The sequence below is a fragment of the Lysobacterales bacterium genome, from assembly GCA_016703225.1.
GTDB lineage: Bacteria > Pseudomonadota > Gammaproteobacteria > Xanthomonadales > Ahniellaceae > JADKHK01.
In genome coordinates this window covers 1-57,671 of record JADJCM010000010.1, presented here as the reverse complement: position 1 = coordinate 57,671, position 57,671 = coordinate 1, and the positions used below count along the sequence as shown (strand labels likewise).

44 protein-coding genes and 3 pseudogenes (1 of these 47 running past the window's edge) are annotated in these 57,671 nt (G+C 66.3%); 20 read left to right on the top strand and 27 right to left on the bottom strand.

Annotated elements, in window-relative coordinates; all coding sequences use genetic code 11:
* Window positions 1-4,364 carry the 5' portion of an alpha-2-macroglobulin gene (locus tag IPG63_18725; GenBank protein MBK6729194.1) on the bottom strand. Its footprint begins 1,450 nt before the window's first position, so 4,364 of the gene's 5,814 nt are visible here — the first part of the coding sequence; it begins with the start codon at window positions 4,362-4,364; the stop codon falls past the left edge of the window.
* Between the two features lie 816 nt (window positions 4,365-5,180).
* On the opposite strand from IPG63_18725, the gene IPG63_18720 reads away from it, so the two are divergent.
* The 5 genes from IPG63_18720 (at window position 5,181) to IPG63_18700 (ending at window position 12,892) form a co-directional block, all read left to right on the top strand.
* Window positions 5,181-6,641 (top strand): M20/M25/M40 family metallo-hydrolase, encoded by a 1,461-nt coding sequence (locus tag IPG63_18720; protein MBK6729193.1) that lies wholly within the window; start codon window positions 5,181-5,183, stop codon window positions 6,639-6,641.
* A gap of 79 nt (window positions 6,642-6,720) precedes the next feature.
* A complete protein-coding gene (locus IPG63_18715; protein MBK6729192.1) occupies window positions 6,721-6,993 on the top strand; it encodes a hypothetical protein in 273 nt (90 codons plus the stop codon).
* A 59-nt stretch (window positions 6,994-7,052) separates the two neighbouring features.
* Window positions 7,053-7,895 carry a DUF4105 domain-containing protein gene (locus tag IPG63_18710; protein MBK6729191.1) on the top strand — a complete coding sequence of 281 codons (843 nt, stop codon included), beginning with the start codon at window positions 7,053-7,055 and terminating at the stop codon, window positions 7,893-7,895.
* A 130-nt stretch (window positions 7,896-8,025) separates the two neighbouring features.
* Window positions 8,026-11,226 carry an immune inhibitor A gene (locus IPG63_18705; GenBank protein MBK6729190.1) on the top strand — a complete coding sequence of 1,067 codons (3,201 nt, stop codon included), beginning with the start codon at window positions 8,026-8,028 and terminating at the stop codon, window positions 11,224-11,226.
* Window positions 11,227-11,596: 370 nt separating this feature from the next.
* On the top strand, window positions 11,597-12,892 hold the full coding sequence (locus IPG63_18700) for a hypothetical protein (protein ID MBK6729189.1): 1,296 nt from the start codon (window positions 11,597-11,599) through the stop codon (window positions 12,890-12,892).
* Window positions 12,893-13,429: 537 nt separating this feature from the next.
* Here the strand turns inward: IPG63_18700 and IPG63_18695 are convergent.
* A complete protein-coding gene (locus tag IPG63_18695; GenBank protein ID MBK6729188.1) occupies window positions 13,430-13,933 on the bottom strand; it encodes a porin family protein in 504 nt (167 codons plus the stop codon).
* A gap of 191 nt (window positions 13,934-14,124) precedes the next feature.
* Here IPG63_18695 and ppc point away from each other — a divergent pair, with 191 nt between their 5' ends.
* Entirely contained in the window at window positions 14,125-16,824 is a 2,700-nt protein-coding gene (ppc, locus tag IPG63_18690) for a phosphoenolpyruvate carboxylase (GenBank protein ID MBK6729187.1), read from the top strand.
* 143 nt (window positions 16,825-16,967) lie between these two features.
* Here ppc and IPG63_18685 read toward each other — a convergent pair whose 3' ends face one another.
* On the bottom strand, window positions 16,968-18,494 hold the full coding sequence (locus IPG63_18685; GenBank protein MBK6729186.1) for a hypothetical protein: 1,527 nt from the start codon (window positions 18,492-18,494) through the stop codon (window positions 16,968-16,970).
* 335 nt (window positions 18,495-18,829) lie between these two features.
* Between IPG63_18685 and IPG63_18680 the strand changes: the two genes are divergently transcribed.
* On the top strand, window positions 18,830-19,171 hold the full coding sequence (locus IPG63_18680) for a hypothetical protein (protein ID MBK6729185.1): 342 nt from the start codon (window positions 18,830-18,832) through the stop codon (window positions 19,169-19,171).
* Window positions 19,172-19,274: 103 nt separating this feature from the next.
* Here the strand turns inward: IPG63_18680 and IPG63_18675 are convergent, their stop codons facing one another.
* From IPG63_18675 to IPG63_18660, 4 genes are read right to left on the bottom strand one after another with little or no spacing between them, the layout of a single operon-like run.
* The gene (locus IPG63_18675; GenBank protein MBK6729184.1) at window positions 19,275-19,949 is read right to left on the bottom strand and encodes a DUF484 family protein; all 675 of its coding nucleotides are present in this window, start codon (window positions 19,947-19,949) and stop codon (window positions 19,275-19,277) included.
* Window positions 19,942-20,775 (bottom strand): diaminopimelate epimerase, encoded by an 834-nt coding sequence (dapF, locus tag IPG63_18670; GenBank protein ID MBK6729183.1) that lies wholly within the window; start codon window positions 20,773-20,775, stop codon window positions 19,942-19,944. Before dapF ends, IPG63_18675 begins: the two co-directional genes overlap by 8 nt.
* The gene (locus IPG63_18665) at window positions 20,772-20,888 is read right to left on the bottom strand and encodes a lipoprotein (protein ID MBK6729182.1); all 117 of its coding nucleotides are present in this window, start codon (window positions 20,886-20,888) and stop codon (window positions 20,772-20,774) included. Before IPG63_18665 ends, dapF begins: the two co-directional genes overlap by 4 nt.
* The gene (locus tag IPG63_18660) at window positions 20,878-23,115 is read right to left on the bottom strand and encodes a S9 family peptidase (protein MBK6729181.1); all 2,238 of its coding nucleotides are present in this window, start codon (window positions 23,113-23,115) and stop codon (window positions 20,878-20,880) included. The genes IPG63_18665 and IPG63_18660 overlap by 11 nt, the downstream gene beginning before the upstream one ends.
* A gap of 107 nt (window positions 23,116-23,222) precedes the next feature.
* On the opposite strand from IPG63_18660, the pseudogene IPG63_18655 reads away from it, so the two are divergent.
* A pseudogene (locus IPG63_18655) lies at window positions 23,223-23,942 on the top strand (site-2 protease family protein).
* Here IPG63_18655 and IPG63_18650 read toward each other — a convergent pair.
* The 5 genes from IPG63_18650 to IPG63_18630 all read right to left on the bottom strand — a co-directional run bounded on the left by IPG63_18650 (window position 23,943) and on the right by IPG63_18630 (window position 27,785).
* Window positions 23,943-24,761, bottom strand: coding sequence for an amidohydrolase (locus tag IPG63_18650; GenBank protein MBK6729180.1), 819 nt, complete (start codon window positions 24,759-24,761; stop codon window positions 23,943-23,945).
* Window positions 24,762-24,888: 127 nt separating this feature from the next.
* Window positions 24,889-26,043: a pyridoxal phosphate-dependent aminotransferase gene (locus IPG63_18645; protein ID MBK6729179.1), complete on the bottom strand. Its 1,155-nt coding sequence runs from the start codon at window positions 26,041-26,043 to the stop codon at window positions 24,889-24,891.
* An 84-nt stretch (window positions 26,044-26,127) separates the two neighbouring features.
* The gene (locus IPG63_18640) at window positions 26,128-26,529 is read right to left on the bottom strand and encodes a type II toxin-antitoxin system VapC family toxin (protein MBK6729178.1); all 402 of its coding nucleotides are present in this window, start codon (window positions 26,527-26,529) and stop codon (window positions 26,128-26,130) included.
* A 2-nt stretch (window positions 26,530-26,531) separates the two neighbouring features.
* Window positions 26,532-26,825 carry an AbrB/MazE/SpoVT family DNA-binding domain-containing protein gene (locus IPG63_18635; GenBank protein MBK6729177.1) on the bottom strand — a complete coding sequence of 98 codons (294 nt, stop codon included), beginning with the start codon at window positions 26,823-26,825 and terminating at the stop codon, window positions 26,532-26,534.
* Window positions 26,826-26,903: 78 nt separating this feature from the next.
* A complete protein-coding gene (locus IPG63_18630) occupies window positions 26,904-27,785 on the bottom strand; it encodes a response regulator transcription factor (protein MBK6729176.1) in 882 nt (293 codons plus the stop codon).
* 162 nt (window positions 27,786-27,947) lie between these two features.
* Here IPG63_18630 and IPG63_18625 point away from each other — a divergent pair.
* From IPG63_18625 to IPG63_18615, 3 genes and pseudogenes are all read left to right on the top strand, one after another.
* Window positions 27,948-29,969: pseudogene (locus IPG63_18625) on the top strand (NADPH-dependent 2,4-dienoyl-CoA reductase).
* Window positions 29,970-30,151: 182 nt separating this feature from the next.
* A complete protein-coding gene (locus IPG63_18620; protein MBK6729175.1) occupies window positions 30,152-30,379 on the top strand; it encodes a DUF4160 domain-containing protein in 228 nt (75 codons plus the stop codon).
* Window positions 30,367-30,846: a DUF2442 domain-containing protein gene (locus IPG63_18615; protein ID MBK6729174.1), complete on the top strand. Its 480-nt coding sequence runs from the start codon at window positions 30,367-30,369 to the stop codon at window positions 30,844-30,846. The genes IPG63_18620 and IPG63_18615 overlap by 13 nt, the downstream gene beginning before the upstream one ends.
* Window positions 30,847-31,067: 221 nt before the next feature.
* Here IPG63_18615 and IPG63_18610 read toward each other — a convergent pair whose 3' ends face one another.
* From IPG63_18610 to ndk, 10 genes are all read right to left on the bottom strand, one after another.
* A complete protein-coding gene (locus IPG63_18610; protein ID MBK6729173.1) occupies window positions 31,068-31,736 on the bottom strand; it encodes an SOS response-associated peptidase in 669 nt (222 codons plus the stop codon).
* A 45-nt stretch (window positions 31,737-31,781) separates the two neighbouring features.
* On the bottom strand, window positions 31,782-32,912 hold the full coding sequence (moeB, locus tag IPG63_18605) for a molybdopterin-synthase adenylyltransferase MoeB (protein ID MBK6729172.1): 1,131 nt from the start codon (window positions 32,910-32,912) through the stop codon (window positions 31,782-31,784).
* A gap of 107 nt (window positions 32,913-33,019) precedes the next feature.
* Window positions 33,020-33,589 carry a molybdenum cofactor guanylyltransferase gene (gene mobA / locus IPG63_18600; GenBank protein ID MBK6729171.1) on the bottom strand — a complete coding sequence of 190 codons (570 nt, stop codon included), beginning with the start codon at window positions 33,587-33,589 and terminating at the stop codon, window positions 33,020-33,022.
* A 48-nt stretch (window positions 33,590-33,637) separates the two neighbouring features.
* Window positions 33,638-35,029 carry a ribosome biogenesis GTPase Der gene (gene der / locus IPG63_18595; GenBank protein ID MBK6729170.1) on the bottom strand — a complete coding sequence of 464 codons (1,392 nt, stop codon included), beginning with the start codon at window positions 35,027-35,029 and terminating at the stop codon, window positions 33,638-33,640.
* Between the two features lie 19 nt (window positions 35,030-35,048).
* Window positions 35,049-36,212 (bottom strand): outer membrane protein assembly factor BamB, encoded by a 1,164-nt coding sequence (gene bamB / locus IPG63_18590; protein MBK6729169.1) that lies wholly within the window; start codon window positions 36,210-36,212, stop codon window positions 35,049-35,051.
* Window positions 36,212-36,859 carry a tetratricopeptide repeat protein gene (locus tag IPG63_18585; GenBank protein MBK6729168.1) on the bottom strand — a complete coding sequence of 216 codons (648 nt, stop codon included), beginning with the start codon at window positions 36,857-36,859 and terminating at the stop codon, window positions 36,212-36,214. Before IPG63_18585 ends, bamB begins: the two co-directional genes overlap by 1 nt.
* 43 nt (window positions 36,860-36,902) lie before the next feature.
* Window positions 36,903-38,120, bottom strand: coding sequence for a DUF4115 domain-containing protein (locus IPG63_18580; protein ID MBK6729167.1), 1,218 nt, complete (start codon window positions 38,118-38,120; stop codon window positions 36,903-36,905).
* The gene (gene pilW / locus IPG63_18575) at window positions 38,117-38,917 is read right to left on the bottom strand and encodes a type IV pilus biogenesis/stability protein PilW (GenBank protein MBK6729166.1); all 801 of its coding nucleotides are present in this window, start codon (window positions 38,915-38,917) and stop codon (window positions 38,117-38,119) included. Before pilW ends, IPG63_18580 begins: the two co-directional genes overlap by 4 nt.
* Entirely contained in the window at window positions 38,907-40,040 is a 1,134-nt protein-coding gene (gene rlmN, locus IPG63_18570; GenBank protein MBK6729165.1) for a 23S rRNA (adenine(2503)-C(2))-methyltransferase RlmN, read from the bottom strand. The genes pilW and rlmN overlap by 11 nt, the downstream gene beginning before the upstream one ends.
* Window positions 40,041-40,052: 12 nt before the next feature.
* Window positions 40,053-40,478: a nucleoside-diphosphate kinase gene (gene ndk / locus IPG63_18565; GenBank protein ID MBK6729164.1), complete on the bottom strand. Its 426-nt coding sequence runs from the start codon at window positions 40,476-40,478 to the stop codon at window positions 40,053-40,055.
* 221 nt (window positions 40,479-40,699) lie between these two features.
* Between ndk and rpmJ the strand changes: the two genes are divergently transcribed.
* The 5 genes and pseudogenes from rpmJ (at window position 40,700) to IPG63_18540 (ending at window position 44,448) form a co-directional block, all read left to right on the top strand.
* Window positions 40,700-40,825 (top strand): 50S ribosomal protein L36, encoded by a 126-nt coding sequence (rpmJ, locus tag IPG63_18560; GenBank protein ID MBK6729163.1) that lies wholly within the window; start codon window positions 40,700-40,702, stop codon window positions 40,823-40,825.
* Between the two features lie 184 nt (window positions 40,826-41,009).
* Complete coding sequence (locus IPG63_18555) at window positions 41,010-41,312, top strand: hypothetical protein (GenBank protein MBK6729162.1); 303 nt, start codon at window positions 41,010-41,012, stop codon at window positions 41,310-41,312.
* Window positions 41,309-42,352 (top strand): annotated as a pseudogene (locus IPG63_18550) (agmatine deiminase family protein). Before IPG63_18555 ends, IPG63_18550 begins: the two are co-directional and overlap by 4 nt.
* Window positions 42,342-43,229, top strand: a complete 888-nt coding sequence (locus IPG63_18545) for a carbon-nitrogen hydrolase (protein ID MBK6729161.1) — start codon at window positions 42,342-42,344, stop codon at window positions 43,227-43,229. The pseudogene IPG63_18550 and the gene IPG63_18545 overlap by 11 nt, the downstream one beginning before the upstream one ends.
* Entirely contained in the window at window positions 43,222-44,448 is a 1,227-nt protein-coding gene (locus tag IPG63_18540; GenBank protein MBK6729160.1) for a TraB/GumN family protein, read from the top strand. Before IPG63_18545 ends, IPG63_18540 begins: the two co-directional genes overlap by 8 nt.
* A gap of 25 nt (window positions 44,449-44,473) precedes the next feature.
* On the opposite strand, the gene IPG63_18535 is transcribed toward IPG63_18540, so the two are convergent.
* From IPG63_18535 to IPG63_18525, 3 genes are read right to left on the bottom strand one after another with little or no spacing between them, the layout of a single operon-like run.
* A complete protein-coding gene (locus tag IPG63_18535; protein MBK6729159.1) occupies window positions 44,474-47,548 on the bottom strand; it encodes an efflux RND transporter permease subunit in 3,075 nt (1,024 codons plus the stop codon).
* Between the two features lie 3 nt (window positions 47,549-47,551).
* Window positions 47,552-50,842, bottom strand: a complete 3,291-nt coding sequence (locus tag IPG63_18530; GenBank protein ID MBK6729158.1) for an efflux RND transporter permease subunit — start codon at window positions 50,840-50,842, stop codon at window positions 47,552-47,554.
* Complete coding sequence (locus tag IPG63_18525; protein MBK6729157.1) at window positions 50,839-51,909, bottom strand: efflux RND transporter periplasmic adaptor subunit; 1,071 nt, start codon at window positions 51,907-51,909, stop codon at window positions 50,839-50,841. The genes IPG63_18530 and IPG63_18525 overlap by 4 nt, the downstream gene beginning before the upstream one ends.
* 417 nt (window positions 51,910-52,326) lie before the next feature.
* Between IPG63_18525 and IPG63_18520 the strand changes: the two genes are divergently transcribed.
* Together IPG63_18520 and IPG63_18515 are read left to right on the top strand one after the other, a co-directional pair.
* Window positions 52,327-52,644 carry a cytochrome c gene (locus IPG63_18520; GenBank protein MBK6729156.1) on the top strand — a complete coding sequence of 106 codons (318 nt, stop codon included), beginning with the start codon at window positions 52,327-52,329 and terminating at the stop codon, window positions 52,642-52,644.
* 11 nt (window positions 52,645-52,655) lie between these two features.
* On the top strand, window positions 52,656-52,982 hold the full coding sequence (locus IPG63_18515; GenBank protein MBK6729155.1) for a cytochrome c: 327 nt from the start codon (window positions 52,656-52,658) through the stop codon (window positions 52,980-52,982).
* Between the two features lie 83 nt (window positions 52,983-53,065).
* Here IPG63_18515 and IPG63_18510 read toward each other — a convergent pair whose 3' ends face one another.
* Complete coding sequence (locus IPG63_18510; GenBank protein MBK6729154.1) at window positions 53,066-53,650, bottom strand: NfuA family Fe-S biogenesis protein; 585 nt, start codon at window positions 53,648-53,650, stop codon at window positions 53,066-53,068.
* Window positions 53,651-53,738: 88 nt separating this feature from the next.
* Here IPG63_18510 and IPG63_18505 point away from each other — a divergent pair, with 88 nt between their 5' ends.
* Window positions 53,739-54,095, top strand: coding sequence for a 4a-hydroxytetrahydrobiopterin dehydratase (locus IPG63_18505; GenBank protein MBK6729153.1), 357 nt, complete (start codon window positions 53,739-53,741; stop codon window positions 54,093-54,095).
* Here IPG63_18505 and IPG63_18500 read toward each other — a convergent pair whose 3' ends face one another.
* Window positions 54,096-55,076 (bottom strand): RluA family pseudouridine synthase, encoded by a 981-nt coding sequence (locus IPG63_18500; protein ID MBK6729152.1) that lies wholly within the window; start codon window positions 55,074-55,076, stop codon window positions 54,096-54,098.
* A gap of 387 nt (window positions 55,077-55,463) precedes the next feature.
* On the opposite strand from IPG63_18500, the gene rne reads away from it, so the two are divergent.
* Window positions 55,464-57,671, top strand: a 2,208-nt coding sequence (gene rne, locus IPG63_18495) for a ribonuclease E (protein MBK6729151.1), incomplete at its 3' end; no start/stop codon positions are given.

Below are 57,671 nucleotides of genomic sequence, written 5' to 3'. Positions count from 1 at the left end.
CGCGCCAGCACCAGCGGCGTCTGCGCCACCGCGAGATCGCGCTTGATCAGGTCCGGCCACAGCTTGCGCAGCGGACCGAAACTCTGCGCCTTGCCTTGCACGCGACCCGCCTGCAGGCGTGCGAGATAGGGCGTCAGCGGTCGCACCGACAGCTCCACGCCCCGGGTTGCGGACTTGTCGCCGCTGCTGGCCTGGAACGAGATCGCCTGCGCGCCGAGCTGCTGGCTGGCGCGCACGCGGAACGCCAGCACCGACTCGTTGCCGGGCGCGAGCTTGAGCGTCTGCGGTTTGGCGTCGACCAGTTCAAGACCCTTGCCAACCTCGGCGCGCACCTGCACTTCGGCGCTTGCCGGCTGCACATCGCCGTCCACCGGCGGGAACGCGACGCCGACGCTGGCGATGAACTCGTCACCGGGCGCGACCGCGGTCGGCAGGCTCGGGCTGAGCACGAAGTCGCCACGCACCAGCGCCTCGCCTTGAGCGATGCCGATGCGCTCCTGGTTCACCGCCACCGCCATCAGCCGCAGCTTGCCGTTGAACGAATCGGGCGTAGCGAAACGGAAGGTGTGTTCGCCATCGACCACGGTCAGCCCCGACCAGTACACGCCGGGCTTGTCCGCCTTGCGCTTGAACGGATTGAGATTGCGCGCGAGCGCGGCTTCGCCATCGCCGCCGGGCGCCGCGGCACTCAGGAAGCGGCTGAACTCGGGCAGCATCAGGTCGAGGATCTGCGCGGTATCGACCTGCAGGCTCTTCTTCGCCAGGAAGGTGTCGAGCGGGTCGGCCAGGCGATAGTTCGCGACCTGCAGAATGCCCTCGTCGATCGCGAACACCGCGACCGTGGCGCGGCCTTCGGTCTTGAGCGTGATTGGCAACTCCTGCCCTGGTTTCACCCGCGCCGGCGCACTCAGCGCCAAGACCTGCCGATGTGCGGCGCGATCGACGCGGAACGGCACCACGCCATAGCTGAGCGGGCTCATGAACACTTCCGCCGACTGCGGGTCGCGCAGGAACTGGACGTTGACATAGGCATTGCCGGAAACGTCGGCGGGCACGCGGATGCGCTGCACCGAAGAAAGCGTGTCGGCCTGGAACCACTGGTGCGCGTAGACGCGGTCGCGCTCGATGGTGATCAGGCCGCTGCCGGTGTAGGGCGCGACCACGCTGATCTCGATCTCGTCGCCGTTGCGATATTCGTCGGCGTCGAGCTTGAGCGCGAGCTCGGCGTTGCGATCGAGCGAGCGCGTGACGTTGCCATCGCCGGCGACGGTGTACGCAATCGAGTTCAGCGTGTTGCCGTCACGGTCGCGCACGAAGAACACGAAGCTGCCGGGATTGGCCGTCGGCAGCGCCACCATCGCTTCGCCCTTGGGCAAGGCGATCGGCGCGGCCTGCACCGGCAGTTCCTTCAGCACCGACTGGTAGCGGTACAGGCCCGAGGACTGGCGCGTCAGCACCGACACGTAGCGGCGTTCGATGACCACGCCACTCAGCCCTTCGGCTGCGGTCGGGCGACCGTTGCCGGCGAGCGCGAGCACGTCGAGCTCACGCTTGGTGTTGCGCTTCACGTAGCCGAGCGCATCGACGCTGCGCAGGCCGATCAGGTAGGGCTGGCGCGACACCAGGCTCTGCACCGTGGTAGTCACCGAGCGTCCGCCATCGGCCTCGAACACTTCGCTCAGCAGGTTCATGCTGAAGGTCGGCGCCGACACGTTGCGCAGGCCAAGATCGAAGCTGGCCTGGCCTTTCTCGTCGGTCTCCTGTTCGCCGAGTTCGAGCTCCTGCGCGCCGCTGTCGTTGCGCTGGTCGAAGAACACGTAGTCGGGATAGCGCGCGAAGCTCGGCACCGTCGGCGTCAGCCAGAGCTTGCTGGTGGCACGTCGATGCTGCGCCGGCGTACCGATCAGATTGTCGGCCTGCAGCTGCACCGCGAGTTCGTCCGGATGCACCCAACCTTCCGGCGAACTGCTCGACAGCGTTGCCTTCAACTTCATGCGGTCGGGCAGGAACTCCTTGACGCGAATCTGCGTCTGGCTGATCGGGTAGTAACGCGGCTCGCGCTCCGGATGCTCCTCGATGCGCTCCAGCACGATCGTCCAGACCCCGGTCGGCGCGACTTCGCCGATGGCGATGTCGAGTTCCATGAAGCCGTTGTCGTCGAGCGCGTAACGCTGCGTCTTGACCATGCCACCGCGGGCGTCGACGACGCTGGCGCGCAGCGGCAACCCCGGCGTCAGCGCCCGCCAGTCGGCGCTGCGCACGATCATGCCGACATGCGCGCTATCACCGGGGCGGTACATGCCGCGATCGGAGAACAGGTGCGCGCGCAACGCCGCGCCGGAGTTCGATTCGGACTCGCCGCCGATGTCGAAGCGCGAGTAGTCGAGCCGGCGCTCGCCGTCATTCAGCGGCAGGAAGGTGGCGTCGTCGCCGCTCTCGGCCAGCAGCAGCACCGGCGCCTGTTCGTTGCGGAAGTCGCCGATGTCGGGAATGAGCGCGTGCCCGCTCGCATCCGCCGCGGCACTGACCAGGGTGCTGCCGTTGCGCGCGATCACGCTGACTTTCGCGTTCGCGGCCGCCGTGCCGGCGAGCAGCTGCTGCACATAGACATCGCGGCCGCGATCGAGCGAACGCTTGGCGATCATGCCGAGATCGGTCAGCACCACCATGCGCTGGTCGCTGAGCTGGCTGCTGTCTTCCTCCGACTCGTCGTAGTAGTCGTAGTCGTAGCTGTCCTCGAATTGTTCCGGCGGTTTGGAACCGAGCCTCTCGCCACTTTGAATCTCGCGCACGCTGAGCAGGAACACGCCCTTGGCGGCATCGCTCCAGTGTTTGCCGAGATCGACGCCTTCGTAGTGCACTTCGCCCGCCGCCATCTCCGGAACCAGGATGCGCTCGCGGAAGCGTTCGCTCAGATCGTCCGCGGTCATTTCGCCGAGCTTCGGCGATTTCATGCCGGAGCGATTGAACTGCACCAGGTGATGCAGTTCGTCGAGCGGCACCCTCGCAACTGTCAATTCCACCTCGCGCACATTGCGCAGCGCCAGCGTCACCCGCTGTTCGCCGCGCAATGACAGCAACGCGCCGTCGCCGACGAATCGCACCAGTTTCGGGTAGTCGGGCGCGGGGACTACGTTGGCGTAGTCCTTGCCGGAGCGGAAACCGCCGAACGAGGTCAGGCCCTTCTTCGCCCGCACGTACAGGCGCCGCCCGGGCGCGACCTGGAAGCGGAAGCTGTGCGCACCGGCGACGTCGCGCTCGCCCGCGACCAGCGTCAACGCCACCGGCGTGGCGCTGGCGAGCAATGCCTCGGACACTTCGCCCAGGTCCCATTGGTAGGGCAGATACTCGCCGTAGCGCTTTTGGTTGCGCTTCATTTCCGGATGCAGCTTCGGCAACAGCACCGCGTCGAGCACATCGGCCAGATCGGCATCACGCACGTCCTGGTTCATCTCGATCAGCAGCATCTGTTCGGGCGTGCCGGCGGCATTGTCGACGATGAACGCGCTGGCGCTGGACACCGCCAGGCTGAAGCGCGCCGGCAGATCGACCGTGCCGTTGACGGCAGCGGTGGTGCCGACACCACCGAGCATCGACTGCACGCCTTCGGCGATGGTCAGTCCGACGTGGCCGCCGTTGTCCGGCAGGCTCAGTGCCGAGGACTGCAGCGTGATCTGCAGGCGCTTCTCGTCATAGCTGGCGACGAAAGTCGGTGGTGCCAGCTCCTGCGAGACCATGTCGCGCATCTCCAGCTTGACCCGGCTCTCGAAGGTGCCGGCATCGATCGGATGGCTGGCGTGCAGCTCGAACACCGCCTTCTTCAAGGCCGGGTCGATCGGATCCTGATAGAACTCCTGGCTGGCAATGCGGAGCGCGAACGGCGCGGTCTTGAAGTCGAACTCGTACTGCTGCAGTTGCGTCTGCTTGGCGAAGGTGAACTTGCGGCTGAAGCGCACGTGGAAGTCGGTCGCCACCGGCCAGTCGCCGGCGGGCGTGAACCGCAACTCGCGATCGCTGAGCCAGGTCCACTCGCCTTCGACTTTGGGCGTCATGGTGATGCTGCGCGCGGGCCCATCGAGCGCCTTGAGCGGCGCCACCGACTGGTCGAAACTCACGTTCAGCGGCGTTACTTCGGGCGGTGTTTCCGCGTAGTCGGTCAGGCTCGGCGTTTCGAACGAGAAGGTCGCCTTGGGCGGCGTATACGGCTGCGGGCGATGCGCCCACCACCAACCGAACGCGGCGACCGCGACCAACGCGACCGCGTACTTCAACGTGCGCCGCGGATTCGCAAGCAGCGCCTGACGCGTGCGCTCCATCCACGGCGGCGCCGCGTAATCCCACTCGCCGAGAAGCGCGCGCAACATGCGCCCGATCCCCCGCCACGCCCCACCGATCCGCCCCAACGCCCGCTGCCCGAACGACCGCTTCGTGTCCATACCGCCTCGCTCTCAAGTGCCCGCATTATGGCCACAGCCGCGACCGCAAGGCGGCACCAATGCGGCGCAATTCGGCGTTTGTGCGGGTGGCGCGGCACCCATCGCCGAGGGGGCGAAGGAACGGGAGCCGGGGGCACCGCCCCGGGTGGGCATGGTCGTCGCGGGTGGGTGCGCCCGTCGCGATGCATGCGGTCGATGCGGTCGATGCGGCCATCGCGCCAACAAGTCGCGGTATCCAGCCCCGAAGGGGCGAAACACAAGGAGCCCGGGGCAACGCCCCGGGTGGGTGTGGTCGCCCCGGGGGAATGCGGCCATCGCGATGCATGCGGTCGATGCGGTCGATGCGGCCATCGCGCCAACAAATTGCGGTATCCAGCCCCGAAGGGGCGAAACACAAGGAGCCCGGGGCAACGCCCCGGGCGGATGCGGCCATCGCAATGCATGCGGTCGATGCGGCCGTCGCGTTCGTCGCGTTCGTCGCGTTCGTCGCGTTCGTCGCGTTCGTCGCGGCCGACGCGAACGACGCAATGGCCGCAATGGGCGCGATGAGTGCACGTATGCGATACGGTGTGGTGTCATGCGCGCGGTTCCATCCCACCCGGGGCGTTGCCCCGGGCTCCTTGTGTTTCGCCCCTGCGGGGCTCGTGCTCGGCGTTACCATCCGCCATCGATTCCCCTTGCCGCAGTCGCCCCACAAACTGCTTCTGCGTGCAACCATGCCGCGGCATGCGGCCCGGAGACCTGATGACGCGTATCTTGAAGTGGCTGGCCGGCGCATTCGTGTTGCTGCTGGCGGTGATGGTCTTCAACGCCTGGCGCACTGCCGAACCGGTGCGGCAAGTAGCGCCGTTCCAGCCCGAGCTCGATGGCGACGCGATGGCGCGAAGGCTCGCCGCTGCGCTCGCCATTCCGACGCTGAATCCCACCCCCGAGGCGCCCGGTCTCGAGCGCTTCCACGAGTTGCATGCGCTGCTGCAGACCCAATTCCCGCGCGTGCATTCGGCGCTGGAGCACGAGCTGATCAGCGGCGCCAGTCTGCTCTATCGCTGGCGCGGGCGCGAACCCTGCCCGGCGCTGCTGCTGGCAGCCCACCAGGACGTGGTGCCGGTCGAGGCCGGCACCGAGTCGCGCTGGACGCATCCACCGTTCGCGGGCGTGATCGCCGACGGCGCCATCTGGGGACGCGGTGCGATCGACGACAAGAGCGCGCTGCTCGCGATCCTGGAGGCGGTCGAACTGCAACTCGCGGCGGGACTCGCGCCACGCTGCGATGTCTACCTCGCCTTCGGCCACGACGAGGAAGTCAGCGGCCTGCACGGCGCCGCCGCGATCGCGAAGTTGCTCGCACAGCGCGACGTGGATCTCGACTACGTGCTCGACGAAGGCGGCGCCATCACCGTCGGCGCCATCCCCGGCACGCGCCTGCCGCTTGCAACCATTGGCGTCGCCGAGAAGGGCTACCTCAGCGTGCGCCTGAGCGCCCGCGACGACGGCGGCCACTCGTCGATGCCGCCGCGGCACACAGCGATCGGTCGCCTGGCCGCGGCGGTGGCGAAGCTCGAAGACCGGCACCCACGCGCGGCGCTCACGGCCGTGCAGCACGAACTGCTGCGACGTATCGCGCCCCATGTCGATCCGCTGCAGCGACTGGTACTCGCAAACCTGTGGCTGACCGCGCCGCTGGTCAGCGGGCAGTTCGCGAAATCGCCGGTCAGCGACGCTACCCAGCGTACGACCACGGCACCGACCTTGTTCCGCGCCGGCATCAAGGACAACGTGCTCGCGCAGCAGGCCGAGGCCGTGGTCAATTTCCGGATCCGCATGGGCGACAGCGTCGCCGGCGTACTCGCGCACGTGCGCCACACCGTGGCCGATGCTGAAGTCGAGATCGAGGCACTCGATGACTTCCACAGCGAACCGACCGCACAGGCCGCGCCCTGGGACGACGCCGCATTCGCACAGATCGAAACGGTGCTGCGCCGGGTGTCGCCCGAACCCGACCTGGTGGTCGCGCCCTTCGTCACCTCCGGCGGCACCGACGCCCGCCACTACGCCGCGCTGACTCCGAAACTGTATCGCCTGCTCCCGGCCACCCTCACCCCCGAGCTGATCGCGAGTTTCCACGGCAACAACGAGCGCATCCCGCTCGCCGAGTACCTGCGCATGGTGCGCTTCTACGCGCTGCTGCTCGGAGAGCGCGGATGAGCGCACGAAGCACCTTGCTGCGACGACCGCGACCACGACAGAATCAGCGCCCCGATTACGCAAGAGAGCCAAGCAGAACATGACCATTTCCTGGCGCGGCATGGGTTTCCTGGGCTTCATGGCGCCGCTGGCGCTGCTGGCGATCTCGATCGCGCTTGGCAGCGGCGTCAACGACTTCGCTTCGATCCGCATCGGCATGCTGGTTTCGGCGGCGATCGTCTGGTTCGCCGGGCAGAAATTGAACGGCGATGCGCTGGCCGCCGGCGACGAGGCACCGCACCAATGCATGGGCATGAAGTTGCAGACCTCCGCAGTGATCAGCCTGATCGGTTTCGGGTTGACCTTCCTCTGATCGCCAAGCCGCGTCGGTGGTGCTGCCGAACGCGGCGCACGCACTGCTAGCATCGCGCGATGTCGCGTTCTCGCCGCCTGCGCCGCTTCGTACTCGCCGTTGTCGCCGTGCTCGCGACCGCGCGCCTGGCGCTCATTCCGTTGCTGCGCCCCTCCAACGAGCGCGACTGGGCGCCGGACCAGGCCCGGCTCGCAGCTGCGCGCATCGATGGCGAGATCGTGCGCATTCACAACGTGCGCAACGCCCACTACCGCTCGACCAGCGACTTCGACGTGCGCTGGGAGGAACGGCGCTACGACCTGGCCCAGCTCGAATCGGTGTGGTTCATCGTCGAGCCCTTCGCCGACTGGCGCGGACCGGCGCACACCTTCCTCAGCTTCGGATTCGCCGGCGGAGAGTACGTCGCCATCTCGGTCGAGATCCGCAAGGAGCGCGGCGAGTCGTTCTCGGCCTGGCTCGGCCTGCTGCGCCAGTACGAACTGATGTACGTGATCGGCGACGAGCGTGACCTGATCGGCCTGCGCGCCAACCATCGCCGCGACCAGGTCTTTCTGTACCCGATCCGTACCACACGCGAGAAGATGCGCGACTTGCTGGTGTCCATGCTTGAGCGCGCCAACGCGCTCGCTGCCGAACCCGAGTTCTACAACTCGCTGACCAGCACCTGCACCAGCAACATCGTCGACCACATCGAATCGATCGCGCCCGGGCGCGTGCCTTTCAGCTTCAAGACCTTGCTGCCCGCCTACAGCGACGACCTCGCCTACGACCTCGGCCTGATCGCCACCGACCTGCCGCGCGAGCAGTATCGCGCCGCGCACCGCATCAACGACCTCGCCGCCGCCCACGCCGACCAACCCGATTTCTCGACCGCGATCCGGGCAACGATTCCAGGCGACTGATCCGGCAAGCTCATGGAGCGCTTGCCGCCGCCGTGAGAATCCACCCGCACCCGCCACCGTTGGTCACGTCGCGCCGGCAAAGCCGCCCGCGATTCGCTAGCATGCGCGCCTCGTTACTGGGGAGCGGTCGATGAAATCTCTTATTCGTGTGATTCTGCTGCCGGTGCTGCTGGCAACGGCGGCGTGCAGCAACGTGTCCAACCTGCGCCCCGACGCGGATGCGGACAGCAAGGGCGGCAAGCGCTATGACCAGCCCGATGCGGCTGCGGCCTACTGGGCCGGACTGCATGAGAGCGACAGCGGCAAGACCGCGGCGCAATTGAACTTCGAGGCGATGCAGGCGATCGAGGCACGCGAGGCGCGGGCACCGAGCAGCGCGCCGCTGCCGAACGTGCGCATCGAGAGCTATGGGCCCGGCAATTTCGGCGGCCGCCTGCGCGGTCTGGTGATCCGCCCGAGCAACAGCAGCCACATGCTGGTGGGCAGCGTCGCCGGCGGCATCTGGAAGTCCACCAACGGCGGCACCACCTGGGCACCGTCCAACGACTTCCTGCAATCACTCGCCGTCGGTTCGATGCTGGTCGACCCGGACAACGACGCCCGCGTCTTCGTCGGCACCGGCGAAGGCTTCTTCAACATCGACGCCGCGCAAGGCCTCGGCGTGTTCATGAGCAGCGATTTCGGCGACAGCTGGATACAGCTCCCTGGCACCAACAACAGCAGCTTCCTGTACGTGAATCGCATCGCGCGCATTCCCGGCACGACCAAGCTGCTGGTCGCGACGCGCACCGGCATCTGGGGCACCGACGACTTCACCCAGCCGGTGCCGGTGTGGACCGACCGCACCACCGGCGTGACCGAATCGAGCCGCGGCTTCGTCGACCTCAAGCTCGACCCGAGCGTGGTCACGCCCGGCGCGCATCGCCTCTACGCGGTGCACTACGGTAGCTCCGCCGCTACGCGCCGCGTTTACCTGTCGAACAATGATGGCGTCAGCTTCACCGAATTGAACGCGACCCAGGGACTGCCCGCCGACACCGACATCGGCCGCATCGAACTCGGCATCGGCAGCGATGGCGTGGTCTACGCCGCGATCGCGAACAGCACCAGCACCAGCAGTACCCGCGGCCTGTGGCGTTCACCCGCCGGCGGCGCCGCCTTCGTCAAGACCGCGAGCAATACCGCGTTCATCGAGCGCCAGGGCTGGTACGACCTGATCATGGGCGTGAAACCGGGTGACTCGGCGATGGTCTTCGCCGGCGCCGTGGACATGTACAAGAGCAGCGACAGCGGCGCCGTCATCACCAAAAAGACGTTCTGGAACCCAGGCGTCGGCCAGTTCCCGGACAGCTACGTGCACGCAGACCTGCACGTGATCGCGTTCGATCCGAACAATCCCGCCACCGTGTTCATCGGCTGCGACGGCGGCCTGTTCAAGTCGACCGACAATGGCGAGACCTGGAACAGTCTGAACAACGACTTGCGCGTCGCGCAGTACTACGGCATCGCCGCGCATCCGAATGGTCGCGGCGTCATCGGCGGCACCCAGGACAACGGCTCGCACCTGTTCTTCGGTGATCGCGCGCTGTGGCTGGAGTGGGCCGGCGGCGACGGCGGCTACTCGGCCTGGGACCAGCAGCAACCCAACTACATCTATGGCGCCACGCCTGAGGGCGGGCTGTTCGGTTCCGCCAATGGCGGGACGAGCGCGACCGACATCACCATTCCGAGCACCACCGGCGCACCGTTCATCACGCCGTTCACGCTCGACCCGAATGATGGCAACCGCATGCTGGTCGGCACCACGCGCATTTATGGCTCCAGCAACATCCGCAACATCGCCAGCGCCAGCTTCACCGACCTCTCCGGCGTGCTGAACGGCGCCGTCTCGGCGCTGGTCTACAGCCCGCATTCGACCAGCATCGCCTATGCCGGCACCGCCGCCGGCGGCTTGTATCGCGCCAACACGCTGGCCGCGGCCTCCACCTGGACGCCGATCCACGACGCCGCCTGGGCCGGATCGGACGTGACCTGGATCGAGGTCGATCCGCATGACGCCACCGGCAACACGCTCTACGTCACCCTGGCCGACTACGCCACCAACCGCGTCTGGAAGTCGACCAATGGCGGCAGCTCGTGGGCTTCGATCCACAGTGGCCTGCCGGGCATCCCGATGTTCAGCGTCACCGTCGACCCGGTCAGTTCCGACCGCCTTTGGCTCGGCAGCGAACTCGGCCTGTGGACCAGCGAAGGCAACAACGTCAGCACCTATGGCTGGCAGCGCTTCTACTTCGGCCTCGCCTACACGCGCGTGATGCAACTGGTGTGGGCCACCAACGACGTGATGTGGGCCGGCACCCACGGCCGCGGCATCTACAAGGTGACGCGTTTCCCGGGCACGGCCTCGATCAGCGCGGTCGATGATTCCGCAAGCGGCTGCGATGCCGATGGCGTGCTCGACAGCAGCGAGAGCGCCGATCTGGTGGTGGGCGTGCGCAACCACGGTACGCAGACCATGTCCGCCGTGTCGGTGACGCTGAGCTCGGGTGCAGGCGCGCTCACCGTCAGCGCCGTGCCGCAGGCCTATGGCGACATCGCCCCCGGCGCCGAGGTCACGCGCAACTTCTCCGCCAGCCTCAACGGCGGCACCCAGTGTTTCGCCAGCCTGAACCTGAGCGCGGCGATCAGCTCCAGCGCCGGCAGCGACGTGCAGGCGCTGAGCCTGAACCCGAACCGCGACGTCGGCAGCAGCGTGCTCAACGAAGGCGCCGAGGACACGATCACGGCATTCACCACCGAATTGCGGGTGTCGAGCCAGGGCTTTGCGCGCAGCGCCACCCAGGTGCACAGTGGCGCGTCGAGCTGGTTCGCGCCGAACACCGACGGCTATTCCGACAAGTCGCTGATCTCGCCGCCGATCACCCTGACCGCGACCTCCAGCCTGAGCTTCTGGCTGCGCTACGACCTCGAAGGCGACGCCAGCCAGTACTGGGACGGTGCCCTGCTCGAAATGGAAATCGCGCCGGGCGAATGGACCGACATTGGCACGCTCAGCTCGGTGCCCTACGACGGCCCGCTGTTCGAGAACAACACCGCACCGGGGCGCATGGCCTGGTCCGGCGCACAGACCACCTGGCGCAACGCGGTCGTGAACCTCGGCGCCTTCGCCGGCGACACCGTGCGCCTGCGCTGGCGCGTGGTCACCGACACCGGCAGCGCCAACGTCGGCTTCTGGGTCGACGACATCAGCGTCAGCAACATCAGCTGGCCGCGCTGCCAGACCATCGCCTGCGGCGTACTGTTCCTCGACGGTTTCGAAACCGCGCCGTAACCAGGGCCAGGCAGCGGAGCCGCGTCGCGGCTCCGCTGCAACCGACCATTGTCATTCGCGTTGCTTCGCGGCGCCGTCTTGGCGCGCGCGCGGATGCAGAAGCTACGGGGCAGCATCTTGCACCGGCGAAGGCGGGCAACCATCGCGAAGGGGACGCTGCTCCCACGTCCGCTACAACTTCCCCTCCAGCGGCCCCAATCCCGGTTCCGACCGGTGCGGCCATGACGGTCGGCACCTGCCGAGCGTCCTGCACGACGCGCCCACGGCCGGACAAACACCGTGGCTGGGCAGTTCACGGCTGATGTCAGGGATCGGCGCGTTTTCGCGTCTCGCTAGTCAGCAGACAACCCCTGCCATGGAGAGGAACGCGATGAAACTCATTTTCGGAATACTGATGTGCGTCGGCTATTGCGGCGCGACGCTAGCGCAAGGCACCGACCACATCCACAACGCACCACTGCTGGACACGGTCAACAATCAAGCAATCACCGGCTCGAACGCCGGCATGAGCGCTGAACCGGGCGAGATCGGCGGGCTGACTTTGGGCGCCGGACGTAGCGTCTGGTTCCGCATCCAGCTCACCACACCTGCAACCTTCATCGCCACGACCGAAGGCTCGAACTTCGACACGACCCTCGCCGTATATCGCGGCGCGCAGGTCAGCGAGATGCGCGAACTGGCCAGCAATGACGACGCCCTTCCCGACCACAGCAGCTACCTCACCGTCAATCTGCAGCAAGGCACGTACTACGTCGCGCTCGATGGTTACAACGGCGCGACCGGCAACTACGTTTTTTCGTACCAGTTTGCACTCGGCAATGCCGCTGCGGTGGCTCCAGAGAACGACAATTTCGTATCGGCGACAATTCTGCCCGGAGATCTCGCTGGCGGCGTCGTGAGATCGGATACGCGCTTCGCCTCGACGCAAGCCGGCGAGCCGGGCGGCGGCAGCGGATCGGTCTGGTATCGCTACAATCCGACGAAATCCGGCCACGTCGTGTTCAAGACCGAGGACAGCGCTTTCGACGCCACGCTTGGCGTCTACACCGGTGCCGCCGTGAATGCGCTGACCGCAGTCGCGAGCAATGACGACGTGTCGCTGAGCAATGGCAATCTGAACTCCGAAGTCAGCTTCAATGCCAGCGTCGGCACGACCTACTGGATCCGCCTCGCATCGTCGTCGACCGGCGGCCGCGGCACGGCGCTGCTCGCGTACGGGCCGGTCGGCATGAGCGGCCTGCCAACGCTGGACCACAGTTACTCGGGCGTGTGGTGGGACCCGAACCGCAGCGGCGAAGGTTTCATACTCGAGATCGCCGACCACCCGGACCCGCATACGCTCGGCACCCTGCTGAATTTCAGCTGGTACACCTACGATACCAACCACAATGCCGTGTTCCTGTTCGGCGGTGCGCTGATGGATCCGACCCAGGCGGCAAGCACACCGGTGACCATCAATCTATCGACTGCGCGCGGCGGCACATTCGGCGCCGCATTTAACCCGGCCCAGGTCGTGGCAACGCCATGGGGCAGCGTCACCGTGCGTTTCCTCGGCTGTAACCAACTTCACGTGCAGTACGCACCGGCCATCCCTGCCTGGGGTCCCGACGGCGAAGTACTCCTGCGCCGCATGGTCTCGCGCGCACCGGGCAACCACTGCCCATAAGTGCAAATCGAAAACGCGGTCGCGAAGGGCTTTCGCGACCGCGATCGCGGCGACACTGCGCCGAGACGCCAATCTGCCCACCGCCACACTCGGCGGATGAGTTTCGAGAGCTACTGTTGCATCGTTGCCGAGTCGCGCGCATTGCGTCCCGACAGCGCATTCGCGTGTTACTTAGTCGGTGAGGAGGACAGGAATTCCAAAGCCAATCTTCGCGCAGTGCACGCTGCGGACTCGTGCCCCCAAAGATGCGGCGCAGCCCACGGTGGATGCCGTCGATGAAGATGCGCAGCACCCGCGCCGTCGGCGCCGCATGGTTGCGCCACGCCGACCGCAGGCGTTTAGCCAGGGACAACACCCCCTGCCGATCGGCACGCGCGAGACCACCGAATCGACCAGATGCGCCCCCGGTGCACACTGCCATTGCTGCTTGCACTCATCCCGGCGCCTTCGCCACAGCGCTGCCTGCTGTGGCCACATCTGCCGATGAAGGAAGTACGACGCAGGTCGGCCGGATCGCTCCGGCCGGCGATTGCTGCATCAGAACGAGAACTCGACCGCGAGATTCAGGCCGCCGTCGCCGTCGAAGGTGTCGAACCACTCGTAGCCGCCGCGCAACGCGATGCTGTCGTTGAACGCATAGCGCGCGCCAATCTCGGCCATCGCGCCGGTCTCGCTTTCGCTGATGTGGACGTTGTTCGGTGTCCCGAAATGCGTGGCATCGAACGACGCCCGCGCCGCCCCGAGCTTGGCATAGGGCGTGAATGGCCCGTCGATGAAGTCGTAGCGCACCGCCACGGAATAGATGTCGCCCTCGATACCGAATACCGACATCGCCGACCCGTCGCTGTCGTAGCTGTGGTACGCCGCCTCGACCGCGAAGTGCTGGTTGAACCGTAGGCCGCCATGCAGGCGCCACGCGGTGTCTTCGGCGTCGCTCAGGCGCGTCATCCCGAGCCCGAGATAGGGATCCGCCGCTGCCGCCGACCCGCTCAGGCCAGCCAGCGCCAACACCAATGCTCCCGCCATGATCCTCGCCTTCATCGCCTTGCTCCTTGTTCCGCGCCGATCGCGCATCGCTGGGAGTTCACCTGGTGACACAAGTTCCGCGACGCTCGCCGGGGTCGCCAACCGCGCCCCCGCATGCATACGTTTGCGTGCCCCTTCGTCGCATTCCCGCAGGCGCCCGCGTCCGCCATGATCGGGGCATCCCCCTGTGCGAGGTCGCTGCCACGATGGAACCGGAACGTCTGCGCGAAGTCGAGTTCCCCGAGGTCGATCAGGGCCTGAAGGACGATGTGCGCCGGCTTGGGGCGCTGGTCGGCGAGATGTTGGCGGAACAGAATGGACACGGGTTCCTGGCCGAGATCGAACGGCTGCGCATCGGCGCGATCCGTCGCCGCGAGCGTGCCGAACCGATCGAGGCCTACGCCGCGGCATTGCGCGACTGCACGCCGCGCCACGCCGAGCGCCTGGCGCGCGCGTTCGCGACCTATTTCCAGGTGGTCAATGTCGCCGAGCGCGTGCACCGCATCCGCCGTCGGCGCCACTACCAGATCCATGAGGGCGGCGATCAGCCAGGCGGCCTGCATGAGACGCTGGAGACGCTGAAGCAGGCCGGCTTCGATGCCGACGCCATCCTGGCGCAACTCGCGCGCATCGACATCGAACCCGTGTTCACCGCGCACCCGACCGAGGCCATTCGCCAGTCGTTGCTGCAGAAGGAAGAGGAAATCGTGCGCTGTCTGCTGGCCGAGATCGGCGGCCTGCGCACGCCGGGCGAAACCGCGACCGACTGGGCACGCATGCGCACCGCGCTCACCGCCGGCTGGCAGACTGCGACGCTGGCGCCGATCAAGCCCGATGTCAGCGACGAACTCGAACACACCACGCATTACCTGGTCGAGCCGATCTATCGCAGCCTGCCGATCTTCTACGAGGTGCTGGTCGATGGCTTCGAGCGCAAGTTCGGCGTCTCGCCCGAGATCCCGACCGTGCTGCGCTTCGCCTCCTGGGTCGGCGGCGACATGGACGGCAACCCGAACGTCGGGCCGGAGACGATCGCGGCCGCACTCGCGCGCCATCGCCGCTTGATCCTCGGCCAGTACGCCGCCGACCTCAAGCGCCTGGCTGGCCTGCTCAGCCAGACCGAGGGCCTGGCGAGCTTCTCGACCGAGGTCTACGCGCGCCGCGACCACTACCTGGCGACCATGCCCGAAGTCGCCGCCCTGGTCAGCCCGCGCCATCGCGACATGCCCTATCGCGTGCTGCTGCGACTGATGCGGGCACGCATCGAGGCGAGTGCCAACGGCGGCGAACACGCCTACCGCGACGATGCCGAGTTCATCGCCGACCTCGAAACCATCCGCGCCAGCCTGCACGCGCACAAGGGTGACCACGCCGGCGGTTACGCGCTGCGGCGCATGCTCTGGCGCGTGCGCACCTTCGGTTTTCATCTCGCCCGCCTCGACCTGCGCCAGGACGCGCGCGTGCATCGGCGCGTGTTGCTCGCCGCCGATCCGCAGTTGGCCACGCATGCGCAAGCGGACACGCGCATCGCCGAACTCGCACGTGGCGATGCCCTCGCCGAAGCCGCGCTCGAAGACCCCCTGCTCGACCGCGCGCGTCGTGTGTTCTCGACCGTCGCCGACATGCGCCGGCGCTACGGTCGCAATGCCATCGGCCTGTACATCATCAGCATGGCCGCCAACGCCAGCGACGTGTTGTCGGTGATCGCGCTCGCACGCGCCGGCAAGCTGCTCGACGCGAATGGTCAGGTGCCGCTCGACATCGCGCCGCTGTTCGAGACCATCGAGGATCTGCAGCAGGCGCCGCAAACGCTGACGCACATGCTGGAAGACGCGGTCTACCGCCAGCATCTCGCCGCGCGCGGCAATCGCCAGTTCGTGATGCTCGGTTACTCGGATTCGGCCAAGGACGGCGGCCTGCTCGCGGCGCGTTGGGCGCTGCAGGGCGCGCAGACGCGACTGCTCGAGGTCGCCGCCACGCACGCGATCGAACTCGACTTCTTCCACGGCCGCGGCGGCTCGGCCAGTCGCGGCGGCGGCAAGACCAGTGCCGCGATCCTGGCCGCGCCGCGCGCGACCATGAACGGCCGCCTGCGCGTGACCGAACAGGGCGAGGTGATCCACCGCAAGTACGGCATCGATGCCCTCGCCTTGCGCACGCTGGCGCAGACCACCGCGGCGGTGCTGACCCCTTCGCTGCTACCGCCGCCCGAGGAGCCGCGTGAACGGCGCTGGGGCGAGATGATGACGACGATGGCCGAAGCGTCGCTGGCGCACTACCGCGCCCTGGTCAGTGATGGCGATGCCTTCGTCGCCTACTTCCGAGATGCGACCCCGATCGACGTGATCGAGCGCATGTCGCTCGGCTCGCGCCCGGCACGCCGCGGCGGCGCACAAATCCGCGACCTGCGCGCGATCCCGTGGGTGTTCGCGTGGACGCAGTCGCGCTGCGTGCTCACCGGCTGGTACGGCCTAGGCAGCGCACTCGAGGCCGGCGTGCGCGAGTTCGGCGTCGAGGCGATGCGCGAGATGGCGCGCGACTGGCGGTTTCTGGCCAGCCTGCTCGCCGACGTCGAAATGGTCATCGCCAAGTCCGACATGGCAATCGCACGCGTGTTCTCGCAACTCTCGGGCACCCTGCACGAACGTTTCTTCCCGCAACTCGAAGCCGAACACCAGCGCACGCGCGAGATGCTCGCCCTGCTCACCGAACGCGAACTGCTCGCCAACGACCCCCGCCTCGCCCGCTCCATCCGCCTGCGCAATCCCTACGTCGACCCGATGAGCCTGCTGCAAGCCGACCTGCTCGCCCGCTGGCGCGCCGCCGACCGCCCCGACGATGATCTGCTGCGCGCCCTCATCACCTGCGTGCAAGGCGTCTCGCAGGCGCTGCAGAACACCGGGTGACCGAGCCCGGCCAATCGTAGGGTGTGCCAACCGTAGGGTGTGCCGAGCGCAGCGAGGCGCACCGCCCCCATCCCACAACAAGTGCGGCGAACAAGACCAACGCGATGCGCCTCGCTGCGCTCGGCACATCCTACGGAAACCCGCTACTCGAAATGATCCGCGAAGATGATCGCGCTGACGGCGCCGATGGTGAGCGTGAGTGGTGCGTTGAGGTCGCGGTGCAGGGTGAGCCACAGCTTCTGTCCCGCCGCATCGACCGAAGCGAAGTAGTCGACGTCCGCAACCGCCGGCGTCGCGTTGAAGGTGACCGTCGGCGTGCCGCCGGTGTAACCGTTGATCAGCAGCACCGGGTTGCGCACCATGCCGCCCGCCGGCGTGAGTGTCGCCGCGAGGGCGTTGCCGGAAGCGTGGAACTCGTACGTGGCATAGATCGGGTTGTAGCCCGGAGGGTTCCAGGTCACCGTGTCCGGGCGACCGACACCTGCGGGACCGGTCAAGCGCAGGCTGCCGGTCGTGACCACGATGCCGAGCGCCTGCAAGCGCTCCACTTGCGCAACCTGCGCCAGCGTCGGCGACTTCGAGTGCTCGTCGAGCACCATGTGCACGGCATAGCTCTGGTACGGATAGCCGTCGAGGTTCGCGGCATCGCCATAGGCCGGGTAGCTGTTCTGCCCGACCGCGCCGTAGTTCATGCCCCAGGCCATGCGCTTGGAGCTCAGAATGAAGGGAATCTCGTACTGGTTGAGCTGGTAGGTCCAGTTCCAGTCGACCGGCATCGGGCCATCGGCATCGACCGTGCCCCAGCTCGGATAGAACCAGCCGTAGCCCGAATCATGCTGCTGCATGGTCTGGGTCTGCACCGCACCCATCTCCGCATCGACGCCGACTGCCCACTCGCGCACGTAGGGCACCGTGTTCGGAACGCTGTAGTCCCAGCCGACGTTCATCGTCACCGGGCTCTGCAGCGTGGTCATGCGATACCAGTCGCCCCAGCCGACGCCATCGACGTTGACGCCTGCGCCGCCGTCCCATTTCAGGTCACCGTAGGGCGAGCGCGAATCGGCATCGACCACGTCGGGCCCGGCCGGGCTGGCGTCGTAGGTAACCGACCACACCGGCGCATCGCGCCCGGTGGCGAACAACCAGTCGACGGTGGCATCGACCGGCCCACCGATCGACAAGCGCCAGCGGTAGCGCAGGATCGCGTGATGGCTGCCGGCAAACACCAGCTCGGTCGTGCCCAGCGTGTTGTGGCTGAGGGTCGCGGTGCTGGCGTAGTGGTTGGTCAGATAGCCCCAGCCCGGATGCGCATTCGAGTTGCCCTCGCAGTGGCGCAGCGTGGCATTCGATCGACGGTAATCCATCCAGCGCAGATAACCGCCGCGCTTGCCCGCCGGGTCGACGCGATCGTTGTAGACCATGTGCGCCGCGCGTGGTGCACAGGTGCTGTCGCTCCAGGCGAAGCGGACGCCAATGTAGCCAGCGCTCGATGCATCCGTGCTCGTGACCAGCACCGAGCAGGCCCCGCCCGCGGCAACCGGCTCGACCGCAAACACACACAGCGACACCGACACGACCCGCAGACCCCACCGCCATCGACACGACGCGCCGCGCAGCCTCAGGCTCGGCACGATCCCGTGTTCCGACTCCAGCAATCCAAGACGCCTCATGCAAGCTCTCCGTATCGTCGACACTCTGCCGACCACATCGCCGCCCCATCCCGCCGCGCCTGGATATCACGGAACGCCGGTGGAACCCGCCCAACCCCATCACACTCCACGCAGGGTGCGCCAAGCGTAGGGGTGTGCCGACCGTGGGGTGTGCCGACCGTAGGGTGTGCCGACCGTAGGGTGTGCCGAGCGAAGCGAGGCGCACCGGCTCCCGTCCGGCGACGAACGCGACGAACGCGGCGAGCGCAACGAACCCGACGAACACAATGCGCCTCGCTACGCTCGACACATCCTGCGGGCACGCCAAGGCATTCGAATCTTCGGAGGAACGAACCATGCAGCACCGACCCATCCGCATCGCCGTGATCGCTTCGCTGCTGCTGCTCGCAAGCTGCGGCATCGCGCTGCCCGAGGACAAGGCCGACTACGCCGGCGAATGGCGCTCGGCCGAAATGAGCCTGCGCATCACCCGCGACGGACGCGTCGAATACCGGCGATCGCGCGGCAAGTCATCCACTACGGTGGAAGGCCCGCTGCAGACCTTCGAAGGCGACGAATTCAGTGTCGGCCTCAGTTTCATGACCACCCGATTCGACGTCTCGGTACCGCCCCACGAAGAGGACGACCACTGGTACATGACGGTCGACGGCGTGCGCCTCCAGCGCATCGCGCGCTGATCTGCCGGCCACATCCCGTTCACGCCGAACCGGTCGAAACGCGGAGGGCGCGGAGTGGAAGCCGCAAGATGTGGCCGGCAGGTCAAGACGGGTTGGCCTGGGCCTACCCGAATCGCCCGATGGCCGCGTCCACGGCGTCGGCGATGAGTTTGAGGAAGATGGTGCCGATGCCGGGGTGGAAGCGATTGGGGTCGTGCGAGCCGATGGCGAGCATGCCGCGGTTGCCGATCGGGAGCAGCACGGCGGAGCGCACCTTGTCCGCGTGGTGGTCGAACAGGAACGCGAGCTTGTCGTGGTTGAGGCGGCCGCAGATCGGTTCGGACTTCTGCAGGAACTCGCCGAACGGGCCGAGCCGGGTCGAGTCGCGCGCCTCGATGCGCAACCAGTCGGCATGGAAGCCGTCGACCGGATCGAACAGCGCCATGCGCACGAAGTCGGTGTGGAAGTCCTCGGTCAGGGTTGCGACCACGCGCGACAGCGTGTCGCCGAGGCTGCCGGCGCGCATCAAGGAGAGCGTGAACGCATGCACACGCACCATCAGTTGCTCGTTTTCCTGCGCCACCGCGATCAGTTCCTGCAGGCGCCGCGTCAACGCCCGTGTCTTGTCGCGCAGCACTTCCAGTTGGTAGCTCGCGAGCGAGGTGCTCGAACCCTGCTGCCGCGGCAGGTTCAGGGTCAATGCCAGGTCCGGGAATTCGGCCAGGAAATCGGGATGCCGGCGCAGGTAGCCGGCGACATCGAGAGCGTCGATTTCGCGCCGCGGCGTTGGTTCATTCATCGTTCCATACCCCTTCGAAAACCGTCGTTGCCGGCCCCGTCATCCACAGTGAATGGCCCGGGCCGGACCAGAAAATCTGCAATGTGCCGCCGGGCAAGTCGACGCGTACATCGCTGTCCACGCGCCGCCACAGCTGCAGGATCGCGACCGCGGCACAGGCGCCGCTGCCGCAGGCCAGGGTCTCGCCGACGCCGCGCTCGAACACGCGCAGACGAATGTGTCCGCGATCGAGCACCTGCGCGAAGCCAACGTTGACGCGATCGGGAAACAGCGCATGCATTTCGATGCGCGCACCGAGCATGGCCACCGGCGCCGCATCGACGTCGGCCACTTCGACCAGCGCATGCGGATTGCCGATCGACACGGCACCGAACTCGATGCGCTCGTCGGCCAAATCCAAGGTGTAGCGCGGTGCGGTCGCGGGAACGGACAGCGGCACGCGCGCGGCGTCGAACTGCGGCTCGCCCATGTCGACACGGATACGGCCATCGTGGAGCAGATCGGCCACCACCGGTCCCGACGGCCCGAGCAGGCGGATGCCCTGCCCCTGCACCAGCCCGCGATCCGCGAGCCAGCGCAGCACGCAGCGCACGCCGTTGCCGCACTGCCCTGCCGCCGAACCATCGGCGTTCCAGATGCCGTAGCGGAATGCGAACGCGGCGTCGTCGTTGCGCTCGATCGTCATCACCTGGTCGCAACCGACACCGAAGTGGCGATCGGCCAGACGCCGCACCCACTGCGCCGGCAAGGGTGAGCTCGCATCGCGGCGGTCGAGCACGACGAAGTCGTTGCCGATGCCGTGCATCTTGGTGAAGCGCAGGCTCATTGCGCGGTCGCGGGCGCTGCGTCCGGTTGCGGCCGCACCAGTTCGCCCTTCTGGCCGCAACCCGCGAGCAGCAGCGAGATCACGATGCCGGCCCACACCCATCTAGTGCGCATGGCGACCACCCTCGAAACCATCGGCAGTCTTCGCTTCCACCGCGGGTGCTGCGGTGGCGTCGCCCTCGAAACCATCGCCAGCCGGCGTCTCCACCGGGACACCGAGCTGGTCAAGGAAGAAGGCCCAGGCCTCGGCCACTTCCTGCAAGCGCCGGAAGCGCCCGGACTTGCCGCCGTGACCGGCCTCCATGTTGGTCTTGAGCAGCAGCGGTGCGCTGCCGGTCTGGGTGGCGCGCAGCTTCGCCACCCACTTCGCCGGCTCGAAGTACTGCACCTGGCTGTCGTGCAGCCCGGTGGTCACCAGCATCGCCGGATAATCCTGTGCCTTGACGTTGTCATAGGGCGAGTACGACAGCATGTAGTCGTAGAACGCCTTCTGTTTCGGATTGCCCCATTCGTCGAACTCGTTGGTGGTCAGCGGGATCGACTCGTCGAGCATGGTCGTGACCACGTCCACGAACGGCACGTCGGCAACGATCGCGCGATAGCGCTCGGGCGCCAGGTTGGCGATCGCGCCCATCAGCAGGCCGCCGGCGCTACCTCCCTGCGCGACCACGCGACCCTTCGCCGCGTAGCCTTCGCGCACCAGGAAATCGCTGACATCGATGAAGTCGTGGAAGGTGTTCTTCTTCTGCAGCTGGCGTCCGGACTCGTACCAGGCACGCCCCATCTCCTCGCCGCCGCGCACGTGCGCGATGGCGTAGACAACACCGCGATCGACCAGCGACAGCACGCGGTCGTCGAATGTCGGGCTCATCGCGGCACCGTAGGAACCATAGCCATACTGGTACAGCGCAGCGCTGCCGTCGCGGCGCAGGCCCTTGCGATACAGCAACGTCACCGGCACCTGCGCGCCGTCGCGCGCCGGCGCAAAGCGGAACTCGGTGACGTAGTGGTCGCGGTCAAAACCGCCGAGCACGGCTTCGCGCTTGAGCAGCGTTCGCTCGCCACTGGCGAGGTCGATGTCGTAGGTCGAGGCCGGCGTCTGCGGCGAGGTGTAGACGATGCGCAGCGTGCTGGTGGCGTACTCGGGATTGGCGCCAGTGAAGGCGCTGTAGGCCGGTTCGTCGAAGGCGAGCAGTTCGGACTTGCCGTCGGCGATCGCCTTCACCCGGATCTTCGGCAAGCCGCCTGAGCGTTCATTGATCGCAACGTGGTCGCGCAGCACCGTCATCGACGACAACAATGCGTCGTCGCGATGCGTCACCCACTCGACCCAGTTGGCGCGGTCGCCGGCCTTGGCGATCGGAGCACGCAGGATGCGGAAATTGCGCGCGTTCCAGTTGCTCAGGATGAAGAACTCGTCGCCACGGTCCTGCACCTGATACTCGTGGTCGCGTTCGCGCGGCAGCACGGTCTTGAACTCGAGCTTGGGGTCATTCGCGTCGGCATAGCGCCATTCGCTCGCGACCGTGCTGTTCAGGCCGATCCAGAGGAAGCGGTCGCTGCGGCTCTTGCCGATGCCGAGGTAATAGCTGCTGTCTTTCTCCTCGTACACCACGGGATCGTTCACCGGGTCGGTGCCGAGCACATGCTTGCGGACGCGGAAGCCGAGCAGGGTCTGCGGGTTCTTCTCGATGTAGAGCAAGGTCTTGCTGTCGTTGGCCCAGACCGCGCGCGCCTCGACATTGGCGATCGTTTCTGGCCACGGCTGACCGGTCTTGAGGTTCCGGAAGCGCAGCACGAACTGGCGGCGCCCGCTGCTGTCATCGGCATAGAATAACTGCTCGCCGTCCGGGCTCGGCTCCCAAGCACCGATCTGATAGAAGCCCTTGCCGGCACCAAGCCGATTGGCATCGAGCAGCACTTCCTCGACCGCGCCCTCCGCATCCTTGCGGCGCGCATGGATCGGATACTCCTTGCCCTGCTCGAAGCGCGTGTACAGCCACCAGCCGTGCTTGCGGTAGGGCACGCTGCTGTCGTCTTGCCGGATGCGACCGACGATCTCCCGGAACAGCAGATCGGTGGCGCCCTGCGTGTGTGCGAGCATAGCCGCGGTGTAATCGTTCTCGGCCTTGAGGTAGTCGATCACCTCTGGCTTGGAGCGCGTGTCGTCGCGCAGCCAGTAGTAGGGGTCGATGCGGTTGCCGTGCGGCGCGACCACCGTGTACGGCACGGTCTTCGCAACTGGCGGCACGGGCGCTGCAGCGACGCTGGGGCTCGGTTCGGATTTCATTTCGACACTCGGGTGGGCGCAGGCGGCGATCAGGGCAATCGCCGGCAGCATCAGGAAACGTTTCTGGAACATGTCGGCTCCGTCGGTGGACGCGCCATTCTACGCGACGCGCCCGCTATTCTTCCGCCCCCGATCACCGTACCGGCGCTGCCCATCCCATGTTCAAAGCCCTGTTGCTGTTGCTCAACTTCGCCAAGCTCGGACCGCTGCTGAAAACCGGCGGCACCATGATGCTGTCGGTGTTCGCCTACGCCTGGATCTTCGGCTAGCGTTATGCAGTCGGCTTCGTGCTGCTGATCTTCGTGCACGAACTCGGCCACTACCTCGCCGCCAAGCGCGCCGGACTGAACGTCGGAGCACCGACCTTCATCCCCTTCGTCGGCGCCTGGATCGAACTCAAGGACCAGCCGATGGACGCGCGCATGGAGGCGAAGATCGCGCTCGCCGGGCCGGTCGCGGGCACCTTCGGCGCCCTGCTCTGCTACTACGCGGCGCGCAACAGCGGCAGCCAGCTGCTGCTCGCGCTCAGCTACTCGGGCTTCATGATCAACCTGTGGAACCTGCTGCCGATCAATCCGCTCGACGGTGGCCGCATCGTCGGCATCCTGTCGCCGCGCATCTGGCTGCTTGGCGCACCCATTCTCGGCGTACTGCTAATTACGCGCCCGAGCCCGATGCTGTTTCTGCTGCTGATCCTGGCGCTGCCGAGCATCTGGTCGGTGTGGCGCGGCACCTGGCACCAGCACCTGCCGGCGAACTACTACGAACAGCCGCTGGAAGTGAAACTGCAATACGGCGCCGCGTACCTCGGGCTGGCGATCTTCCTGGCGATGATGAGCAGCGGCGTGCACGAGCAAATGGGCACACTGCGCGATTGATCAGGGTTCCAGGATGAAGGCATCGGCATCGCGCCAGGCCGGAAAGCGTTCGCGGTGCTCGGCGAGCGCGTTCGCCGACAAGGTGATCGTGTGCAGTTGCGGCTGGTCGTCGAACTCGAGCAACGGCTCGCCGAGGAAGTCGATGGCGGCGCTGTCACCGGCATAGTCGAGGCCATTGCCGTCGCGACCGACGCGGTTGACGCCGACCGCGTAGCACAGATTCTCGATCGCACGCGCACGCAGCAAGGTGCGCCACGGCCCGCGTCGCGGCGCCGGCCAGTTGGCGACGAACAGCAGCAGGTCGTAGTCCATCCGCCCCAGATCCGCACGCATCGCGTTGCGCAGGAACACCGGAAAGCGCAGGTCGTAGCACACCAGCGGACACACGCGCCAGCCGTTCAGTTCGACGATCAGGCGCTCGCTCCCGGCAGCGTAGCGTTCGTGTTCGCCGGCCATGCGGAACAGGTGGCGCTTGTCGTAGACCGCACAGGTTTCGTCGGGGCGCATCCACACCAGGCGATTGACACAGCGGTCACCATCGCGGATCACTACCGAGCCGCTGACCACCGCGTTCAACTCGGAGGCGAGCGCACCCATCCAGCGCACGGTCACGCCGTCCATGGTCTCGGCGTTGGCCAGGGTCTCGTTGGTGAAGCCGCTGGTGAAGGCTTCAGGCAACACCACCAGGTCAGTGCCGCCGGCAAGCGGGCGCAGCAGATCGCCATACATCACGCGGTTGGCCTTGGCGTCGTGCCAATGCGTCGCGGCCTGGACCAGGGTGACGCGCAGGTCGGTGCCAGGAAGGATTGTGTCAGTCATGCCTCGTACTCCGTTCTGGTCTGAGCCTGTCGAAGACCGTTCACTCGAAATCGTAGCTTTCAGGTCTCCGGCGATCGCCCTTCGACAGGCTCAGGGCGAACGGAGATGGCGGGAACATCGACCAGAATCAAGCACTTCGAACGGCGTTCAAGCGTTCCGCCGCCGCGGCCAGGGTGGCATCGGACTTGGCGAAGCAGAAGCGGATCAGTTTCGACTCGGGCGGGGTTTCGTAGAACGCCGACACCGGAATCGCAGCGACGCCGACCTCGCGCGTCAGCCACTCGCAGAAACTCATGTCGTCGCGGTCGCTGATCGCGCCGTAGTCGACGATCTGGAAGTAGGCGCCCGCTACCGGCAATAGCCGGAACGGCGTCGCTGCGAGGAGGCTGCGGAAGTGGTCGCGCCGCGCCTGGTAGAACGCCGGCAAGCCGAGGTAGTGCTCGGGCAGGCGCTCGATGGTCTCGGCCAACGCCCACTGCGCCGGCGCGAAGGTGGAGAAGGTGACGTACTGGTGCACCTTGCGGAACTCGATCGACAGCGCCGACGGCGCAATGCAGTAGCCGATTTTCCAGCCGGTGCAGTGATAGGTCTTGCCGAAGCTGGAGATGACGAAACTGCGCTCGGCCAATTCCGGGTGGCGCAGCACCGACTGGTGCGCCAGGCCGTCGAAGATGATGTGTTCGTAGACCTCGTCGGAAATCACCACGAGGTCATGGCGGCGCGCGATCTCGGCGAGCGCATCGAGATCGTCGGCAGCGAACACCGATCCGCAAGGGTTGTGAGGCGTGTTGATGATGATCGCGCGCGTGCCCGGCTCGACCGCTTCGTTGACGCGCTGCCAGTCGACCGCAAAGGTCTCGTCGTCGAGCGGCACGTGGATGGCACGGCCGCCGTTCAACTCGATCGCCGGTTCGTAGCTGTCGTAGCAGGGATCGAGCACGATCACCGACTCGCCCGGACGCACGATCGCCGCGATCGCGCAGAACAAGGCCTCGGTGGCGCCGCTGGTCACCGTCACCTCGCTCTCGGCGCTGACCGCACGGCCATAGAGCGCCTGGGTCTTGCGCGCGATCTGCTCGCGCAATTTGGGCACGCCCATCATCGGCGCATACTGGTTCTTGCCCTCGTGCATGGCGCGATTGAGTTCTTCGCGCAGCAGCTCGGGCCCATCGAAATCGGGAAAACCCTGGCCCAGGTTCACCGCCTTGTGTTGAACCGCCAACTGCGACATCACGGTAAAAATCGTGGTGCCGACCTTGGGCAGCTTGGTTTCGATGCGCATCGCAGTTTCCGCTCCGATCCTGGGCCGGCGAGTGTCGCCGATTTTTCCGGTGCTGTGGGCGCCTTGCCCCTGGCACGCGCAGCGCTACGCCCAGTTCTCTTGCATCAGCGGCGCGGCGATGCGCTCATAGTGCCGGCGATTGTTGGTGACCAGCACGGCGCCGGCGGCGAGCGCGTGCGCGGCGATCATCATGTCGATCTCGCCGATCGGCTGCCCGCTGGCGATCAGTTGGTGACGAATCTCGGCGTACCGGTCCGCAGCTTCGTAGGTCCAGGGCAAAGTCTGCACCAGCTTCAGGAACTCGCGCACCGCGAGATGCAACCGATGCCCGGCGGGCAGGCGCTTCAACCCGTAATGCAGTTCGGCACGGGTCAGCACCGAGATGCAGACCTGTGACGGCGACAGCGCCGCCAGCCTGGATTCGATCACAGCGGACCGGCCCTTGATCAGGTAACTGGCGGTGTCGGTGTCCAGCATGTGCAGCACGCTCAGCGCCTCCGCGGGGAGGTCGCCGACGCGTCTTCGTCGAAGATGCCGGACGCCGCCGGTACGACATTCATCGGGCGCTCGGCCATGAACCCGGCCGGCACATCCAGACGGTGCAGCATCTCGAAGAAGCTGCCCCAGGCCGACGCGCCCGGTCGCGTCGACAGGGTTACGTCACCGGTGACCTCGTCGCGGGTCACGAAGACTTCATCGCCTTCGAAGCGGAATTCCGCGGGCAGGCGCACCGCTTGGCTGGCGCCGTTCTTGAAGATCTTGGCGGTTCGAATCTGGGCCACGGCACGCCCTCCGGCGAGTTTCGGGCAAGTATATACATCAATCTATATTTTCGCGCGCGATGAGGTTGCGCGCTGCGCCTATCCGGCCGCAGCCGCAGCCCGCACCGGCCCGAGCGCGGTGATCAGCGCCTGGCGCTGCAGCGGCCAGGTCAGGAAGCCGGCACTGCCTGCGTGCGCGCCGCGGGCACGTTCGATCGGGCGCAGTCTCTCGGCCAGCATGAACACCGGCGGCGGCTTGTGCGCGCCATCGCGCGCGATGCGCCGGCACAATTTGAAGCCAGCCTCGTCACCGAGGTGGGCATCGATCATCACGGCGTCGTGGCGACTCGCCGCGTGGCGTTTCCAGCCGTCCTGGTCGTCACACGCAACCTCGACCTGCACACCCAGCTCGTGCAGCAGCTGTTGGGCGGCCTCGACGCCCTCGCAGCGGCTGTCGACCAGCAGCACGCGCAGCCCTGACAGTAACTGCGGCTCATCGCGATGGGCTTCCGGCAGGGGCGGCGCCGAGAACACCGGAATGCTCGGCACCACGCGGGGCGCCGGTGGTGTCGCCGCGGATTCGTGCACCATCGCCTCATGCCGACGCTCGACCAACCACGACACGTACTCGGGCGGCCGCGCGCGCGCTGCGGGTTCGATGCCTTCGAGTGCCTCGTACACCATCGCGGCCAGGCTCGGCAGCAGGTTGGCCTCGGCCAGACACATGCCGGGCGAACCGAGCACGCCGGTCTCCGAAACCGAGATCAACGGGATGCCGGGGAAGCGATCGGCGAGGAATCCCTGGGTGCGCTCGATATTCAGCGTGCTCCAGTTCACCACCGCCACTTCGGCGTGCTCGCTGGCCTTGACCAGAGTGAAGCCGCGCGGCAGCGTCCTGGCGGCGGCTTCGAGCACCACCTGCATCATGTGCAATTCGCTGCTGGCGAAGCCCAGGCTCAGGATCCGGATCGAGTCGGGCATGGCGGGTCTCTTCCTTGAGGAGGCCGGGAGAATATGTGACCCAACCACGCAAGCAAATGTGAACTGCTTCACACGCCACAATTCTAGACATTCATTTGACTGCACGATGACTCGGACCGCATCCTCGGCGCCTCGACCGCCAACCCGGAACCCGACGTGAGCGCCTATCCGCATCTGCTCGAACCGCTCGACCTCGGCCACGTCACGCTGCGCAACCGCGTACTGATGGGTTCGATGCACACCGGCATGGAGGACCGCGCACGCGACTACGACAAGCTCGCCGCCTACTTCGGCGAACGCGCTCGCGGTGGCACCGGGCTGATCGTCACCGGCGGCATCGCGCCGAACATCGCCGGCTGGGTGGCGCCCTTCGCCGGCAAGCTCAGCTGGCCGTGGGAAGTGAACCGCCATCGCAAGGTGACGCGCGCGGTGCATGCGCACCAGAGCCACATCTGCCTGCAGATCCTGCACACCGGCCGCTACGGCTATCACCCGCTGGCGGTGGCACCGTCGAAGATCAAGTCGCCGATCTCGCCCTTCGCCCCGCGCGAGTTGTCGGAACGCGGCGTCTGGGCGCAGATCAAGGCCTTCGCGAACTGCGCTGCGCTGGCGCGCGAAGCCGGCTACGACGGCGTCGAAGTGATGGGCTCCGAGGGCTATCTGATCAACCAGTTCCTGTGCGAGCGCACCAACCAGCGCACCGACGACTGGGGCGGACCCTACGCGAACCGCATGCGCTTTCCGCTCGAAATCCTCAAGGCGATCCGCGCCCAGGTCGGCCGTGACTTCATCATCATCTATCGCCTGTCGCTGCTCGATCTGGTCGAACGCGGCCAGAGCTGGGAGGAGATCACCATGCTGGCGAAAGCGGTGGAAGCCGCCGGCGCCAGCATCATCAACAGCGGCATCGGCTGGCACGAGGCGCGCATCCCGACCATCGTCACCTCGGTGCCGCGCGCCGGCTTCGCCTTCGCCACGCGCGAGCTGAAGAAGCACGTGGCGCTGCCGCTAGTCGCGACCAATCGCATCAACATGCCCGACGTCGCCGAGAAGCTGCTTGCCGAGGGCAGCTGTGACATGGTTTCGATGGCGCGGCCACTGCTCGCCGATCCGGATTGGGTGAACAAGGCCAGCGCCAATCGCGCCCAGGACATCAACACCTGCATCGCCTGCAACCAGGCCTGCCTCGACCATGTGTTCGAGGGCAAGCCGGTCAGTTGCCTGGTCAATCCGCGCGCGGGACATGAGACCGAGTTGCTGATCCGGCCTGCCACTACAACCAAGCGCATCGCCGTGGTCGGCGCCGGTCCAGCCGGACTCGCGGCCTCGACCACGCTGGCCGAGCGCGGACATCGCGTCACCCTGTTCGACGCCGCGAGCGAAATCGGCGGCCAGTTCAACCTGGCCAAGCGCATTCCGGGCAAGGAGGAGTTCCACGAGACCTTGCGCTACTTCCGCAATCGCATCGACGCCACCGGAGTTGTTCTGCAACTCGGCACGCGCGTGACCGCGCAGCAACTCGCGGATGGCGGCTACGACGAGATCATCCTTGCGACCGGGATCACGCCGCGCGCAGTACGCATCGACGGCATCGACTCGCCCAAGGTGCTGAGTTACCTCGACGTGCTCGCGGGCAAGGTCGGGGTCGGCAAGCGCGTCGCCATCATCGGTGCCGGTGGCATCGGCTTCGACGTTGCCGAGTTCCTGGTCGATGCCGGCCACTCGCCTTCCCTCGACGAGAAGCTGTGGCGCCGCGAATGGGGCGTCGACGACAGCTTCACCCGCCGCGGCGGCATCGACGGCCTCAAGCCGCAACCGCAGCCACCGGAGCGTCAGGTGTTCCTGCTGCAACGTTCGGACGGCGCCCCCGGCAAGCGCCTGAACAAGACCACGGGCTGGGTGCACCGTGCCACGCTGAAAATGAAGCGCGTCGAGATGATCGGCGGCGTGCACTACGACCGCATCGACGAACGCGGCCTGCACCTGACCATCGGCAGCAACCCGCGCCTGCTCGAAGTCGACCACATCGTGCTCTGCGCCGGCCAGGAACCAAACCGCGAGCTGCACGCCGCCCTCACCGCCCTCGGCAAGACCGCCCACCTCATCGGCGGCGCCGACGCCGCCGGCGAACTCGACGCCAAGCGCGCCATCGACCAGGGCACGCGGCTCGCGGCGGTGCTTTGACCCAATGGGTGAAACGGGCCCGCGATCGTGCGGTGCGCACCGATGCAATGGCGCCGCAGCCGTGTGGTTGGGTGCGGTGCGCCTCGCTGCGCTCGGCACACCCTACGCAAGCGCGTGTGGTTGCCGCACGCAGCGGCTGGATGGCTGTTGCCGTATGGAAACGGTTTCCTTACCATGCGCACATGACGACGAAACACCGCATCCGTCGACAGTTCCGGATCGAACTGCGCGAACGCGACCACTTGCCGCCGCACGTGCACTTGACCGGCGGTGGCGTGGATGTGCTCATCGAACTGGCCACGCTGCGCTCGGACGGCGGTGCTCCGACCGCGGTGCTGGCCGAGGCATTGGAGTGGGTCCGACTGCACCGCGACGACCTGCTGAAGGAGTGGAAGAAATGGCATCCATGAAACGCCCCCGATTCAAGGCCGTGAAGGCTCTGGTCCGGCATCGACTCAAGATGACTTTCATCGACGGGACGGTGTACACGGTGGACTTCACCCCGCTGCTTGCCGAATCCCCCGGTCTCGCGCCGCTGCGTGATGAGCGAGCCTTCGCTAAGGCGTGCTTGGGCGAGGGCGCCGGATGGTCGGCGGAATGGCCGGAGTTGGATATCCAGGTCGGGGCCGACACGCTCTGGCTTGATGCGATTGCGCAAAACGCACCCGACCAGAACACGCGGGAATTCGCCCGCTGGCGCGCACGCAACGGCCTGACCCTATCCGCCGCCGCTGCTGCCTTGAACATGACGCCACGCACGATCAGTGCGTACGGTACCGGCGCGCGACCCGTGCCCCGCGTTGTGGCGCTGGCCTGCAAGGGATGGGAAGCCGAGCGCGCAATCGACCATGGCACGCGCCGCGCTGCCGCACTCTGACCCTCGCGGCCCGAAGGGTGTGCACCGCAACGCGGTGCGCACCGATGCAAGCCGTGCGGTGCGCACCGATGCAACGGCGCCGCGACCGTGCGGTGCGCCTCGCTGCGCTCGGCACACCCTACGCACAACCCGCGCGATGGCCGTAGGGTGTGCACCGCAACGCGGTGCGCACCGATGTCACGGCGCCGCGCGATGCGCCCCGACGCGATGGCGCCGCGGCATCACACGCGCTCGATCAACTCGCGACCCTGGTTGCGGACGTTGCCGACGGCGGGTCGCACCGGATGGAACGCCAGCGACGGGATCGGTGCGGCGTGGGCGATCTCGGCGGCCTGCGCGGGGGTGCCGCGGATCCAGTCAGCGAGCAGTTCGGGTGGCAGCATCAGCGGCATGCGGTCATGCAGTCCTTCGATGTTGCCGGCGGCCGGCAGGGTGACGATGCTGAAACTCTGCAGCGGCGGCCCATCGGCTGGTGACCAGCGTTCCCAGATCGCGCCGAACATCAGCAACGGCTCCTGCATCGGGTGGATGTAGTAGGGCCGCTTGTGCGCACCCTCGCCCGGCCACTCGTAGTAACCGCTGGCCGGAATCAGGCAACGTCGCTGCTTCCAGGCACTGCGGAACGCGGGCTTGCTGGCCACGGTTTCGATGCGTGCGTTGATCGTCGACCAGGCGATCTTCAGGTCCTTCGACCACGCCGGAATCAGCCCCCAGCGCAACTCGCGCAACACTTCGGCGTTGTCGTCGTCGCGCACGATCGCCCAGGTCGATTGCGTCGGCGCGATGTTGTAGGCGGGTGCGGGTTGCACCGGCGGGTACCACAGCGAGAACGCCGCCGAGAACGCATGTACCTGCTGCCAGCTGTATTCGCGCGTGAAGCGTCCACACATGAGCAGGCTCCGTTGTCGACCGCGCGATGGTAGCGCCGCAACGATTCAGCGCAGCGTGCAGACCAGCGCGTCGGCCAGCGGCGCGGCGTCGGCAACGCTGCTGCAACCCGGGCATGCAGGGTCGACCGCGTAGCGCAACTCGCGAAACCGCATGGCCAGTGCATCGAACAGCAGCAAGCGTCCGCGCAGCGGTTCGCCAAGGCCGAGGAGCAACTTGATGGCTTCGTTCGCCTGCAGCGTGCCGATGATGCCGGGCAACACCCCGAGCACGCCGGCCTCGGCGCAATTCGGCGCTTCGCCAGGCCCGGGCGCCTCCGGAAACAGGCAGCGATAGCAAGGCGCGTTGCCGCGTCCGCCGCGCGCGTCGAACACGCTCACCTGGCCCTCGAAGCGATGCACGGCGCCGTACACCCACGGCAGGCGCAACTGCAGGCAGGTGGCGTTGATCAGTTGTCGCGTCGGGAAATTGTCGGCGCCATCGATCACCACGTCACAACCGTCGAGCAATTCAGCGGCATTGTCGTGGCGCAGACGTGCGGCGATCGCTTCGATGCGCACTTCCGGATTCAGCGCCGCCAGCGTTGCCGCAGCCGAATCCACCTTGCGCTGGCCGATGCGATCGTCGCGATGCAGGATCTGTCGCTGCAGATTGCTGCGTTCCACCACATCGTCATCGATCAGGCGGATGTCGCCAACCCCGGCCGCGGCCAGATAGAACGCCGCCGGAGAGCCCAAGCCGCCCGCACCGACCACGGCCACGCGCGACGCCTGCAAGCGCTGCTGACCGGCCGCGCCGACCTCGGGCAGGCGCAAATGGCGCGCATAGCGATCATCGGCGGACGCCTGCGTCGGCACGGACACCGGTCCGCCGAGTGCGCGCCACGCGTCCATACCCCCTCGCACCGAACAGGCGGCGACACCGGTCGCGCGCAGCGCCTGCGCCACGTGCAACGAGCGTACGCCGGCCGCGCACAGCACGTGGACGGAGCCGGTCACACCGCGGCTCCATTCGTGGATGGCCTCGAACCCGCCCGACATTGCGAGCCAGGTCGCCCCCGGGCATAGGCCACTGGCGATCTCGTCGGCTTCGCGCACGTCCAGAAAACACTCGCCGCGCGCGTATGCCGCGAGTGCCGCGGCGGCGTCGATCTCCGGCGCTGGCAGGATCGCGTTCATGCCGGGAACGGTCTGTCCCGATGCGGCGCGGGGCGTCGCGGCAGGCGCATGCGCACACACGATGGCAGCGGGCTCGACGCGAAATCGAAATCAGCCACGGCCATTGCTCAGAGATCGGCGCGGGTATTCAGGTTGGCGAAGGCCGCGGGGCCACCGTCGACGTGCGCTTCGGCCAGATTCAGATCCTCCTGCCAGCGCCACACCGCGCGTTCTCCTGCGCCCAGCGCATCGCGTGCCGAAGCCGCGAGATCGCGGCGATACAGCGCGAACAGGAACTGCCGCTGCTCGCCATCATGCACGACCACGACATCAGCACCGGTCTCATGCTGGCGCGCCAGCAGCAGCTCCGCCAAGTGCTGCGGAAACGCCGGCGTATCGCAGGGCACGGTCATCAGGAACTCGGTCGGGCACGCCTGCAGCAGCCGCGCGATACCGGCCAGCGGCCCGGAAAAATCAACATGGTCGTCGGCGTGCACCGGGTAGCCAAAGGCGCGGTAGCGATCGAGGTTGCGGTTGGCGCTGAGCACGATGCCGGCCACCTGCGGCCGCAGTCGCTCGATCATGTGCGCCACCAGTTCCCGCCCGTCGTGCAGCATCAGGCCCTTGTCCAACCCGCCCATGCGCTGCCCGCGACCACCGGCAAGGATGCCACCCGTGACTTGTTCGGACTCGGTCATGCGTCTGTTTCCCGTTGCCGCTTGCCAGTATGCCACCGCCGCGACGGATCAACGCTTCTTGACGTGGCGCATCAGGCGCCGTCGGCTCTGAACCTGCTTCTCGGTAAGTTCGTTGCGCTTGCCGGCAAAGGGATTGGCGCTGCCGCGGGTTTCGATCACCACCGGCGTGCCGACCAGCTTGTAGCGGCGACGCATGAAGTTCTCGAGATAGCGGATGTAGCTCGCCGGCAGCGAGTCGAGACGCGAGCCATGCAGCACGATGCGCGGCGGGTTGCGCCCGCCCATGTGCGAATAGCGGATCTTGGCGACCTTGCCGGACACCATTGGCGGCTGGAAGGCCTCGACCGCGATTTCGATGGCACGGGTCACCTCGCTCGCGCCCAGATCGATGATCGAGGAGGCATAGGCGCGATCCACCGCCGCCATCAGCTCGCGCATGCCGGTGCCGTGCTTGGCCGAAATGACGACGCGTTCGGCCCATGCCACGAAGTCGAGACGGCGCACCAGTTCGCTCTCGCAGCGCTCGCGCTGGTAGGCACCGAGTCCGTCCCACTTGTTGACGCAAACCACCAGCGCGCGCCCGGCGTCGAGTGCATAACCAAGCACCGACGCATCCTGGTCGGTCACGCCCTCGGCGGCGTCGATCATCAGCACCGCCACGTGCGCCCGTTCCAGCGCCTGCAGGGTCTTGATCACGCTGAACTTCTCGATCGCCTCTTCGACACGGCCCTTGCGCCGTACGCCGGCCGTGTCGATCAGCACATAGTCGCGACCATCGCGGGTCAGCGGCACTTCGATCGCGTCGCGCGTGGTGCCCGGCACTTCGCTGGCGATCACGCGTTCCTCGCCGAGCAGGCGATTGACCAGGGTCGACTTGCCGACATTGGGCCGTCCGATGATGGCCACGCGCACACCGGCGGCGTCCGGCAGTTCTTCGGCATCCGCGGCTTCGGGCAGCAAGTCGTCGATCGCCTGCATCAACTCCGGCACGCCGCGCCGGTGCGACGCCGCCATCGGGATGACCTGCGCCAGGCCGAGCGCGGAAAACTCGTTGACCGAAGCCTGCAGGTCGCGACCATCGGTCTTGTTGACGGCGAGGAGGATCGGGCGGCCATAGCGCCGCAACTGCGCGAGAATGATCTGGTCGGCGGCGGTCATGCCGTCCTTGGCATCGACCACGAATACCGCGAGCGCCGCTTCGTCTACCGCCGCCAGCGACTGGCGCACGGTCAGTTCCGCGATCAACTCGCGCTCGTCGGTCAGGCCACCGGTATCGACCACGACGAACGGCTGCGGCGCGCTGCGGCAAATGCCGTAGTGGCGGTCGCGGGTGACGCCGGGTTCATCCGCGACCAGGGCGTCGCGGCTGTTGGTCAGCGCGTTGAACAGCGTGGACTTGCCGACATTCGGGCGCCCAACAAGCGCTACGGCGGGCAACATGTTGGACTCCCGGGTTCGGTCAGTCGGCGTTCGCGTCGAGCGCGAAGGCCGCCAACTCGCCATCGATCGAGGCAACCACCACCTGCGCGCCAACCACCAACGGTGCCGCGCGCACGCCTTCGTCGCCGACGCGGAAGCGCTCGGCGGTGCTGCCGTCGGCGCGCTTGAGGATGTGCACATAGCCTTCGAAGTCGCCGACCACGAGATAGTCGCCCAGCACCGAAGGCGTTGTCAGCCAGCGATGCGCCAAGGCCTCCTGTTTCCACTGCGAACTGCCGCTGCGGCGATCAAGCGCCCACAGCGCGCCATCGGCATCGGTCACGTAGACATTGTCGCCGGCCACGCTGACTCCGGTGTAGGCAGACAGGTCACGCGTCCACAGGATGCGTCCGCCATCGCGCGTCAGTGCCGCGGCCTGGCCGCGAAACGTGACCACATACAGGGCATCATCGTCGAGCACCATCTCGCCGTCGATGTCGGTCAGGCGTTCGAGTTCGGTGCGGCCATTCGGCGTCGCGATCGTCTGCTCCCAGCGCAGAGCGCCGTCGGCCAGATCCAGCGCAACGACCTTGCCGTTGTCATAACCGACATAGACGGTGGTATCGGCGACCACCGGCACGGCACTGCCACGCAGGCTGATGAGGGGTACGCCACGATCGAACAACCACTGCCGCGAGCCGTCCGCAGTCTTCAGGCCGAACACGCGGCCGTCATTGCTGCGCACGATGACGATTTCGCCCGCGATCACCGGATTGGCCAACACCTCGGACGAGACTTTGGTCGCCCAGCGCGCGGCGCCGGTTTCGCGATCCAGCGCGATTACATCGCCATCCAGACCGCCCACCACGATCAGGCCGGAACCAACGCCAGGCCCGGACGACAGCCGGGTCGCAGCGTCAACCGACCAGCGGCGCTTTCCACCGATCAGGTCGATGGCGACGATCGTGCCTTCGAGATCACTTGCATAGACCACCCCCTCGGCCTCGACCGGGCGCGGCTGAGTGCCACTGCGCCCGGTGCCATCGCCAACGGCTTGCGACCACAGTCTGCGCATCGGCGCGGACTTGCTGAATTCGGTCAGCTCCGCCGCAGGATCGAGATTGTCCTTGGACGAACGCCCTTTCAGCCATTCGCAGGAGGACAGCCCGACCACGCACAACACCAGAAACAACGCGCGCATCATCAGCTGCCCGCCTTGGTCGCAGCAAGATCGTCGCGCTTCATTTCCACCATTTGCCGCCGCGGCGAAGCGGCATCGAGTCCGACCAGCGCTTCGTCGTAGGCACTCACGGCCTCGGCCTGGCGCTGGAGCGCGAGCAAGGCATCGCCGCGCACCTCGGCTGCGAGCGCCTTGTAACCGTCGGCGCCGATCTGCGTCGCCAGCGCCAGCGCCTGATCGAACTTGCCAGTCGCGAGCAGCAGGCGCGCGCGCCTCAGCATCGCCAGTTCCTTCAGCTCGGGCATGGTTACGTTCGCTTCGGCCCAGGCCAACGAGGCCAGCGCTTCGTCGTGCTTGCCTTCTGCCGTGGCCGTGGCCGCATCATTCAGCGCCGCCAGCGTCGCATACGGTGAGGCCGGATACTTGTCGCGCAAGGTCTTGCCGAGCGTCGCCACGGCGACCGCATCCTTCTTTTCGACCGCTTCGGCATAGGCGCGATACTCATCGCCAGCCAGCCCCGCGGTGCGGTTGCGATGGTGCGACCACTGCTCGAGCCCGTAGATGAGACCGATACCGGCGGCCAGGCCGATCAGAATCGACCCGGCGTTCTTGCGCACCCATTCGCGGACGCGCTCACTGCGCTCGTGTTCATCGAGTTCTTCAAGGGACATGCTGGTTTTCCTGTTGTTGCGGGGGCGCCGATGCGCCCCGGAGTCACGGCGTCGGCACGGATGCCGGTTCGAACAGACGCAACCGCGCGACATTGGCGCGGGCGTGGACGGCGAGATCGATCGGATTGCCGTCCGCGCGCAGGTCGACACCGCTCACATTACCGACCTTCACGCTCACGGCGCCAGTGGACTCGTAGCGCCGCGTCTGGCCGGCGCGCACGAGATTCTGCTCGATCGCACGACCGTCGACTGCGAAGATCTCGATCCAGCTGTCCTCCCGGAAATAGGCTTCCAGCACGTGCGTGCCGGGGGTTGCCGGCGTTGAAAACCCGGTCATCGAAGCCATCAGGGCCTGGCTCTCGGGAGCTTCGTCCGCGGCTTCGGTTTCACCAACGCCAGCTGAACCAGCACCGGGCACAGGCTCCGCCGTCGCGGTTGCGATCGGGTCAGAAGCGACCGTCGTCGGTCCCGACGTCGTCGCTGACACCGTCGACGGCGGAACGGCCGGAGGGTTCGCCGGCGACGCCGTGGCCGGCATCACCGGCTCCAGCATTTCCGATTCATCGAGGCTGCGGACTTGCGGCACCGGCGCATGGATGCCGCGGTTGGCAACCATGGTCAGCATCGGAATCGCGACCGCCAACGTGATCACGCCGCCGATCACCGCAACCCGGTAGCGCTCCCAGGTCGGTGCTGCCGGCGGGGCATCGGTGGATGCTTTCAGCACCGGCTCGCACAGACCCTCCAGCGCCCGCGACACGACGATCTGCGGCAGCTCGACCAGGGTCGCGTACTTGCTCAGGTAACCGCGCAGATAAATCGGCGCGCCGAGCCGCTCGAAGCGTTCGGCCTCGATGTCGGCCACGACCGATGTCGGCACGTGCAGCCGGTGCGCGACGTCTTCGCGCGACCAGGCGCGCGCCTCACGAGCGGCACGCAAACGTGATCCGAGTTGCGGGCGTTCGTCGGTGAATTCGACGCGCATCGAACTCCGCGTATCGAGCGCTGCCGATGCAGACAGCGCAGCGGGTTCGGGCGCAGCGTCGGCCGCAACCAGCGGCGCCGGCTCCGCGAGCGCAGTCGCAACCTCGCCAGGCGCAGCGGCCACGAACTCCGCCGCAGACGCAGCAGAGAGTTCGCTCGGCAGCAACGGCAGCGTCGCGCCCGCCGGCTCCGGCACCTTGTCGCCGACGGAGTTCGGTTCCTGGCCAACGTCGGTGACGATGGGTTTCTTCTTGCGAGAACGAGGTGCGCGCGTCATCGTGAACCCTGGTTGCGGTCGATGGACTCCGCCTCGGCGGACTCCGGGAATTCCGAGAGCAGCCGTTCGCGATAGCGCGTGACCGCACGCTGATCGTCGAGCGACTGTTCGATTCGGATGGCAAAGGTCAACGCCTGCGGCGAGGCCGGCACGACGCCGAGGTAACGTTCGAGGAAAGCGCGCGCGCGCATCGAATCCTTGCGCTGCATCGCCAGCATGGCCGATTGGTACAGTGCGTCAGGCATGTTTGCGTCGCGTTCCAGCGCCGCCCGCAACGCTTCGCCCGCGAGATCCAGCTTCCCGGCCGACATCGCACAGCTGCCGCGATTGAGCAGCGCCGTTTCGGGCGAACGGTAGAACGGGTCCATGAGCGCAGCCGCGAACAGCGGATCGGCCTGCTCGTATTGGCCTTGTGCGCACAGAAAGCGGCCCAGGTTGTTTGCCGTAAGCCCCGACTCCGGCGCGAGTTTCCGCGCCTCCAGATAATGCTTGCTGGCCATCGGGGTATTGCCCAACTGCTCGTAGAGCACGGCAATGACGGTGTGGCCGTCCGGATTGCGCGGCGACAGTTCAATGCCCTTCTTCAGCTTGTCCATGGCCAGGTCCAGCTTGCCCTGGCTCAGGTAGGCCTGGCCCAGCTGAATGTTGATCTTGCCGGCATCATTTGCATTGGGCTGGGTGTCGATCGAATCGGTGATCGAGGGTCGTCGAGTCTCGCTCTGCCGGGAAAAATCGCGACTACCCCCGCATGCCGCCACGGCCAGGCAAACCGCAATCATCAGACCGCTACGCTGCATTGACCCGCTCCTCTTGGCGGGCGCGGTGTTCGCGCGAACGCCGTGTGCGATCGAGCACCTGCCCGACCAGTTGCCCGCAAGCGGCGTCGATGTCGTCGCCGCGCGTTCGGCGCACGGTCGCGATCAGTCCGGCCTCCATGACGATGCGCTTGAACGCCTCGATCGTCTCCGGGTCGGAGCGCTCGTAGTCGGTACCGGGAAACGGATTGAACGGGATCAGGTTCAGCTTCGACGGCACCCGTCGCAACAGCTTGACCAGCGCCCGCGCGTGCTCGGGAAGGTCATTTACGCCCTTCATCAACGTGTACTCGAAAGTGATCGCCGCGCGCGGCCGTTTCGCCACGTAGCGATTGCACGCAGCCAGCAACTCGACGATCGGGTACTTGCGATTGAGCGGAACCAACTGGTCGCGCAGCGCATCGTTCGGCGCGTGCAGCGATACCGCCAGGCTTACATCGCTGCGCGCCGACAGCTCGTCGATCATCGGCACCAGGCCGGCGGTCGAGAGGGTCACGCGCTTGTTGGCGAGACCAAAAGCGAAGTCGTCGCGCATCAGGTCCATCGCGGCAACGACGTTCTCGAAATTGAGCAGGGGCTCACCCATGCCCATCATCACGACATTGGTTAACGGGCGTTCGCCACGTCCCAAGGCCTTCAACCGCTGGTTCGCGATCCACACCTGGCCGATGATCTCTGCCGTGGTCAGGTTGCGGTTGAAGCCCTGCTTCGCAGTCGAGCAGAAACTGCAGTTCAGGGCACAACCCACCTGCGACGATACGCAGAGCGTGCCGCGACTGGTCTCCGGGATATACACCATCTCGATGGCATTGCCGCCGGGCAGCGCCAGCACCCACTTGCTGGTGCCGTCCGCTGATTGCTGCTCATGCAGCACCTTCGGCAGCACCAGTTCGGCGCAGGCCTCGAGCCGTGTGCGCAAGGCCTTGCCGACGTCGGTCATCGCGTCGAACCGGTCCACTTGATGGTGGTATAGCCACTTCATCACCTGCTCGGCGCGGAACTTCTTCTCGCCGATGCCGATGAAGAACCGCTGCAGGCCCGCCCGATCCAGGTCAAACAGGTTGACCCGAACGGTTGCTGCTGCAGGGGTGGCCGCTTCGCTCACGAGCGCTCCAGGTCAACGCTTGCTGATTTCGGTAGTTGCAAAGAAGTACGCGATTTCGACTGCGGCGTTCTCGGCCGAATCGGAACCGTGCACGGCATTGGCGTCGATGGAGTCGGCAAAGTCGGCGCGGATGGTGCCCGGGTCGGCCTGCTTCGGATCGGTCGCGCCCATCAGTTCGCGGTTCCTCGCGATGGCGTTGTCGCCCTCAAGCGCCTGGATCATCACCGGGCCAGAGATCATGAACTTGACCAGCGCAGCGAAGAACGGTCGTTCACGGTGCACGGCGTAAAAGCCTTCAGCCTCGGCCTGCGACAACTGTTTCATCTTGGCCGCGACCAAGCGCAAGCCGTTCTTCTCGAATCGCGAATAGATTTCGCCGATGACGTTCTTGGCGACGGCATCGGGCTTGATGATGGACAAGGTGCGTTCCAGCGCCATGGGGACTCCAGACAAAGTTGAAAAGGATGGATAGGGGTGAAAATCGCGCGGAGCGTATCACGAAAGACCAGCCAAAACGCGAGCTTAGGCACGCTTTCACAGAAACCGCGAGACCATCGCGGGCGGCCGTCGCGGCGGGACACAGGACTCGCACGCTTGCTTCGTACGCGTCCGACCGCTAGAGTCGCGTGCTTTCTTCACGACCAATCAGGCCCTTTGCCATGAAAGTCCTCTCCTCCCTCAAGTCCGCGAAGAGTCGCCACCGTGACTGCAAGATCGTCCGCCGCCGCGGCAAGGTCTTCGTGATCTGCAAGTCGAATCCGCGATTCAAGGCGCGCCAGCGCTGAACCGCCAGACCGGCGGAACCCCGAAAGAGCCGGCCCAGGCCGGCTTTTTTGTTGCCTGCCTTCCAGACCGCCGCGTCGCCGGTACCGCCCCGCTGGGCACTCGCCAGCCAGAGTGCCGCCTCGGTCATGGCGCCGCGCTCCAGCATTTGCTACAAAGCGCCCCCACAACCTTCGGGATGCCGACATGAAGCGTTTTCTGGTCGCCCTCGCCTGCGCACTGTCCGTCGGGGCAGTGCAGGCCGACACCCTTCTGATCGATCGCAGCAAGCGCGCCGAGGCCGCAGCCCTGCCGCGTCGCGGCGCCCTGATGAGCACGGTCGAGGCCCAGTTCGGCGCCCCGAACGAGAAGCGCGATGCCGTGGGCGTGCCGCCCATCACGCGCTGGGTCTATCCGGCTTTCAGCGTCTATTTCGAACATGACCATGTCGTGCACGCGGTCCTGAACAAGTCCTCGGCAAACGAGCAAGGGCCCAAACCCGTCCAATGAACGCGGTGGCCTGGCAACTCCCCGCCGAGTGGGAATCCCAGTCGGCGGTCCTGATCGCGTGGCCGCACGCCGGCACCGATTGGGCGGCCAACCTGGCCGAGGTCGAGTCGACCTACGTCGCCCTGGCGCACGCCGTGACCCGCTTCCAGCCGCTGCTGGTGGTGGTCGCCGACAACGCGCTGCGCACGCACGTGCAGATGCGCCTGCGCGGCGCCAGCGTGGACATGGCGCGCGTGCGGCTGGTGGTCGCCGACTACGACGACACCTGGCTGCGGGACTCCGGTCCGATCACGCAGCGCTCCGGCGACCGCTTCCGCCTGCTCGATTTCCGCTTCACCGGCTGGGGCGGCAAGTTCGACGCCTCGCGAGACGACCGGCTGATCGGTACCCTGCACGCGCAACACGTGTTCCGCAACGCCGGGCACGAACGCAACGATTTCGCACTCGAGGGCGGCGCGATCGAGGTCGATGGCAACGGCACCTTGATGAGCACCCTGACCTGCCTGCATCAGCGCCATCCGCAGATGTCGGAGCAGGCACTGTGCGAACGCCTCGGTCAGGTCTTCTCGGCGGCACAGGTGGTGTTGCTGAAGGCAGGCTAACTGCAGGGTGACGACACCGATGCGCACATCGACACCCTCGCCCGCTTTGCGCCGGATCGCACCATCGTGTTCCAGGCCTGCGACGACGCGCTCGACCCGCACTACCCGTCGCTGGCGGCGATGCGCGACGAACTGGCAACGATGCGTGATGTTGACGGCCACCCCTACCGGCTGCTGCCGTTGCCCTGGGCGCAACCCATGCACGCCGCGGACGGACGGCGACTGGCGACTTCTTATGCGAACTTCCTGATCATCAATGGTGCGGTGCTGATGCCGGCCTACGGCGATCTCGCCGATGCCGAGGCCAAACGCGTGCTCGCACGCGCGTTCCCGGGGCACGAGATCGTCGCGGTGCCGGCGCGCTCGCTGATCGAGCAGAATGGCAGTCTGCACTGCATCACCATGCAGTTGCCCGAAGGAGTCGTCGATGTCGCGTAAGTCCCTCTCGGTCGCCCTGCTGCAGGAACAGGACCGTGGCTCGGTGGCCGCCAACCTCGACGCCATCGAGGCCGGCCTGCGCGAAGCCGCGGCCAACGGCGTCGAACTGGTGCTGCTGCAGGAACTGCACAACGGCGCCTACTTTTGCCAACACGAATCGGTCGATGAATTCGATCGCGCCGAACCGATCCCGGGCCCGAGCACGCAACGCCTCGGCGCGCTCGCCAAGGAACTGCGCCTGGTCGTGGTCGCGTCCCTGTTCGAACGCCGCGCCGCTGGCCTGTATCACAACACCGCCGTGGTCTTCGAGCGCGATGGTTCCATCGCCGGCAAGTACCGCAAGATGCATATCCCGGACGATCCGGGTTTCCTCGAGAAGTTCTACTTCACGCCCGGCGACCTCGGCTTCGAGCCGATCCAGACCTCGGTCGGCAAGCTGGGCGTGCTGGTCTGCTGGGACCAGTGGTATCCGGAAGCGGCGCGCCTGATGGCGCTGGCCGGCGCCGAATTGCTGCTCTATCCGACCGCGATCGGCTGGGACCCGAACGACCCCCAGGACGAGAAGGATCGCCAGCGCATGGCCTGGGTGTTGTCGCAACGCGGCCATGCGGTTGCCAATGGACTGCCGGTGCTGAGCTGCAACCGCGTCGGCTTCGAAGCGAGCCCGAGCGGCGGCGCCGGTATCCAGTTCTGGGGCACCAGCTTCGTCGCCGGGCCGCAGGGAGAATTCCTGGCCGAGGCCGACAGCGAGTCGCAGACCCTGCTCTGTGTCGAGATCGACCTCGCGCGCAGCGAGCAGGTGCGTCGCATCTGGCCGTTCCTGCGCGACCGCCGCATCGACGCCTATGTCGACCTGCTGAAGCGCTACCGTGACTGAGTCCGCAGCATTCGCCGCGGCAGCGGCCGAGGACCAGCCCATCCGCCGCATCCATCGCGACGGCACCGAATTCGTGCTGCTCGGCACCGCACATGTATCGCGGCGCTCGGCCGAAGCAGTGCGCGAGATCATCGAGGCCGAGTCCTTCGATGCGATCGCGATCGAGTTGTGCGAACACCGCGCGCGCTCGATCGAGGACCCCGACGCCGTCGCGCAGATGGACCTATTCCGCGTGCTGCGCGAAGGCAAGGCCGGCGTGGTCATGGCCGGACTCGCACTCGGCGCCTTCCAGCGCCGCCTCGCGGAACAGTTCGGCATCGAACCCGGCGCCGAAATGCGCACGGCGATGCTGGAAGCGAAAACACGCGGGCTCGACTGCTGGCTGATCGACCGCGACGTCGGGCTGACCTTGCGCCGCGCCCGCGCCGCGCTGGGCTTCTGGGACAAGACCACGCTCACCGCCGGAATGATCGGCTCGGTGCTGTCGTCGGACGACATCTCCGAGGAAGAGATCGAGAAGCTCAAGCAGGGCGACGTGCTGCAAAGCACCTTCTCGGAGTTCGCGAAGCAGTCCGAACACCTCTATCGTGCATTGATCGCCGAACGCGATCAGTTCATGGCCGCCAAGCTGCGCGCGGGCGCGGACAGGCCGGACAAACCCGCCAAGGTGCTGGCCGTGCTCGGCGCCGGCCATCTCGAAGGCATCGCGAACCATCTGAGCGAAGGTCGCGAAGCGCCGAATGAAATGCTTGCGCCGGTCAGCGCCGAGCCGCCACCGTCGCGCTTCGGCACCTGGTTCGGCATAGGCCTGACCCTGCTGGTGGTCGCGCTGTTTGCGATCGCGTTTTCGAAGAGCATGGATCTCGGCTGGCAACTGGTCGAAACCTGGGCGCTCGTCACCGTAACCGGCGGCCTGATTGGCGGCATCGCGGCGATGGCGCATCCGCTGGCGATCCTGGCCGGCGCCTTGACCTCGCCTGTGACGACCCTGCATCCGGCGCTCTCGTCCGGCATGTTCTCGGGTGCGATTCAGGCCTGGCTGCGACGACCCAAGGTCGGCGACTTCTCGGCCCTGCGCGACGATCTGATGCACTGGAAGGGTTGGTGGCGCAACCGCGTTGCGCACGTCTTCGTCACTTTCATGCTGACCAACCTTGGCACCGCGATCGGCTTCTACGTCGCGGTGTCGAAGATGGGCGCCATCGTCGCAAAGCACTGAGCGCCCTCGGCTACGGCGCCGATCGTCAGGTCAGTTCGGCCCCGGGCTTGAAATACCCGCGTCCGATCGCGCGCCTGAAGAACGCACGAGAATGGATGCGCCAGTCGTCGAAGATGGCGAGGATGGCCGGCAACACCAGCAGAGTGATGATGGTCGAGAAAATCAGACCGCCAACGATGGCGCGCGCCATCGGAAAGTACGGCGGTCCGTCGCCGCCGACCTGGGTGGTGCCGATGCACAGGGGCAGCATGCCGAAGATGGTCGTGGCCATGGTCATCAGCACCGGGCGCAAGCGATCGCGACTGCCCTGCACCAGCGCGTCGTGGCGACTCAGGCCTTCCTGGCGCAACTGGTTGATGTGCTCGACCATGACGATGCCGTTGTTGACGACCACCCCCATCAGGATCAGGAACCCGATTCCGGCCATCAACGAGAACGTGGTGCCGGTGAGCGCGAACAGCCAGTACATGCCCAGGTAGGAAAACAGGATCGAAGTCAGGATCGCGATCGGGTACAGCAGCGACTCGAACACCGCCGCCATCACGATGAAGATCATCATCAGCGCCAGCAGCGTGTTGAACCCCATCTGCGCGCCGGCCTCGTCCTCGTCGTTGAAGCCACCGCCAAAGGTCCAGCGATATCCGGGCGGCAACGCCAAGGCATTCATCGATTGCTCGATGTCCTTGCGCACTTGCTCCATCGACGCATCCTTGACCAGGTTCAGCTGCAACTGCAGCGCCGTTTGACGATTGGTCCTGGAAATCGCCGAAGGCCCGGCCTCGGCGCGCGCATCGACCAGCGACATCAGCGGCACCAACTCGCCGTTCGGCGCCTTGATGCGCAAGCCACGCAGGTCGTCGATTCCCTGCGAATCAGCGCCCTGGAACTTCACCGAAACCGGCACTTCCTGGCCCTCGTGGCGATACTCGCGCAGGTTCACGCCGCGCATCGCGATGCCAATGAATTGCGCCACCTGCTGTGAGGAGAACCCGTAGCGCAGGGCCCGCTCACGATCGACCCGCACCTGGATTTCCTGCTCGCTGCCGGCGAGGCCGGTCTTGATGTCGCGCACTCCGTGGACCTTGCCCAGAACCTCGCGCGCCAGCGGCGCAAGTTCGTCGAGCAATTCGCTGGACTCGCCGACCAGCGATACCTGCAGCCCGTCCGCGGAACCGCCTCGGCGGCCCTGCCCGAAGCTCACCGTGCCGATCGGCAACTGCGGCAGCCCGGCGCGGATTTCCTCCTGGATCAGTGTGCTGGCCTTCTTCGCGACATCATCGTCGGTCAGCACCAGAGCTGTCATTGCATTGCCGCGCTCGTCGAAATAGCTGTAGACGGACACGATCTCGAACTTCTCCTTGTTCTCGAGCAGGAACTTCTCGACCCGAACCACGCTCTTGCGCAGCTCGTCGAGCCGGTAGATTCCGTTCAATTCATACTGCAGCCGCATGTCGCGCGTTTCGCCGCTCGGAAACATGTCGGTCTTGGTGAATCCGATCGGGATGAAGCTGAGCAGCAGCAGCGCGACCATCATCCACATGGTGCGCACGCGGTGGTGCAGCGTCCAGTCGATCGCGCGCGCGTAGGCGTTGCGGAAATTCAGCACCCAACGCTGCTGCAGCCCGTGCTGCGGTGTCTGGATGCGCGCCGAAATCATCGGAATCAGGCTGATCGCAACCAACCACGACGCCAGCAGCGAAATGGTGATCGTGATCGCGACGTTCTTCAGGTACAGGCTGATGAAGTTCGGCTCGCCGAAGATGTTCGGCAGGAACACCACGCAGTGGCACAACGTTCCGGCCGAAATCGCGATGGTCACGTTCCGCACCCCGACGCTGGCGCAACGGATGGGGTCGTTCGGCCATTTCTCGCGTTGCTGGTAGATGCTCTCGACTGCGACCACAGCGTTGTCGACGACCATGCCGACGCCGAGCAGCAGGCCCATCATCGACAGGATGTTGAGCGTCACGCCGGCGAAGTACATGAAACCGAGCGTCATCGTGAAGCAGATCGGGATCGCCAGCGTGACCATCAGCGTCGAGGCCCAGTGACGCAGGAACAGATACAGCACCAGTACTGACAGCAACAGCCCGATGACGCCGGCGCGCGCCAGTTCGTTGAGTGAACTGGTCACGCCCTCGGCCTGGTCTTGCAGAAAGAAGATCTCGATGCCCTGCATGTCCGGGTCCGCGCCGATGCGGCGTACCTCGGCCAATGCAGCGCGTCCGACATCCACCAGGTTGGCGCCGCGTTCTTTGTAGATCTCGACGCCCACCGCCGGTCGCAAGTCGAGGTGCCGCTCGTAATCCATCTTGCGCGGCCGCAGGCGCACTTCGGCGATATCGCGCAGGCGCAGTCCGCGGCCATCGATCACCAGATTGCGGAAGTTCTCCAGTGACTCGATTTCACCGACCGGCTGCACCCGGTAGCGCAGATCGCCATCGCTGATCACGCCGCCAGAGGTCGAGAAGCTCGACGCGGTCAGCCGCGCATTCAGTTCGGCCAGATCGATGCCATGGGCGGCAACCCGGTCGGCATTCAGTTCGATCTGCACCTCCGGCGGCTCCACTCCCTGCAACTCCACGCGGGCGACGCCGGCAATCCGCTCCAGTGGACGCTTGAGCTTGCGATCAAGCAGGTCGTAGGAATTACCGAGATCGCGCCCGGAGGCAATTCGCAGGCTCAGCACCGCCTGATCCGAGGTCGAAAACTTGAACACGAAGAAGCGCCGCACGTCGCTCGGCATCTGCGCGCGTGCCGCTTCCAGGCGATCACGCGCCTCCACTGCCTTGATCGCGATGTCGACGTCCCAGCGGAACTCGATGAAGATCTCCGCGCCATCGGCGCGCGCATTGGAGTTGATGCGCTTGATGCCCGACAGCGTCGCCAGCACTTCCTCGGCCGGCCGCACCACCGAGCGCTCCACTTCCTCCGGGGTCGAGCCGGCATAGGGCACCTGGATGAACAGGAACGGCGCGTCGATTTCCGGCAGGAACTCAAGCGGCAGCCGCACCGCCGCCAACAGGCCCACGACCACCAGCGAGATGAATGCCATCACCGTGGTGACCGGGCGCCGCAGACTCAGATCGACCAGGCTCATGCCCTACTCCACCGTGGCCGCTGCAAGTTCGGCGCGGCGCGCGGCTTCGACGTAGTCGGAGTCCAGGCGACGATCGAGCAACAGGTAGACCACCGGAATCACCACCAGGGTCAGTACCGTAGATACGGCCAAACCGGCGATCACGGTGATCGCCATCGGCTGGCGGATCTCGGCGCCATCGCCCAGCCCGAGCGCCATCGGCAGGAAACCGACCAGCGTGGTTACCGTGGTCATGGAGATCGCGCGCAGGCGCGAGCGCCCACCCTCGACCAGGGCATGGAACTTCGACACGCCGCTGCCACGCAACTGGTTGACGCGGTCGATCAGCACGATGGCGTTGTTCACGACGATGCCGGCGAGCATGATGATGCCGATGCCGGCAATCACCGACAGCGGCATGCCGAACAGCTTCAGCCCGACCACGGCGCCGACCAGAGCGAGCGGGATCGAGAACAGGATCACGAACGGGTGCAGCAGCGATTCGAACTGCGACGCCATCACCAGATACACCAGGAACACCGCCAGCGCGAGCGCGAACAGCAAGGAGTCGATCGAGGCTTGCAGCTCCTCGCTCTGCCCGCTGACGCGCACATCGACTCCCGCTGGCAGCGTTGCCGCCACCAGCAGGCGCCGCGCCTCGCTCGCTGCGGTGCCGAGATCGCCGTAGGCCAGGTTCGCCGAAACCACTGCCACGCGCTCCTGATCCGAACGCCGGATCTCGCCTGGTCCCTCGGTGGCGACGATGTCGGCGACCGCAGCCAGCGTCACCGGCTTGTCGCTCTGCGGGTTCACGATCAGGTTGCGCACGTCTTCAACCGAGGCGCGATCCTGTTCCAGCGCGCGCACCAGCACATCGATCTTGCGCTCGCGGAAGCTGTAGCGAGTAGCCACCTCGCCGCGAACCTTGCGCACCACCTGGTCGGCGATCTGGCGCGTGGTCAGACCCAGCGCAGCGGCGCGCTCCTGATCGAAACGGATCTGGATCTCGGGCTGGCCCTGCTCGACCGTGGACTTCACGTCGCTGTAGCGGTCCGAGGTCTGCAGCGCCGCGACCACCGCACGACCGGCGGCCTTGAGTCGATCCAGGTCATAGGCGGCGATCTCGATCTCGAGCGGTGTCGAGTAGTTCAGCAGCGCCGGCCGCGCAAAATTGGCGTCGTGCACGCCTAGCGCTTCGGCCGACAAACGCAGCTTCGCCATCGAGCGCGCCTCGGCCTCGGCCCCGGCGCCCTCGGCCAGACCAATCACCAGTCGCCCGATGTTCTCGCCACTCTCGGTCGGACTTGCGTCGAGCCGCGTGCCGGCGCCGCTGACACCGTAGATCGTCGCGATCTCGGCATCGTCCATGTGCCGGCGCTGCATCTCGCGCACGATCGCGTCGGTGCGCGCCAGCGGTGTGCCCGGGGGCAGCTTCAGGGTCGCCTCGTACTGGCCCTGCGCCAACTGTGGCACCAGATCGACGCCAAGACCCGGCACCAGCATCAGGCTCGCAGCAAAGGCCAGCAGAGCCACGCCCAGCACCTGCGCCGGATGAGTCAGCGCGTAGGGCAGAAACTCCGTGTAGCGCTTCTCCATTGCGCCCTGGACGCGATGGGTGGCCGCGGCCAGCGGCAACAGCACCCAGGACAAGACTCGCGCAATGATGCCAAACAGCCGGCTCAGCAATCGCGTCAACGCGAACACCACGAAGCGCAACGCCACGCCGATGGCGCGCAGCACGACTACGCACAGGCGCAGCAGCCGGCTGCGCGGCAGTGGCGCGGGCGCGGGCGCTGGTCCTGCGCCGTCGCTGCGGTGACCGATCTCTGCCCGCAGCGAAGACAGCATCGGAATCAGCGTCAACGACACCGCCAGCGACACCATCAGCGAAATCGTCACCGTCAGCGCCTGGTCGCGGAACAGCTGCCCGGACACGCCCTCGACGAACACCAAGGGCAGAAACACCGCGACCGAAGTCAGCACCGACGCGACCACCGCCATGCCGACTTCCCGTGTGCCCCGGATCGCCGACTCGAGAATGCCCATGCCCTGTTCGCGCAGGCGCGAAATGTTTTCGAGCACCACGATCGCGGCGTCCACGACCATGCCGGTCGCAAGCGCGAGACCGCCAAGCGACATCACGTTCAGGCTGATGCCGAACTGGCCCATGAAGAAAAATGTCGCGATGATCGAAACCGGCAGCGACAAGCCGATCACGAACGTCGACCAGGCATGGCGCAGGAACAGGAAAATCACCAGGATCGACAGCAGTCCGCCCTGGATCGCAGCGCTGGTCACTTCGTCGAGCGAGCCGCGGATGAACCGGCTCTGGTCGTCGATGCGTTCGAGGCGGGCGCTGGCCGGCAACTGACTTGCTTTCTCCAGTAGCGCCACCGCCCGCTTGACGCCTTCCGCCACCGCCACGGTGTTGGCATCGCCTTCCTTGTAGATCGCGATTTCGACCGCCTCGCGGCCGTCGACGCGGATCACCGAATCGCGTTCGCGGAAACCCTGGCGCACGCTTGCGACATCGCGCAGGCGCAGCGTTATTGCTCCGTCCGGGCTGAGCAGCATCGCGCCGATCTCCTCGACGCTCGCAAACTGGTTGATGGTTCGCACCAGGAAGCGCTGCGCGCCCTCATCGAGGCGGCCGCCGGACACGTTCACGTTCTCCGATCGCAAGCGGTCGATCACGTCGCCCACGCTCAGGTTCAACTGCTTGAGCTTCTGCTGGTCGATCTCGACCTGGACTTCGTCTTCCAGCCCACCACCAATCTTGACCGCGGCGACACCGGCCACTGGCTCCAAACGCTTCTTCAACTCGTCGTCGGCGTAGCGGCGCAGTTGCTTGAGTTCGGCCTCGTTGAACTTGTCCGACTCGCCGGCGCCCATCAGCGCGTAACGCAGGATCGGTTCGGTCGAAGGGTCGAAGCGCAGCAGCTGCGGCCGCGTCGCTTCCATCGGCAACTGCAGCACCTCGAGCTTCTCGCGCACTTCCAGGCCGGCCAGTTCCATATCCGCGCCCCAGGCAAACTCGAGCGTCACGTCGGACTGGCCGCTGCGCGACACTGACTTCACCCGGCGCACATTCTTGACCACACCGAGCGCTTCCTCGACCGGCTCGCTGATCAGGTTTTCGATCTCTATGGGCGCCGCGCCGCTGTATTCGGTACGCACCGTCAGCGTCGGATAGGACAGGTCCGGCAGCAGGTTCACCTTCAGATCGCCGAGCGCGATCAGCCCGAACAGCACCACGGTGACCGTGGCCATGCCAATGGTGACGCGTCGCCGCGTCGAGACTTCGCTCCGGCTCATGGCGCGTCCGCCTCCACGATCTGCACCCTGCCGCCATCACGCAGCGCCGACTTGCCGACGGTGACGACGCGGTCGCCATCCTTCAGCCCCTCGACTACTTCGGCATCGACGCCACTCAGATAGCCAAGCTTCACCTCGCGGCGCTTGGCCAGAAACACCGGAACCGGCTTGACCGGGGCCGCCGGTTTCGCGGCCTCACCGGTGCCACCGAAGAACTTGGCAAACCAGCCGGGCTTTGCCGTCGCCGCGCTCTCGTCCTTGCGCACGGCCGGGGCCGGCTCCAGCACGAACACCGCCGTTTCGGCATCGCCCTCCATAAGTGCTTCGCGCGGAACCACCAGCGCATCGACGCGACGGTCGTACACCACCTCCACGCGCCCGAACATGCCCGACTTCAGTCGCCGCGTGGCGTCGCGATACTCGGTGGTCACGCGAAAAGTGCCGGTTGCGGCATCGACCACGGGACTGACGCGAGCCACGAGCCCCTCGAACGTCACTCCCGGCAAAGCGTCCACGCGCATGGAGACCTTTTGGCCCGGACTCAGTGTCGTCAACTCGCGCTCGGGCACATTCAGCACGGCCAGCAGCGGGTCGAAATCGTCGATGCGGAACAGGCCCTGGTTGATCTGGATGAGATTGCCCTCCTTGACCATGCGCACCGAGATCACGCCATCGATCGGCGCAAGGATGCGGGTATAGTCGAGTTCGAGCTTGGCGATGTCGTAACCGGCCTTCTGCGTCTCCAGATCGAAGCGCGCCCGCTCGTGCGCCTCGGCGCTGACCAGATTGCGCGCGAACAGGTCGGCGGCGCGGCGGAAGTCGTTCTCCAGTCGCTTCAGGTTGGCCTCGGCACGAGCGAGTTCCAGACGCGGCTTCTCAGGATCGAGTTGCGCAAGCAGGTCGCCGGCGTGAACCGCATCGCCTTCCTCGACCCGAAGCTGCAGCAGAACGCCACCGGTCTTGGCCACGACCATGGCCTGGTTCTCCGGTTCCAGGGCGGCGGTGCCGGAATAGCTTGCGACGATCGCCTTGCGTCCTGCCGTGGCCGCCTCGACGGGCACCGGCACATCGCTTTCCGCCGACTCGCTCGCGCCCTTCGCCGCGTCCGGGCGACCGCCACAAGCGGAAAGCGCGAGCAGCGCAATGAAGACACAACCTGAGAATTGGCCTACAACCACTTGTTTCTTATGCATTGGAGCTCGCCGAGACCTACAAAGGAGGAGTGATGGTGTTGTATAGTAATAGAACACCTAAAGAGCGTCATAGGCCGGAAGTCGCGCATGCCTGCGGCCTCCGGCAGAATGCCCGCAACGAAGTGTTCGCCGCGTAGACGCTGCGATCACATCGGCGTCGTCAGGCTATACAAGATGTTCACGAACCGTCGCGGAGCCGGCAGCATAGGACCCGCTCCGGCGCTAGCCGATCGATCCCGCGCCCGCCCGGCGGCCGCGGCCAGACTTTCTCATCAGAGGACCGAATCGCCGATGTCCCGCCTGCCCCTGAGCATTTTCGCCTTGGCTCTCGCCACCCTCACCACCGCCGCCAGCGCGGCCGGGAACCCCGAGGCGGGCAAGAAGCGCGCCTACACCTGCACCGGTTGCCATGGCATTCCCGGATACAAGAACACCTACCCGATGTACAGCGTGCCGCGCATCGCCGGCCAGAGCGAGCACTACCTGGTGAATGCGCTGCACGCCTACAAGAGCGGTGAACGCAAACACCCGACCATGGCCGCACAGGCACAAAGTTTTTCCGATCAGGACATCGCCGACATCGCGGCGTATCTGGCGAGCGCGAAATGAGGACGATGCCAATGCGCCATTCCATGCTGCTCGCCGTGATCGCACTGGGCGCGATCGCTCCCGCCGCGTCTGCCGGCGATGCCGTCGCCGGCCGGACCAAGGCCGCAGTCTGCGCCGCCTGTCATGGCGCCGACGGCAACAGCCCGATCGACGCGAACACTCCGAAGCTCGCCGGCCAGCACGAGGATTATCTGGTGAAGGTCCTGCGCGACTACCGCTCCGGCGCCCGCGCCAACGCCATCATGGGCGCGCAAGCTGCCGGCCTGAAAAACCAGGACATCGACGACCTCGCGGCTTATTTCTCATCGCAACCGGGCGACGTGAAAGAAATCCCGTAGCGCCGCAACAAGACGGGGTCGGCGTAGATTTCCGAGTGCGGAGTGCGGAGTGCGGAAATCCACTCTGACCCCGTTTTCGCGCTTCAGCGCTTGATGTAGGGCTGGTCGCCGCAGCTGTGGTCGGTGGCATCGCGCACTGCCGTCACGCCGGGTACGCGCGCCTTGAGGGTCTTCTCGATGCCCTCGCGCACGGTGGTTTCAACCATGCCACAGCCGTGGCAGCCGCCGCCGAAGCGCAGCACGACGACGCCATCGGCGTCGATCTCCTCCAACGTCACGCGCCCGCCATGAGCGGCCAGTTGCGGACTGATTTCGAAGTCCAGCACATAGCGCACGCGCTCGACGATGCTGGCGTCCACGCCCGGCTCGCGGCCCTTGATGTGCGGCGCGCGGATGGTCAGCTGGCCGCCAGTGGCGCCGTCGAGATAATCGATCTCGGCCGCGTCCAGCCAACGCGTGCTGGCCGCATCGACGTATAGAGTGAATCCGTCGCATTCGAGCGTCCACTCTTCGCCATCGAGATCGCTGGGCTCGCAGAACTCCAGGCGACAATCGGCCTTGGGCGTACCCGGGTGCAGCGCGGCCAGGCGGATGCCCAGTCCCTCGATGCCCTGTCCGGCCAGGATGCGGTGGAAGTGGTTTCGGGCGTTCGCGGAGATCGAGATCACTGGGGTTCCTGCTCGGTGGAGGCTTGACGATTCGGCCGATGGCGATATGGTGCCGCGCGTCGCCACGACAAGACAGGGAAAATCGCCGATGAGTCCCACCCTCGCTTCGCTCGCCAGCCAGCACTGCCGACCACGCAAGGGCGCCGAACACGCGCTCGGTCGACGCGAGGCGGAACTCCGGCTCGCATTGCTGCCCGGTTGGGGCCTGTCGGACGACGCCAATCTGATCAGCAAGGACTTCCGCTTCGGCCACTTTCACCACACCATGGCGTTCGTCAATGCCCTGGCATGGATCGCGCATGTCGAGGACCACCATCCGGACATGGAAATCGGCTACGGACACTGCCTGGTGCGCTTCAGCACCCACGACGTCGGCGGGCTGTCCGAAAACGACTTCATCTGCGCCGCAAAGGTCGAAGCCCTGCACGCGGAACGCGCATCCTGATCAGTCGCGTGGCCAATTCGCCAGCGCGGCTTCGAGCTCCGCAGCCAGCGGCGCATGAAACAGGTAATCGCGTTCTGGATCACCGACGCGGAAGCCGAACTCGGCGGCATGCAGGAACAGCCGCTTCAAGCCGAACCGCTTCGCTGCCCGATTGGCCTCGCTGTCCCCGTACTTTTCGTCGCCGAGCAGCGGGTACCCGAGATGCTGGGCATGGACGCGGATCTGGTGAGTGCGTCCGGTCTCGATGAGGACCTCGACCAGCGTCGCATCCCGTAGCCGTTCCAGCACCTTGAACGTGCTGCGCGAGGGTTTGCCCTCATCATCGACCGTGACCATGCGCTCGCCGCCCTGCAGTACATTCTTCGCGAGCGCAACATCGACGTGCATCTTGTCCTTCGGCAGGCGCCCGGCGAGCAGGGCCAGATAACGCTTGCGCGTGCGATTTTCGCGGATCTCGGTCTGCAATTGGGTCAGTGCCGGGCGTCGCTTCGCAAACACCAGCACGCCGCTGGTGTCACGATCGAGTCGATGCACCAGTTCGAACGCTTCGTCGGGTCGCGCCTGGCGCAGCAACTCGATCGCCCCGAAGCTGACGCCGCTGCCCCCATGCGCAGCGATGCCGCAGGGCTTGTTGAACACGAGATAGTGTCGGTCCTCGAACACGATCCAGGACGGCACTTCCTTCAACAGTCGCTCTGGAGCCTGGCCGGGGTCGCGCGGCTCGGGCACACGCACTGGCGGCAGCCGCACTTGGTCGCCGGACGCGATCCGCGTGTCCGGCTTGCAGCGTTTTCCGTTCACCCGCACCTGCCCGGTGCGCAGCAGGCGGTAAACGTGCGTCTTCGGCACGCCCTTGAGCGTGTTGAACAGGAAATTGTCGAGGCGCTGTCCGTCCCGGTCCTCGCCAATGGCGAGGATCTGAACCGACGGCACGACGGTGCTCTCAGCCGCTTGCGGCCTCGGGTTTGCGGGTTTGCTCATCGGCGGCTAGAATCGAACTGCGATCAGCGTCGAAAACGGGCTTCGATCAATTACTTATCGAACCTGTTTGTCGCGCCTGCGGCAATGGAAGGGGCGGGAACTCTGCAGCGACGAAAACGTCCTGCACCCGGACATCGTATCCGAGCGGCAGGCTCTTGCGGATAGTGCGGAAGCACAACCGCCTCGGTGTGACGTCACCGACCGGTCAGGACTCGACCGGAGACTTCCGAGTCCAACACCCCAGTAAATTTTGCGCCCGACCGGGCGTACCGCCGCCGAATTCCAAGTGTCGAACGCTGCGTGGCGAGGCGAGAGCCCCGTGCGCGAAGACACGAAGATCAAGTGCCGAAGCGGGCGCCGCGCCAGGAGCGCAAGGAAGCATTCACAATGAAGCGTATGTTGATCAACGCAACTCAGCGGGAAGAGTTGCGCGTGGCTATCGTCGATGGCCAGAACCTGTTTGACCTCGATGTCGAAATCCCGTCGCGCGAGCAAAAGAAGTCGAACATCTACAAGGGACGCATCACCCGCGTCGAACCCAGCCTCGAAGCCTGTTTCGTGGAATACGGCGGCGAACGCCACGGCTTCCTGCCGCTCAAGGAAATCGGCCGCGAGTACTTCACGCCCGGCCTCGACCCGAACAAGGCCGGCATCCGCGAACTGCTGAAGGAAGGCCGCGAGGTCATCGTCCAGGTCGACAAGGAAGAACGTGGCAACAAGGGCGCGGCCCTGACCACCTTCATCAGCCTGGCCGGCCGCTATCTGGTGCTGATGCCGAACAATCCACGCGCCGGAGGCGTGTCGCGTCGCATCGAAGGCGAGGATCGCTCGAACCTGAAGGAGACCATGGATGAACTCAAGCTCCCCGACGAAATGGGGCTGATCATCCGCACCGCCGGTCTCGGCCGCGATGCCGAAGAGTTGCAGTGGGACCTCGATTACCTGCTTCAGGTGTGGAAGGCAATCACCGAGGCGACCCAGGGCCGCGCCGCGCCATTCCTCGTCTACCAGGAATCGAAACTGATCATCCGTGCGCTGCGCGATTACCTGCGCAATGACATCGGCGAAATCCTCGTCGACCAGGAAGACCTGTACGAAGATGCGCGCCAGTTCATGCAGCAAGTGATGCCGCAGAACCTGCGCAAGCTGAAGCTGTACCAAGATACCGTGCCGCTGTTCTCGCGCTTCCAGATCGAAATGCAGATCGAGAATGCATTCGAGCGCACCGTACGCCTGCCCTCGGGCGGCGCCATCGTGATCGACCAGACCGAAGCGCTGACCGCGATCGACATCAACTCGGCGAAGGCGACCAAGGGCGGCGACATCGAGGAAACTGCGTTCAACACCAACCTCGAAGCTGCGGTCGAAGTGGCGCGTCAATTGCGCATCCGCGACATGGGCGGCCTGATCGTCATCGACTTCATCGACATGGAGTCGAGCAAGCACCAGCGCGAAGTGGAAGAAAAGCTGCGCGACGCGCTCAAGGTCGACCGCGCGCGCGTGCAGATTGGTCGAATCTCGCGCTTCGGCCTGCTCGAAATGTCGCGCCAGCGCCTGCGTCCGTCGCTCGGCGAAGCCACCCAGAACGTCTGCCCGCGCTGCGAAGGCCATGGCCGCATCCGCGGCATCGAATCACTGTCGCTGTCGATCCTGCGCATCGTCGAGGAAGAGGCGATGAAGGAAAACACCGGCCAGGTGCTGGTGCAGGTGCCGGCCGATATCGCGAACTTCCTGCTCAACGAGAAGCGTCGCGCGATCATCGAGATCGAGACACGCCAGGAAGCCAGCGTGATCGTCGTCGCCGACGACAAACTCGAGACCCCGCATTACGAAGTGCGTCGCCTGCGCGCCAGCGAAGTCGCGCTGGAAGCCGCACCGAGCTATGAACGCATCACGCCGGTCAAGCCGACGCCGCTGCCGTCATCGACGCAACCCGTGGAGCCTGGTGAACAGCCTGCGGTCACTCGAATCACGCCGGTCGCCCCGGTGCCGATGCGCGAAGAACCGCCCGAGGCGGTTGCCGCAACGCCAGTTGCAGCTGCGGCTCCGGCCGCGGCGGCAGCAAGGGCGCCGGGGTTCTTCCGTCGCCTCTGGGACAGCCTGTTCGGTGCCGGCGAAACGCCAATGGCGCCAAAGCCGGTCACCCAACCCGGCAAGCCACAACCAGGTCGCGATGGCCAGCGGCCGCAGCAGGGCAAACACCAGCAACGGCGTGACGAGCGCAAATCCGCCGGAGGCAAGCCGCATCAGGACGGACAGCGCGGTGAACGCGGCGAACGTTCCGATCGCGGCGCCCAGCTAAGCCAGAAGGACCGCAATGCGCAATCCACACCGCAGCCGCGCGCGGACAAGCCCGATCGCGCCCCGCGCGGTGAACCACGTCCGCAGCAACCGAAGCAACCGCGCCCGGAGCCGCAGAACCGGACCGAACGCGGCGAGCGCCCTGCCGCTGCCAAGCCTGCGGCCGAGGCCGCATCCGCGCCCAGGCCCAGCATGGTGCCGGCAGCTGTGACCACCGCCGAAACCGAAGCCCCGGTGATCACGCCGATCATGGCGGCCTTGATCGCAAGCGACGCCGCGACCACGCTCGGCGAC

Bases quoted from the DNA above. Each gene is read 5' to 3' on its own strand.
- IPG63_18720 (MBK6729193.1), top strand. From the start codon at position 5,181: ATGACGCGTATCTTGAAGTGGCTGGCCGGCGCATTCGTGTTGCTGCTG.
- IPG63_18715 (MBK6729192.1), top strand. From the start codon at position 6,721: ATGACCATTTCCTGGCGCGGCATGGGTTTCCTGGGCTTCATGGCGCCG.
- IPG63_18710 (MBK6729191.1), top strand. From the start codon at position 7,053: ATGTCGCGTTCTCGCCGCCTGCGCCGCTTCGTACTCGCCGTTGTCGCC.
- IPG63_18705 (MBK6729190.1), top strand. From the start codon at position 8,026: ATGAAATCTCTTATTCGTGTGATTCTGCTGCCGGTGCTGCTGGCAACG.
- IPG63_18700 (MBK6729189.1), top strand. From the start codon at position 11,597: ATGAAACTCATTTTCGGAATACTGATGTGCGTCGGCTATTGCGGCGCG.
- IPG63_18695 (MBK6729188.1), bottom strand. From the start codon at position 13,933: ATGAAGGCGAGGATCATGGCGGGAGCATTGGTGTTGGCGCTGGCTGGC.
- ppc (MBK6729187.1), top strand. From the start codon at position 14,125: ATGGAACCGGAACGTCTGCGCGAAGTCGAGTTCCCCGAGGTCGATCAG.
- IPG63_18685 (MBK6729186.1), bottom strand. From the start codon at position 18,494: ATGAGGCGTCTTGGATTGCTGGAGTCGGAACACGGGATCGTGCCGAGC.
- IPG63_18680 (MBK6729185.1), top strand. From the start codon at position 18,830: ATGCAGCACCGACCCATCCGCATCGCCGTGATCGCTTCGCTGCTGCTG.
- IPG63_18675 (MBK6729184.1), bottom strand. From the start codon at position 19,949: ATGAATGAACCAACGCCGCGGCGCGAAATCGACGCTCTCGATGTCGCC.
- dapF (MBK6729183.1), bottom strand. From the start codon at position 20,775: ATGAGCCTGCGCTTCACCAAGATGCACGGCATCGGCAACGACTTCGTC.
- IPG63_18665 (MBK6729182.1), bottom strand. From the start codon at position 20,888: ATGCGCACTAGATGGGTGTGGGCCGGCATCGTGATCTCGCTGCTGCTC.
- IPG63_18660 (MBK6729181.1), bottom strand. From the start codon at position 23,115: ATGCTGCCGGCGATTGCCCTGATCGCCGCCTGCGCCCACCCGAGTGTC.
- IPG63_18650 (MBK6729180.1), bottom strand. From the start codon at position 24,761: ATGACTGACACAATCCTTCCTGGCACCGACCTGCGCGTCACCCTGGTC.
- IPG63_18645 (MBK6729179.1), bottom strand. From the start codon at position 26,043: ATGCGCATCGAAACCAAGCTGCCCAAGGTCGGCACCACGATTTTTACC.
- IPG63_18630 (MBK6729176.1), bottom strand. From the start codon at position 27,785: ATGCCCGACTCGATCCGGATCCTGAGCCTGGGCTTCGCCAGCAGCGAA.
- IPG63_18620 (MBK6729175.1), top strand. From the start codon at position 30,152: ATGACGACGAAACACCGCATCCGTCGACAGTTCCGGATCGAACTGCGC.
- IPG63_18615 (MBK6729174.1), top strand. From the start codon at position 30,367: ATGGCATCCATGAAACGCCCCCGATTCAAGGCCGTGAAGGCTCTGGTC.
- IPG63_18610 (MBK6729173.1), bottom strand. From the start codon at position 31,736: ATGTGTGGACGCTTCACGCGCGAATACAGCTGGCAGCAGGTACATGCG.
- moeB (MBK6729172.1), bottom strand. From the start codon at position 32,912: ATGAACGCGATCCTGCCAGCGCCGGAGATCGACGCCGCCGCGGCACTC.
- mobA (MBK6729171.1), bottom strand. From the start codon at position 33,589: ATGACCGAGTCCGAACAAGTCACGGGTGGCATCCTTGCCGGTGGTCGC.
- der (MBK6729170.1), bottom strand. From the start codon at position 35,029: ATGTTGCCCGCCGTAGCGCTTGTTGGGCGCCCGAATGTCGGCAAGTCC.
- bamB (MBK6729169.1), bottom strand. From the start codon at position 36,212: ATGATGCGCGCGTTGTTTCTGGTGTTGTGCGTGGTCGGGCTGTCCTCC.
- IPG63_18585 (MBK6729168.1), bottom strand. From the start codon at position 36,859: ATGTCCCTTGAAGAACTCGATGAACACGAGCGCAGTGAGCGCGTCCGC.
- IPG63_18580 (MBK6729167.1), bottom strand. From the start codon at position 38,120: ATGACGCGCGCACCTCGTTCTCGCAAGAAGAAACCCATCGTCACCGAC.
- pilW (MBK6729166.1), bottom strand. From the start codon at position 38,917: ATGCAGCGTAGCGGTCTGATGATTGCGGTTTGCCTGGCCGTGGCGGCA.
- ndk (MBK6729164.1), bottom strand. From the start codon at position 40,478: ATGGCGCTGGAACGCACCTTGTCCATCATCAAGCCCGATGCCGTCGCC.
- rpmJ (MBK6729163.1), top strand. From the start codon at position 40,700: ATGAAAGTCCTCTCCTCCCTCAAGTCCGCGAAGAGTCGCCACCGTGAC.
- IPG63_18555 (MBK6729162.1), top strand. From the start codon at position 41,010: ATGAAGCGTTTTCTGGTCGCCCTCGCCTGCGCACTGTCCGTCGGGGCA.
- IPG63_18545 (MBK6729161.1), top strand. From the start codon at position 42,342: ATGTCGCGTAAGTCCCTCTCGGTCGCCCTGCTGCAGGAACAGGACCGT.
- IPG63_18535 (MBK6729159.1), bottom strand. From the start codon at position 47,548: ATGAGCCTGGTCGATCTGAGTCTGCGGCGCCCGGTCACCACGGTGATG.
- IPG63_18530 (MBK6729158.1), bottom strand. From the start codon at position 50,842: ATGAGCCGGAGCGAAGTCTCGACGCGGCGACGCGTCACCATTGGCATG.
- IPG63_18520 (MBK6729156.1), top strand. From the start codon at position 52,327: ATGTCCCGCCTGCCCCTGAGCATTTTCGCCTTGGCTCTCGCCACCCTC.
- IPG63_18515 (MBK6729155.1), top strand. From the start codon at position 52,656: ATGCGCCATTCCATGCTGCTCGCCGTGATCGCACTGGGCGCGATCGCT.
- IPG63_18505 (MBK6729153.1), top strand. From the start codon at position 53,739: ATGAGTCCCACCCTCGCTTCGCTCGCCAGCCAGCACTGCCGACCACGC.
- IPG63_18500 (MBK6729152.1), bottom strand. From the start codon at position 55,076: ATGAGCAAACCCGCAAACCCGAGGCCGCAAGCGGCTGAGAGCACCGTC.